Origin of the sequence: Paenibacillus sp. GYB003, assembly GCF_036577625.1 — a bacterium.
Taxonomy (GTDB): Bacteria; Bacillota; Bacilli; order Paenibacillales; family NBRC-103111; genus Paenibacillus_AB.
In genome coordinates, this window is sequence record NZ_JARBDC010000025.1 from 1 (window position 1) to 41,796 (window position 41,796).

The 41,796-nt window shown below is 54.8% G+C and carries 36 protein-coding genes and 1 riboswitch; of the genes, 4 read left to right on the plus strand and 32 right to left on the minus strand.

What is annotated here, in order from left to right:
* Window positions 1-198: 198 nt before the first annotated feature.
* The 3 genes from PV407_RS09695 to PV407_RS09705 form a co-directional block, all read right to left on the minus strand.
* Window positions 199-381, minus strand: a complete 183-nt coding sequence (locus tag PV407_RS09695) for a YjfB family protein (RefSeq protein WP_332089716.1) — start codon at window positions 379-381, stop codon at window positions 199-201.
* Between the two features lie 151 nt (window positions 382-532).
* Window positions 533-1,024, minus strand: coding sequence for a GNAT family N-acetyltransferase (locus PV407_RS09700; RefSeq protein WP_332089717.1), 492 nt, complete (start codon window positions 1,022-1,024; stop codon window positions 533-535).
* 134 nt (window positions 1,025-1,158) lie between these two features.
* A complete protein-coding gene (locus PV407_RS09705) occupies window positions 1,159-2,346 on the minus strand; it encodes an acyl-CoA dehydrogenase family protein (protein ID WP_332089718.1) in 1,188 nt (395 codons plus the stop codon).
* Between the two features lie 768 nt (window positions 2,347-3,114).
* On the opposite strand from PV407_RS09705, the gene PV407_RS09710 reads away from it, so the two are divergent.
* The gene (locus PV407_RS09710; RefSeq protein ID WP_332089719.1) at window positions 3,115-3,306 is read left to right on the plus strand and encodes a sporulation protein Cse60; all 192 of its coding nucleotides are present in this window, start codon (window positions 3,115-3,117) and stop codon (window positions 3,304-3,306) included.
* A 135-nt stretch (window positions 3,307-3,441) separates the two neighbouring features.
* Here the strand turns inward: PV407_RS09710 and PV407_RS09715 are convergent, their stop codons facing one another.
* Window positions 3,442-4,470 carry a formylglycine-generating enzyme family protein gene (locus PV407_RS09715; protein ID WP_332089720.1) on the minus strand — a complete coding sequence of 343 codons (1,029 nt, stop codon included), beginning with the start codon at window positions 4,468-4,470 and terminating at the stop codon, window positions 3,442-3,444.
* Between the two features lie 251 nt (window positions 4,471-4,721).
* Between PV407_RS09715 and spoVB the strand changes: the two genes are divergently transcribed.
* Complete coding sequence (gene spoVB, locus PV407_RS09720; protein ID WP_332089721.1) at window positions 4,722-6,281, plus strand: stage V sporulation protein B; 1,560 nt, start codon at window positions 4,722-4,724, stop codon at window positions 6,279-6,281.
* Between the two features lie 295 nt (window positions 6,282-6,576).
* Here spoVB and PV407_RS09725 read toward each other — a convergent pair whose 3' ends face one another.
* The 14 genes from PV407_RS09725 to pdxR all read right to left on the minus strand — a co-directional run bounded on the left by PV407_RS09725 (window position 6,577) and on the right by pdxR (window position 26,568).
* Entirely contained in the window at window positions 6,577-7,833 is a 1,257-nt protein-coding gene (locus PV407_RS09725) for an aspartate aminotransferase family protein (protein WP_332089722.1), read from the minus strand.
* A gap of 489 nt (window positions 7,834-8,322) precedes the next feature.
* A complete protein-coding gene (locus PV407_RS09730) occupies window positions 8,323-9,711 on the minus strand; it encodes a cobyrinate a,c-diamide synthase (protein ID WP_332089723.1) in 1,389 nt (462 codons plus the stop codon).
* Between the two features lie 99 nt (window positions 9,712-9,810).
* Window positions 9,811-10,542 carry a polysaccharide deacetylase family protein gene (locus tag PV407_RS09735; RefSeq protein ID WP_332089724.1) on the minus strand — a complete coding sequence of 244 codons (732 nt, stop codon included), beginning with the start codon at window positions 10,540-10,542 and terminating at the stop codon, window positions 9,811-9,813.
* Window positions 10,543-11,047: 505 nt separating this feature from the next.
* Window positions 11,048-12,640 (minus strand): polysaccharide lyase 6 family protein, encoded by a 1,593-nt coding sequence (locus PV407_RS09740; RefSeq protein WP_332089725.1) that lies wholly within the window; start codon window positions 12,638-12,640, stop codon window positions 11,048-11,050.
* Window positions 12,640-14,829 carry an SGNH/GDSL hydrolase family protein gene (locus tag PV407_RS09745; protein WP_332089726.1) on the minus strand — a complete coding sequence of 730 codons (2,190 nt, stop codon included), beginning with the start codon at window positions 14,827-14,829 and terminating at the stop codon, window positions 12,640-12,642. The genes PV407_RS09740 and PV407_RS09745 overlap by 1 nt, the downstream gene beginning before the upstream one ends.
* Before the next feature lie 64 nt (window positions 14,830-14,893).
* Window positions 14,894-15,229 carry a hypothetical protein gene (locus tag PV407_RS09750; RefSeq protein ID WP_332089727.1) on the minus strand — a complete coding sequence of 112 codons (336 nt, stop codon included), beginning with the start codon at window positions 15,227-15,229 and terminating at the stop codon, window positions 14,894-14,896.
* Between the two features lie 100 nt (window positions 15,230-15,329).
* On the minus strand, window positions 15,330-15,695 hold the full coding sequence (locus PV407_RS09755; protein ID WP_332089728.1) for a hypothetical protein: 366 nt from the start codon (window positions 15,693-15,695) through the stop codon (window positions 15,330-15,332).
* A gap of 16 nt (window positions 15,696-15,711) precedes the next feature.
* A complete protein-coding gene (locus PV407_RS09760; RefSeq protein ID WP_332089729.1) occupies window positions 15,712-17,394 on the minus strand; it encodes a polysaccharide lyase 6 family protein in 1,683 nt (560 codons plus the stop codon).
* A 7-nt stretch (window positions 17,395-17,401) separates the two neighbouring features.
* Window positions 17,402-19,366 carry a polysaccharide lyase 6 family protein gene (locus tag PV407_RS09765; RefSeq protein WP_332089730.1) on the minus strand — a complete coding sequence of 655 codons (1,965 nt, stop codon included), beginning with the start codon at window positions 19,364-19,366 and terminating at the stop codon, window positions 17,402-17,404.
* 122 nt (window positions 19,367-19,488) lie between these two features.
* Window positions 19,489-20,703 (minus strand): ABC transporter substrate-binding protein, encoded by a 1,215-nt coding sequence (locus PV407_RS09770; RefSeq protein WP_332089731.1) that lies wholly within the window; start codon window positions 20,701-20,703, stop codon window positions 19,489-19,491.
* Between the two features lie 255 nt (window positions 20,704-20,958).
* Entirely contained in the window at window positions 20,959-21,945 is a 987-nt protein-coding gene (locus tag PV407_RS09775; RefSeq protein ID WP_332089732.1) for a hydroxyacid dehydrogenase, read from the minus strand.
* 183 nt (window positions 21,946-22,128) lie between these two features.
* Complete coding sequence (locus PV407_RS09780) at window positions 22,129-23,868, minus strand: polysaccharide lyase 6 family protein (protein ID WP_332089733.1); 1,740 nt, start codon at window positions 23,866-23,868, stop codon at window positions 22,129-22,131.
* 133 nt (window positions 23,869-24,001) lie between these two features.
* Window positions 24,002-24,955 (minus strand): carbon-nitrogen hydrolase family protein, encoded by a 954-nt coding sequence (locus tag PV407_RS09785; protein ID WP_332089734.1) that lies wholly within the window; start codon window positions 24,953-24,955, stop codon window positions 24,002-24,004.
* A gap of 185 nt (window positions 24,956-25,140) precedes the next feature.
* Complete coding sequence (gene pdxR / locus PV407_RS09790; RefSeq protein ID WP_332089735.1) at window positions 25,141-26,568, minus strand: MocR-like pyridoxine biosynthesis transcription factor PdxR; 1,428 nt, start codon at window positions 26,566-26,568, stop codon at window positions 25,141-25,143.
* A 167-nt stretch (window positions 26,569-26,735) separates the two neighbouring features.
* On the opposite strand from pdxR, the gene PV407_RS09795 reads away from it, so the two are divergent.
* Window positions 26,736-27,629, plus strand: a complete 894-nt coding sequence (locus tag PV407_RS09795) for a DMT family transporter (protein ID WP_332089751.1) — start codon at window positions 26,736-26,738, stop codon at window positions 27,627-27,629.
* Between the two features lie 183 nt (window positions 27,630-27,812).
* Here PV407_RS09795 and PV407_RS09800 read toward each other — a convergent pair whose 3' ends face one another.
* From PV407_RS09800 to dapA, 11 genes are all read right to left on the minus strand, one after another.
* On the minus strand, window positions 27,813-29,207 hold the full coding sequence (locus PV407_RS09800; RefSeq protein WP_332089736.1) for an extracellular solute-binding protein: 1,395 nt from the start codon (window positions 29,205-29,207) through the stop codon (window positions 27,813-27,815).
* A gap of 311 nt (window positions 29,208-29,518) precedes the next feature.
* Window positions 29,519-30,898: an extracellular solute-binding protein gene (locus PV407_RS09805; protein ID WP_332089737.1), complete on the minus strand. Its 1,380-nt coding sequence runs from the start codon at window positions 30,896-30,898 to the stop codon at window positions 29,519-29,521.
* 474 nt (window positions 30,899-31,372) lie between these two features.
* A complete protein-coding gene (locus PV407_RS09810) occupies window positions 31,373-31,840 on the minus strand; it encodes a hypothetical protein (protein WP_332089738.1) in 468 nt (155 codons plus the stop codon).
* Between the two features lie 181 nt (window positions 31,841-32,021).
* Window positions 32,022-32,795 (minus strand): SDR family NAD(P)-dependent oxidoreductase, encoded by a 774-nt coding sequence (locus tag PV407_RS09815; protein WP_332089739.1) that lies wholly within the window; start codon window positions 32,793-32,795, stop codon window positions 32,022-32,024.
* A gap of 36 nt (window positions 32,796-32,831) precedes the next feature.
* Window positions 32,832-33,836, minus strand: a complete 1,005-nt coding sequence (locus PV407_RS09820; protein ID WP_332089740.1) for a Gfo/Idh/MocA family protein — start codon at window positions 33,834-33,836, stop codon at window positions 32,832-32,834.
* Window positions 33,837-34,099: 263 nt separating this feature from the next.
* Window positions 34,100-34,732, minus strand: a complete 633-nt coding sequence (locus tag PV407_RS09825) for a DUF3298 and DUF4163 domain-containing protein (protein WP_332089741.1) — start codon at window positions 34,730-34,732, stop codon at window positions 34,100-34,102.
* Window positions 34,733-34,872: 140 nt separating this feature from the next.
* Window positions 34,873-35,307, minus strand: a complete 435-nt coding sequence (locus tag PV407_RS09830; RefSeq protein WP_332089742.1) for an NINE protein — start codon at window positions 35,305-35,307, stop codon at window positions 34,873-34,875.
* A gap of 26 nt (window positions 35,308-35,333) precedes the next feature.
* On the minus strand, window positions 35,334-35,660 hold the full coding sequence (locus PV407_RS09835) for a TM2 domain-containing protein (protein WP_332089743.1): 327 nt from the start codon (window positions 35,658-35,660) through the stop codon (window positions 35,334-35,336).
* 135 nt (window positions 35,661-35,795) lie between these two features.
* Window positions 35,796-35,996, minus strand: a complete 201-nt coding sequence (locus tag PV407_RS09840; RefSeq protein ID WP_332089744.1) for a hypothetical protein — start codon at window positions 35,994-35,996, stop codon at window positions 35,796-35,798.
* Window positions 35,997-36,106: 110 nt separating this feature from the next.
* Window positions 36,107-36,252: riboswitch (cyclic di-GMP riboswitch) on the minus strand.
* A gap of 64 nt (window positions 36,253-36,316) precedes the next feature.
* Window positions 36,317-37,114 carry a methyltransferase domain-containing protein gene (locus PV407_RS09845; protein ID WP_332089745.1) on the minus strand — a complete coding sequence of 266 codons (798 nt, stop codon included), beginning with the start codon at window positions 37,112-37,114 and terminating at the stop codon, window positions 36,317-36,319.
* A gap of 86 nt (window positions 37,115-37,200) precedes the next feature.
* Entirely contained in the window at window positions 37,201-38,082 is an 882-nt protein-coding gene (gene dapA, locus PV407_RS09850) for a 4-hydroxy-tetrahydrodipicolinate synthase (protein WP_332089746.1), read from the minus strand.
* A 141-nt stretch (window positions 38,083-38,223) separates the two neighbouring features.
* On the opposite strand from dapA, the gene PV407_RS09855 reads away from it, so the two are divergent.
* Entirely contained in the window at window positions 38,224-39,153 is a 930-nt protein-coding gene (locus tag PV407_RS09855) for a LysR family transcriptional regulator (RefSeq protein WP_332089747.1), read from the plus strand.
* Here PV407_RS09855 and PV407_RS09860 read toward each other — a convergent pair.
* The 3 genes from PV407_RS09860 to PV407_RS09870 all read right to left on the minus strand — a co-directional run bounded on the left by PV407_RS09860 (window position 39,110) and on the right by PV407_RS09870 (window position 41,474).
* Window positions 39,110-39,841: a glycerophosphodiester phosphodiesterase gene (locus PV407_RS09860; protein WP_332089748.1), complete on the minus strand. Its 732-nt coding sequence runs from the start codon at window positions 39,839-39,841 to the stop codon at window positions 39,110-39,112. The two genes, PV407_RS09855 and PV407_RS09860, sit on opposite strands and share 44 nt — an antisense overlap.
* Before the next feature lie 246 nt (window positions 39,842-40,087).
* Entirely contained in the window at window positions 40,088-40,642 is a 555-nt protein-coding gene (locus PV407_RS09865; RefSeq protein WP_332089749.1) for a glycerol-3-phosphate responsive antiterminator, read from the minus strand.
* A gap of 61 nt (window positions 40,643-40,703) precedes the next feature.
* Window positions 40,704-41,474 (minus strand): HAD-IIA family hydrolase, encoded by a 771-nt coding sequence (locus tag PV407_RS09870; RefSeq protein WP_332089750.1) that lies wholly within the window; start codon window positions 41,472-41,474, stop codon window positions 40,704-40,706.
* Window positions 41,475-41,796: the final 322 nt, after the last annotated feature.

A 41,796-nucleotide genomic window follows, 5' to 3' on the forward strand; every position in this document is an offset into this window, starting at 1 on the left:
ATTTGCCTCCGGCTTCCTTCAGATTCTGCCTCACGACAGACACCCTTGCCCTTAGCTAACGGTAGGCGCTCGCCAGCCCCCGTTCAGGACTTACACCCTAAAGATGACGCCCATGCTGGGCGTACAACAAAAAGACCGCTTTCCCGGTAAAGGGAAACGGTCTTGTCCGGCCTCGTCGCCAAGAACGAGGGATGCGCGTTACGCGCGAATATCCAGCTTGCCGCCCAAATGCGGCTGGACGCTCTGCTGCAGCATTTGCACCATTTGCGCCCCTTGCGCTTCCGCGCTTTCCTTCGCCTTGCTCAGCATGGCGATGCCGACCGCGAGCGGAAGGTCGCTTTTGCTGAACTGCGAATACGCCGCGTTTAACGATACGCTCATCGACGAATCCCTCCGACGGCAGTCCGAAATTGTCGTTCTCCCCGATCATATCACGCCGCCGGCCGACGGACAACCGTCCGGCGCGAATGGCGTCGGGCGGCAGACGGCGGCCGGAACGAGCGGATCGGCCGACGGGGCTCGTCCCGCGCGATCAGGCGAGATCGAGCCTCATTTTCACCGTACGGAGCGCGTGGCCGTAAAACAGCTCCTCCGTCTCGCCGACCTGCCGAAACGATCGGGCTTCGTAAAACGTCCGGCCCTTCCGGTTCGTTTTCTCCACGTTCGCGAACAGATGCTTCACGCCCCGGAGCCGGGCGATTCCCGCCTGCAGCAGCATCGTGCCGATGCCGATCCCTTGCGCCTCCGGCACGATATAAATCGCGCCGAGCTCCGCCTCCTTCGGGTCGCGGCGGGAGACGAAAAAGTTGGCGAAGCCGACGATCGCGTCGTCTTGCTGCGCCACGAGCAGCAGCGAATCGGCCATTCTCCGCACGATCGCCTCGTCGGAATAAAACGAGTCCAAAAACCGCCTGCGCACCGGCACCGGAATAATGCCGCCGTACGTATGATGCCACGACGTCCGCGCCACCCTTTGCACGTCGGCGACATCTCCGTGCTCCATCAAACGAATCGTAACCGTCATCTGCTCCGCCTCGCCCTTCAGACGCTATTGCCGTTTGTCCACAGTGTACCAAAGGCGATGGCGGTTCGTAAACGGTCCCGGTCTCCGGACGATGCTGCGGGAGCCGGTCACCTATTAAAAAAAAAAGCCGCGCATCACGCTTCGCTGTCCAGCGCGCGTCTGGCCAGCCCGGCGAGGACGGCGTCCTCCATCGGCGGATTGTGCAGCCCCGCCCGGACGTCGCGGTACATCCGCTCGAGCGGCAGCTTGCGCGACAAGCTCGCGCCGCCGACGATGCGCATCGCTCCGTCGACGATCCGCATGGCCGCTTCGACGGCGACGACTTTCGCCAGCCCCAGCTCCTGCTTCAGCGCCAGACGTCCGTCGGCGGACGAGGCGTCCCACCGGTCGGCGACGGCGTACAGCAGCGTGCGGGCCGTCATAAGGTCCGCCTCGATCAGCCCGATTTGCCGCTGAATGTGGGGAAGCTCGGCGATCGGCGCCGTCAGGCTGTTCGGCTTGTACTCCCGCGCGAATTGCAGCGCGAAGTCGCGGGCCGCCCAGGCGATGCCGATGTAGCAGGCGGGAATGTGCAGCATCCAGCCGCCGTCGTCCCGTTTTTTCGACCCCCATGCCGCGCCTTCGCTCAAGCAATGGTCTTCGGGGACGAAGACGTCGTCCAGCACGACGTCGTGGCTGCCGGTCGCCCGCATGCCGAGCGTGTCCCACGTTTCCTCGATCGAAACGCCGGGACCTTTGCGCACGAAAAATTCGCCGATTTTGTCTTCGCCGGCGATTCCCGCCTTGACCGTAAATTGGTTCAAAATCGGGCTGAGCGTGCTGTACGTTTTCCGGCCGCGAATGCGCCAGCCTCCCGGCACCCGCGTCGCCGTCGTCTCCGGCCGGCCGCCCCGGCTCGGGCTTCCGGTCGCCGGCTCGCTCGCGAAGCTGTTGATCATGGCGCCCTCGTCCACGACTTCGCGGCAAAACGCCGTGAACAGCGTCTCCGGCCACGAGCGCGTGCCGCGCAGCTGCAGCATCGTCCCGACGTGCCAGCCGACCGCCAGCGCGGTCGAGCCGTCTCCGCGCGCCAGCCGCTCCTGGCCGAGCACGAGCTCGTGCAGCGACGCCTCGTCTCCGCCGTATTCGCGCGGAACGGTCAGCTTCAAATAGCCGGCCTCGCGCAGATCGGCGAAATTGTCGAACGGAAACGACCCTTCCGCGTCATGCCGCTGCGCCCTGCCGGCGAAAACGGCGGCCAGCCGGTCGCACGTCGCGGCGAGCGCGGCCTCCTTGTCGTTGCGAATCGCGAAATCGGGAAATGGCTGTTTCTGCTCCGTCATGCGCTTCTCCGACCTCCTTTGTCCTTGCTTATGCTTATCGGATTACCCGGTTATTGACCATTATACACCGAGCGAGTCTTTCCGACGAAGCGGATAGGTGAATGTGGGTTCAACTATACGGATTCCGTCAACGGATTGCCTCTCACCGCTGTTGAAATCAAGCTGTCGTTCTCGCATGTTCCGTAGCTGCAATTTGAAGAAATGGCGGCCGTAATCGTTCCGGGGCAACTCCTTTCCCTCCATCCTTGCGATCCGCCGGAGGACTCGAACCGCCAACTTAACCGTCCTGACCGTCAAGCGTTCAGCCAATCGCTATTATATGCGCCCGGACACAGCTTCTTCCGTTCCCGCGTCCGGCATCCCTCCGCCCTGCCCGGCGAGCTCGAAAGGAACCGGAATTCCTCCCGCTAATTCGTTTCGGAACGGGGGCCGGCTCATTTAAACGGGAAAACCTCCCGTTATTTCAGTACCGCATCGGCAAAAAGCGCGATTCGGGCGAAGTTATCGGGAGGTTTTCCTGTTCGTATGGCCGGCGACGGGGGTATCGATAAAGTTAACGGGAGGTTTTACCGGTAACTTTTTGCTGTTAGGCGGGTTATGCGGGGCGGGACGATCCGCGCTTGCAGGCGGCGCACTTCGTTGACACCCGATACCATCGATGGTATGGTGAAGGGGAACAGGCATTCCGCCGCACGCGGGGTGCCTGGTCGTATTTTCCGCCGTTTTTTACATTAAATGTAATTTCATTTTGCAGGAGGGAAGCCGATCATGATTCAAGTCAAAGAGTTCGTCGATACGGACAGTTCGTATGCGGAGAAAAAAGCGAACGAATTTCTGGCGACTTTGAAAGACGACCAGGTGATCAACATTTGTTACGGATCGATCATGAAAGCGAACGCTTCCGGTGCGGCGAATCAGAGAAGCACCATACTAGTCGTATATAAACACGCGGAACCGTAATTCCGGCGCCCCGATGTCCGGAGCGGCGCCAGCCGCCCGGACGGTTCGCGGCGGAACGCCCGAAAGCCCGCTCCCGGTAACGGAAGCGGGCTTTTCATAGCCGCGGCTTTTTTTCATCCGGCGACAACCGTTCGCTCAAGCGTCCGCCGCGCAGCGAAACCCGATATTGCCCGCCGAGCTGTCCGGCGTATTCGAGTTGCGGGCCGCGACCCGGTACCGGTTGCAGTACGATTTATGGCATAAATACGAGCCTCCGCGCATGCTGCGACGATCGCCGGTTGCCGGGCCGATCGGGTTGTCCGCCGGTTCGTCCGTGTAAGCGGTCCGGCTGAACCAATCGTGCACCCACTCCCATACGTTGCCGGAAACGTTGTACAGCCCGTATCCGTTCGGCTCGAACGACCGCGCCGGGGCCGTTCCGACGTAGCCGTCCCGCTTCGTGTTCGTTTCCGGAAACGTCCCCTGCCAAATGTTGCACATATGCTTGCCGTCCGGCGTCAGCTCGTCTCCCCAAGGATACGTCTTCTGCTCGAGTCCTCCGCGCGCCGCGTATTCCCACTCCGCTTCGGTCGGCAGCCGTTTGCCCGCCCATTTGCAATAGGCGACGGCGTCGTTCCACGTCACGTGAACGACGGGATGGTCCATCCGGTCCTCGATATGCGAGCCCGGTCCTTCGGGCTGGAACCAGAAGGCGCCCTTCACCCCGAACCACCACGGCGTCCCCTGTACCCTGCCCATCAAGTAAGGCGTCTGGCGGGGCGTCAAAAACAGCTCGAACACATAAGACCAGCCGAACTTTTCCGCCTCGGTTTTGTAATGCTTCGCATTGACGAATTCCGCGAACTGCCGGTTCGTCACCGTGCACGCGTCGATATAGAACGGGTTCAGCTTCACCTCGTGCACCGGACCTTCGCCGTCCGCCGGGAAGCCGTCCTTGCCGCCGCCATTGCCCATCAAAAACGTGCCGCCCGGCAAATGGATCATGCCGGCTTTGCCGGAACGCTCGTCGGCATGCGCCGGGCTCCGCTCGGCCCGAGCCGCCTCGCCCGCCTCATGACCGGCTTCCGAATCCGTATTCGGCGCATCGGCGCTCTTGAACGATTGAAACGGTAGGGCCGATCTGCCGCCGACCTGGCAGCAGGAGCCTTTTTGCTCTTCCGTCATAGGTTGGGTTCCCCTTCTTCGGTCGTCGTGAATGTGCGCTTTCGTTCATTCTAACCAAAAACGGCGGGACGGGCAATAAGAGCAAATTTGGGAAACAGCGGCCGGTGCCGCCGGATTGCCGCACACGAAGCCGACTCGGCATCTCGATATATAGGCCGGTCCGCGATTCGCGAACGGCTTGTTCGCATGTATTTGCCGTTTTGCGAATATACATGAAGGAGAACTTTATTCCAAGTAAAAAGAGGCGGCTCATGCAAAAACAATCTTTTGTGCGGGGGACGTTCATCTTGACCGCGGCGTCCTTCGTCACGCGCATACTCGGATTCGTCAGCGGCATTTTTTTGGCTCGTTCGCTCGGGGCGGAAGGGATCGGACTGCTCATGATGGCCCATCCGCTCGTTCCGCTCGTCATTACGCTAACCGAGCTCGGTTTGCCGGTCGCGATCTCGAAGCTGGTCGCGGAAGCGGACGTCAAGGGCGACAAGCTCAAGGAGAAACGGATCCTCGCCGTTTCGCTCGCCATTACGGGGACGCTCAGCGTTATTTTGACGCTGCTCGCGCTGCTCGGCTCCAAGTACATCGCCGCTTTGTTTTTGACCGATCAGCGCGCTTACTACGCAATGCTGGCGATCACGCCCATCGCTCCGATCGTCGCCATCTCGGCCGTGCTGAAAGGGTATTTTCGCGGCAAGCAGCATATGGTGTCGATCGCCCTGTCCGACGTCTTCGAAAATATCGCCAACCTCCTCTGCATGCTGGCCCTCGTGCAGCTGCTGCTGCCGTACGGGATCGAATACGCGGCGGCGGGAGCGATGGTAGGCGCCGTCGTCGGCGAAGGCGTCGGCCTGCTCTATTTGTTTACGAAGTACAAGTGGAACCAGCGAAACGACGGACCTCGGCAAAAAGCGTCCGAGCATTTGCGAAACGGCAAACGGACGTTCGCGGAGCTGATGCGGATGGGCCTGCCGACGACCGGGCTCGGCTTCGTCCATTCGATTTACAGCGCCTTTCAGCCGATGCTGATCACGAAAAGCCTCGCTTTGTTCGGCCTCGGCACCGCGATGGCGACGAAGCAGTACGGGCTGCTTGTCGGCTATGCGTTTCCGCTGCTCGTCTTCCCGAGCTTCATCACGCATTCGCTCACGACGGCGCTCATTCCGGCCGTCAGCGAGGCGATGGCGAACCGCAACGGCATGGACGTGCATCGGCGGATGGACCAGGCGATGCGCATCGCGCTTTTCGTCGGCGCCCCCGCTACCGTCATTTTGTACATATGGGCTACGCCGCTGACGACGCTGCTGTACAATGCGCCGGAAGCCGGGCCGCTGCTTCGGCTGCTCGCGCCGATCTTTTTCCTGCACTATTTCGAGGCTCCGCTTCACGCGGTGCTGCTCGGGCTCGGCAGAGCCGGGACGACGATGTGGAACTACGTCGCCATGGTCATCATGAAAGCGGCGGCGATCTATTTTCTCGGCAGCCAGTTCGGCCTTACCGGCGTCGTGCTCGGCATGAACTTCGGCATCTGCTTCATTACGATGCTCAACTTTTTCTCGATTTCCAGCCTGATCGGCTTTTATCTCGATCTGCGGCGCATCGTGAAGGTCGCGATCTGCATGGCGGCGATGGCCTTCGCCGGCAACTACGCCTATGCGTACGCGCATCATCTCGGCATGCCGGAGCTTTGGGGCACGCCGGCCTCGATCGGGATCGCCGTCTGCGTGTTCCTGGCGGCGCTGCTGCTGACGAATTCGTTCGGCCGGAACGCGCTCCGCTTCGGCGGCTTCGGAAGGGCGGCCTCTTTGCGGAAATAGCGGAGGCGCGCGAAAGAAAGACCGTTTCGGCCGTCGATCGGCTGAACGGTCTCTTTTTCCGTGGCGGCGCGTTATCGTACGTCCCTTGAGGCGTCGGTGTTGATGTCGGCGGTGTTGGCGTCGGAAAATAAAGGACGGTTGAGACTCTTGGGACTGTGCACATCTTCTCCATCCGGAACACGGAGCGATGTTTTTCGATGAACGGGAAGGCTACTTCCCTTTCCTTGCTGAAGAAGTGCATGTACCCGGTGTCCACTTTTTATTCTAAATGCAGAAAGACTCTACTCTTTGCCGGTCAGCCAAAAGACCGCCGGCTGCAGCGGTCCAACGCCTCGGAAAGCAGCAGCAGCATGTCGTCGGCCTGCTCCTTCGTCACGATAAGCGGCGGCATCAGACGAATCGCGGTCGGAGACGGACTGTTGATCAGCAAGCCCCCTCGCAAGCATTCGGCCACAAGGTCGGGGCCGTACGGCGCGTGGAGATCGAAGGCGAGCAGCAGCCCTTTGCCGCGAATTCGGCTCAATCCGTACGCGTCCGCGATCCGGCTCAGGCCGTTTTTCACGTATTCGCCCACCGCCTCCGCGTTTTCGTGCAGCTTTCGGTTCGCGATTTCGCTGACGACGGCATGGCCGACGGCCATCGCCAAGGGCTGCCCGGTATACGTGCCTCCCTGGTCCCCGGGCTCGAACAGGTCGAACGCCCTCGCGGCCAGCATCGCCGACAGCGGGAAGCCGCCGCCGATCCCTTTGCCGAGCGTCAGCACGTCGGGGCGGACGCCGTAATGCTCGAAGGCGAACATGTTGCCGGTACGCCCGAGTCCGGTTTGTATTTCGTCGAAAATGAGCATCGCGCCGCTTTCGTCGCACAGCTCCCGCACGCTGCGCACATAATCGGCGTCCGCCTCGTTGACCCCGCCCTCGCCCTGTACGAGCTCCAGCATGACGGCGCACGTCCGTCCGTCCACGGCGGTCCGCATGCTCGCGGCGTCGTTGAACGGCACATGTTTGAAGCCCGGCACCTTCGGAGCGAAAAGAGGCTCCCAGCGCGCCTTCCCGGTAGCCGACATCGTCGCCAGCGTGCGTCCGTGGAAGCCGTTCGTCGCCGTCACGATTTCGGACGCGCCGCCCAGGTTCACCGCCCCGTGCTTCCTCGCCAGCTTGATGGCGCCTTCGTTCGCCTCGGCCCCGCTGCTGGCGAAAAACGCCTTGTCGAAGCCGGACAGCCGCGTCAGCAGCCGCGCCAGCTCGATCATCGGCTTGTTGTAGAAGGCGGGGCTCGCGTTTACGAGCGTGGACGACTGACGCGCCAGCGCTTCCCGGATCGCGGCGGGCGAATGGCCGAGGCACGTGACCGCCCAGCCTCCGATAAAGTCCAAGTAGCGCTTGCCCTCGGTATCCCACAAATACATGCCTTCGCCGCGCTCCATCACGATTCCGGGGCGATCGGCCGTATACAGTATCGTCCGCTCCGCATCGGCCAGCAATTGCTCCGTCATGGTATCGGAGCGGTCAGGCGAGCCGGCGGACGCGGCGGTCGAATCAGGTTCGAACATTTCGGATCACCTCCGCGATTTTGTATAATTATACATTTGTATTTATTTTTATTCAATATAAAAATAAAGAATTGCCCCGCTTTATACAAGCGCGACAACTCTTTCGAAGACTATCGCCGCCTCTTTCGCACGGCCGGCGGCGACAGTCGCCGCGATTGTGCGCTTTTGAGCGTTATTTCGCCGGGCGGAGGCCGGTTCCGGCCCTAATAACGCTCTTTCGCGCACTATCGCCGCCTCTTTCGCACGGCCGGCGGCGATAGTCGCCGCGATAGTGCGCTTTTGAGCGTTATTTCGCCGGGCGGAGGCCGGTTCCGGCCCTAATAACGCTCTTTCGCGCACTATCGCCGCCATGCAAACAGGACGAGCGTCCGTCGGACCGCTCGTCCTGTTTGCCGCAGCGTCATGCCGCTAATGGCCCCGCATCGCCGCGCACGAGATTATGCCGGTCTTTGTCCGGCCCCTTCCCCTTCTCCCCGCTCGTGCCCCCCGCTACGACTGCCTCACTTGGCGATACCGCTCGCAAGCTTGCAGCAAACGGGCCGCCATCGCCGGGTTCGACGCGAAATGAACGTGCGTGTAGCCCGCGACCAAGCTGCCGGACGCGAAGCCTTCGACTTTCGTCCCGAGACGTCCCTTCGACCGGTAGGCGAAGGACGATTCCATCTCCGTTTCGTCCGCCGGCTGAAACGTGGAGTAATGGAACTCGTGCCCCCGCGCCGTTTCCCCGCTGCCGAGCAAAAAGTTGCGCTCCGTGCCGGCGACTTCCCGGTAACCGAGCGCGGCCAGCTTCGTCTGCATCGTCACGACGCCCCGGATCAAGCCGACCATCGGATACGTCCGGCCCTGCGTGTCGCGGATCGCCTCGGTCAAATACATGAACCCGCCGCACTCCGCGAACGTCGGCATGCCGGACCGAACGCGCTCGCGGATCGACGCCTTCACGTCGTCCAGCCCGGCCAGCCGCTCGGCGAACTCCTCCGGAAAGCCGCCGCCGATGTACAAGCCGTCCGCTTCGGCCGGCACCGTCTCCCCCGCCAGCGGCGAAAAAGTAACGAGCTCCGCGCCGCAGGCTTCAAGCAGCTCCAAATTTTCGGGATAGTAGAAATGGAACGCGGCATCCTTGGCGACGGCGATGCGGATGCCCCGCGGCTCCTCCCGGTGCGCGAACAGCTTCGGCTCGCAAACGAGCGCCTCCCCGACCGCCAGCTCGAGCAGCCGGTCCAAATCGAAATGCGCCGCCGCCAGCTGTCCGAGCTTCGCGAAAAAGGGCCGAAGCTCTCCCCGCTCGATCGACGGCACGAGCCCGAGATGCCGCTCCGGGATATCGATGCTCGCTTCCCGCTTCAAGTAACCGACGACGGGAACGCCGCATTCGTGCTCGATCGCTTCTCGGACGAGGCGATAGTGGCCGTCGCTTCCGACTTTATTGGCGATGACGCCGGCAATCCGAACGCCGGGCGAAAACAGCTGAAAGCCTTTGACGATGGCCGCCGCGCTGCGGGCCATGCTTTCGACGCTGACGACGAGCAGCACCGGCGCGTTCACGATGCGGCTAATATGGGCCGCGCTGCCTTCGTCGGACAACGGGCTTTTGCCGTCGTACATCCCCATCGCGCCTTCGATAATCGAAATGTCCGCCCCGGCGGAGCCCCGGACGAAAATTTCCCGGACCGTCCCTTCGTCCGTCATCCAGCTGTCCAAATTGCGCGCCGGCCTTCCCGTCACGGCCGTATGGTACGTCGGGTCGATATAGTCGGGGCCGCATTTGAAGCCCTGCACGACGTACCCTTTCTCCTTCAGCGCGGCCATCAGGGCGAGCGTAACGGTCGTTTTGCCCGCTCCGCTGCCGGTACCCGCAATCACCATTGTACGGCTCATTCGTTTTTTTCGCTCCCATGAAGATCGTTGATCGTTGCAATGTTCACACCTGCCGCTTCATGCTACCATCAAACTCGCGCATTTGACAATCTCCGTCCGTCACGGCTCCCTGTACGCCGGGATGCCGAGCAGCTCGTCCAGACCGACGGGACGCAGCCGTTTCCGCTGCAACCATTCGATCATGCCGGGCAGCGCCGCGGCGGTTTCGGTGCAGCCGGGACTCGAGTGCATGAGCACGATTTCCCCGTTTCTGGCGAACGTCTCCACGTTCCGGCGAATATGGTCCGCCTCCTTCTGCGACCAATCGAGCGTATCGAGCGACCACAAAATCGTGGTGCAGCCGGCCTGCCGCGCCGCATCGACGACGGCGCCGTCGCAATCCCCGAACGGCGGCCGGTACATGGCCGGCTCTTTGCCGATCAAGTCCGCGATCTTCGCTTGGGTCCGCCGGAAATTGCGCTCGAGGCTCGCCGCGTCAAGCTGCGTAAGGCGATCGTGATCGTAGCTGTGGCCGAAAACGAGATGGCCGGCCGCATGAACCGCCTTGACCACGTCCGGAAAGAGCTCCATTTTGCTGCCGACGAAAAAAAAGCTGCCCGTCACCCCGTACCGGCTTAACGTTTCCGCGATCGCCGGAGTGACCTGTTCATCCGGTCCGTCGTCGAAAGTAAGGGCGACTTTTCCGACGTTCGGACCGTTCAAATAAACCGACGCCTTCCGTTCTCGCGCCAGATCGGCCGCCCGTTCCCGCCACGCGAGCAGCCTCGCGCGCGCTTCCGCCGTCATCCGCTCGGAGCCGCCTTCTATGGTCAGGATGTAACTATCAGCCATGAAATCTACCTCGATTTAGAAATTTTACTTCATCATCACTATAACAAAAACATCAATCGAGGTATATTCGAGGAGGAGCGACCGTGTTGTTTTGGTAAATGTTTCATTTTACCGCTAGTAAACTTTTTGACAATGGCGAATCCGTGTTCATCGTGCACGCCCGAATTCCTTGCAAATCCGTTTTGTCAAACTCGTATTTGTAAGAGATAACCGTCACGGTTAAAGCACCTTCACCTCTTATTTGTATTTTTTGCACCTATTTCGAAGTGCTGCGGTCAACCTGCCGTTCCTTGCGAACTCGTGGTATGCTTATATTCCGGTCAAAAGGTCTTAATTTGGGTGAAATGAACAAATTTGAACGGAATTGTCTTCGAACTTGGTCATGTGTCAAACTGTCCGTAAACGCGGAAAAGCAGCCGGTCATTTAGGACGGCTGCCTATGCGGAATGGCTTATTTCTTCGCTTCCTCTTCGGCGATGAATTCATTCGGCTTTTCTCCAACGACTTACTTCCGTATCGTACGCTTCTTCGCGATCAACAATATTCCCATTGCTATAATCACAATTACGCCAAAAATATAGCTGTAATAGTTTTTTGACGTCACGGGAGCTATCTCTGATATTTCGGTTTCATCTATCGATACAGCATTAACATCCTTGAATGGCTGCTCTACGTAGGGCTTATCTTCAATGCCAAATTCACCCCATTCCGCTTTGGCCCATTCGGGACCAACCTCTGTCCTTTTTAACGGTGCAGATTTGATATTGTTTTTTAAAGGACTGCTTTCGGCGTAGTAATACAAGCCATCTTCCCCAAGTTTCAATTGCGGATCCGCATTACGGATGCCGGGAATATGTTCAATCCCCAAAAAGTTTGCATTATAGAACAGATTTCCATCATATTCGGGGTTAATCGGTCTATCCAGTATATTCATCAAAGGAACCTTGCTTCCGTTTCCGAGAACGGCATTATCTTTAAAGGAAATGTTTTCAACAGGTACAACAATATTTTGGGCAACATCGTAATTTTGCCCGATAATAAACAGCTTGTCGTTATCGACAAATGTATTATTGGAAATTGAAATGTTTTTGCTCGGATAATAACCGCCTTTTCCTGGCGTATTGTCCGGATGCCCGTCGTAGACCTCAATCGCCGACCTCCCTCCAGTACGCACACCCTGAATATAATTATTCCGAATGATGGTATCCGATCCCATTACAAGAATACCACCGGTGTAACGCGTACTAGTAGTGGGAAGGATGAAATTTCCTTCGATTATGTTGCCATTCCCTTGTCTGATACAAATACTTCCTTGCGCATTGACGAATGTATTGTTTCGTATGAGGTTGCCTCCGGATTTTAAGCTAATAATTTTACCGATTCCATTCATATTCTCGAAGATGTTGGACTCGACTGTCGTATGGGATGCGGACAACGCTTGCTGCCCGTCTCCGATTCGAATCGCGGCATCGCCATCCCAACCGTCATTGTTAATATTTCTGAAATAATTGTGATCAATTTGGTGATAGTTGGCGTCGGCCGTTGCCCGCCATACAATCATCAGCGTACTGCTTTCCGGCTTTTTATTCAGAAACAAGCTATGGTCAACACGATTATAGGTGCCAAACAAACCAATCCAAACATCATCCGTATCCTTCTTCGGATCTTTGTTGAATCCGGATACGACGATATTGGTTAGTCTGCTGTGATTGGCATGTTTTTGTCCGTGCCTAAACTCGATGAGGTGCAGGCTTCGAGAGGAATAGCCGTCTTTAAAATACAAGCCGTCCACCACTAAATAATCACCCGCTATTTGGACGGAGGAAGAGCCGGAAATAACTACTTTCCCCCGAGTTTGCGCTTTTAAAGTAATGGGACGATCCGGCAAACCGCTGCTGTCAAATAAAATGTCAATATCTTTCCAAACTCCGTCTTGCATCAGAATGACATCACCCGGCTCGGCATCCGCGATAGCCGCCTCGAGTTCCGCCGGCGTTGTTACAAGTCGTTCATCCGTTTGCGCCCGTGCGAAAGGGTGATCGGAACCAACCAACGCTAGTGCAAGTAAACAGATCAGACACAGCACGGCCCGATGCATCAAATAACTCCATCCTTTCGTCGCTTTTCGTCAATCGCTCGTTGATGGAGCATAGCATCCAAAGTTTTGATGATTTCTTGCGAGTAAATGTCAATGCCGGCCCGTCGGTTCAAGTGAGTGTCGTCGGCACTCCATTTGTCCGAGGCAATCTTGACGTCAATCGTTGCTCCTTGCGGAGGCACATGGCTGGTAAATACGAGCTTGGGCGGAATAAACCGATACTCCATGCGCGGGTTTCTTCCCCGACCATGACTATCCCAATCCGCGATGGTCAAATCCGACCGCTCGACCGTCGTTTTGAAAGCAAGCGCATATCCGCCCTCTATAAAACAATCATCTCCGTATCTTTCAACCCCATCGACCAGGACCGACCAATTCCGCAACTGCGTCCCGTGCATCCGATTAATGTCCTTGCCGTCTGCCGATAAGAGAAAATACTCATTTGCTCCGGTAGATTTCATAGCTCGGTCATTGCCGATATAAAGTTGAATATCCCTGGGCTGCGAATACTGCCAATCCATCAATGCCTGATAGACATGAACCCGAAACACATTTTTCCGTTTTGCCAGTTCATCCAGCTTCTCGGGGTAACCCATCAATAAACGGGTATAAAAGTTGCTTAAACCTGTGTCGACCAATGCGATCTGTACATCCCGATTGGCCTTCTGGATCGTATCAATCATTAGTTCAAGCTGCCCGATATAGCCCTCGATCCGTTTGATTCGAACGACCTGACCTGTAAATCCGCCTACTGTTTTGGTGACGGGTGTCGGGTGAAGAGGCTTTTCGAACGTCGCCGTCCGAGTTGCTGCATCCCAATGCTCGATAATTCGGGACAAAACATTACGATTATCCCCATCGTAATTCCCGATTACAACTACATCGCCCTTCCGGACTCCGCCTAATTCTGCGCTTTCGCCGTTAATGGTTACACTATTCGCATTGCTATCGGCAACAACCAGCTCTGCTGTATCGACGGTATAATATTCATCTCCGGTATACACGCAATTTTTTAAAAAAAGGGTCGGCATTCTACGCAGCTGCTGTTCGGTTACGATTATTCGGCGTGTAGCTACATATTCATTCCCGGTGTCCCAATCGTCATTGGTTCCCAGTTCTATGAACACGATATCCGGTCTTTTTTCCATAAGATGAAACGTATTGCGCAATCCCTGATCGGTGTTGAATTGCCGGGCGGTCCATCCCCCTATCCCTGCATTCGTCAATTGATGAAAGCGATTTGTTGCGAAATTAAAAATAAAATAGGGGTCCCCTCCCTTTTCTCCGCTGCCGTTCGTATCAATCCCTTTTATCCGCAGCACAAATCTCCGTTTCGCATAGGTCGGAAATTTCCACGTTTTCACCGCGCGTTGGTCCGTCTCCCGGAAGTCCATCCCGTAGCTTAATGAAGTCTGATGCTTGACGCTGGCATTATCAAAGCCTCCATCGCCGAACCTGCTCTCGAGCGGTGAACCGAAATCCGTCTCCATCTCTCCCACGGTCGTTTTGGCATAGGCTATATTCTCTCCATAGCTTTGCGTTACTTCTATTATCGATCCGTTGCGAGGCGGATTTTTGAACCATATATGATGATGCACTTTTGTGTTATTCGTCTCCGCATCCAAAGCGTACTTGCGAATAATAAGATAATCTTGCCCTTCCGGAAATACGCCACCGTAACCAGCGGTATTATGTATTCCTTTAAGCTTCTCATTATCCACAGTGACTTCATGACCATATGTTTGACAGCGTCCGAGATCGAACGTGTCCGAACGGCCGTCTCCTTTAAACTGCAGCCGCTCCGTTCCGCATGGGGAATCATTGGAATTAGAGAACGTATCATGCAGCACCCCGTCGACATATAATTCGATCAACGAGCCCGGTCGTGAACCGCGCTCAATTCCTTGAACGATACTCAGTTCATCTCCTTCAAGAGTGAAGCTTGCTTCGCTTCCCTCCTTTAGAAATCTTAGCGCGGATCCCAAGTAAAACTTGCGGCTTTCTACTTTCTCCGCTATGCCCGACACTGCAAGTTCGTGAGGAAGGATCGTTGCTGCCAGCCGTGTGCGGACATACTGGTCCGCAGCGGCAACAAAGCTGTCATCCAGCATTCCGTCTCCCCAGGTAATACTGTCCCCCGCAAAAGCAATATGGATGCTTTTAGCAGGTATATTCCTTCCTGTATCCATAGCAAGTTCACCGCTCTTTCGCATTTCTATGAACCCGAACTGTCCTCTCCTCTAGCCAGCTACCTTACACGTATAAAAACAATTCCCCTCCATGTGTAATAACCGACAGTTTCGGGCTGTCATAGCTCTTTAACGTATGGTCCACCGCCTCCTGAACGCTGCGGTAACGTATAAATTTTCCTCTGGACGCTTCTTCCGCCTGTATCGTCGGAGCAACGAGCGCCAATCGAATTCGTCTGCGAATTCGGGAAATGGTAGCGGCCGCCGCGAGAGCTACAGCCGAGCCGCCGAACGGCTCTCCGTTGGCGACGCGGAGCAGCAATTCGTCCGCATCGTCGTTGCCGATGTGCTCCATATAGTCGCGATGGGGACCGATCCCTTCCCAACACGGTGAGACCAAAATTAAAGTTCCTCCATCCGCCACGATATGATCACCGCTCAAGAGATGCCCTTCGTTGCCTGCCAGAAGTCCATGTCCGCAGGGAAAGCGCTGACGACGGCTATCTCCGCCTTTTGGCCGACCTGCTTGCCGTACACTTGCTTGCTGTAACGAACCCCTTCTCTTTGCGCCTCGAGTAATGCCCGGCCACAACTTTGACCAACTGCTTGTCGGGAGTCATGACGGTATTAATAATAAAGTGAAGCCCGACCGTATCTACCCACTTCTCCATATTCAATCGAACCGGGCTGTTGTCCGTGCCGAACATATTCGCTTTCACCAAACCGTGCTGGATATGGAATTTGGCAACCGTATCTTCTCCGGTCACACCGGGGTAAATGATTTTTCCGCCGCCGGACCAACCGACCGCCGGATCGGGGACATCAAACTCCAATTCCGAATGGCCGTACGGTATCGTTACTTTCATGCCGTGCTTCTTTCGTCTACTTCGCTTTCGTCGCGGAACGCCTTCTAACGATCAGCGAGACGCCGATTGCCGCAATTGCCGCAAAGCCTGCGATGCCATACCAATAATCGCTGCGGAGTCCTCTGTCCTGCGAGTCACCCGACGCAAATTCGGAAACCTCCTGCAATGTTTCATGTATCGGCATTGCCGAAAGCAAGTTTTTCACCGGCTGATCCACATACGGCGTATCCTTGATGCCGAACGCGTCCCAGTGCGCCTGAATCCATTCCGGACCAACCTCGGTTCGCTTTAACGGCGTTGCCGTCATATTGCGTCTGTACGGACTATCATCCGTGTAGTGGTACATGCCGTCTTCTCCGAGCACCAATTGCGGCTGTTCTTTGGCGATTCCCGGTACGCTCTCGATTCCCAAAAAATTCCCGTTGAAAAACTGGTTGCCTTCGTAGGTTATCCCGTTCGGTTGATCCAACACGACCATAATCGGAATCTTACTCCCATTCCCCAGCAATACGTTGTCCTTGATCGTCAAATTTTCCACCGGCACCGTAATTTCGGTTTTCGGATCATACAGCTCTCCGATCGTAAAATGTTTATCATTATCGACCAGGGTATTATTGGCGATCACCACATTTTTACTCGGATAATAGCCGCCTTTGCCGGGATAGTTGTTCGGCTCTCCTTCATAAAGCACGATGGCCGGTCTCCCGCTTGAGCGAGTGCCTTGAATATAGTTGTTTCGCACAATATGATCTTGCCCGATCAGGACGATCCCTCCGGTATAGCGTTCTTCTTTCGCCGGCAGGATAAAATTCCCTTCGATGATATTGCCGTTGCCTTGTCTCACCTCGATGCTTCCCGAGGCGTTGACAAACGTATTGTTGCGGATCGTGTTTCCACCCGACTTCATATTGACAATCTTCCCGGTTCCCTGCATATTCTCGAAGATGTTATTCTCGACCGTCGTATAGGAAGAAGACAGCGCATGCGTTCCATCGCCAATCCGGATCGCCGTGGCCCCCGCAACGCCGAGGCTCGGAATATCTTTGAAATAGTTGTGATCGATCCGATGATAGTTCGGATCATCGGTTGAACGCCATACGATCATAAGAACGCTTTCGCTTGTTTTGCCTTGAAACAAGCAATGATCGACTCGATTATGGCTGCCGAACAGACCGACCCAAACGTCCGTAGAATCCGTGCGCGCGCGATTTTTGTTGAACCCCGAGACGACAACATTCGTTAACCGGCTATGATTGGCTGGCTGGCTGCCGACCCTGAATTCGATCAGATGCAAGCTTTTGGACGAGGCTCCGTCCTTGAAATGCAGACCGTCCACGACGAGATACTTGCCTGATAATTGCAGCGAGGACGCTCCTGAAATAATAACTTTGCCGGCGTTCTGCGCCTTTAACGTGATTGGTTTTTGCTCCGTACCGTTACCTTTGAAGACGATATTGATATTGTTCCAAACGCCGTCCCGCATCGTAATCACATCTCCGGGAACAGCCGCGGCAATCGCCGCTTCGAGCGCCTCTGTCGTCGCAACAAGCTTCTCGCCCGGCTTGGCCGCATGAGAACTTCCCTCAGCGGCCGCCGGGACAGCGGCTTGTTGCGCCTGTGCCGCATGATATCCGGCATCCTCCAGCGCGCAGACGCATAAAGCGCAGCAGGCTGCAACAAGCAGCTTCCATGATTTCATGTCCTGTTCACTCCTCTTCGAACCAGGAGGGACCAACCTCGCTTATCGTCAGCGGCGCTGCCAAAATATTGTCTTTCAGAGCGCTGGTTGCAGCGTAATGATAGAGTCCATCGGGGCCGAGCGTCAGCAGCGGGTCTTGGATGCTGATTCCCGGGATATTTTCCAGGCCGGTCAGATTTCCGTTATAAAACTGATTGCCTTCATAGAGCACATCGCCAATCGGCTCATCCAGTATTTCAATGACAGGTGTCGTGCTTGTATTACCGACGATTGCATTTTCGGTAAAGGTGATGTTTTCCACCGGAACGGTCATTTCCGTTGCAGGGTCGTAATATTGCCCGATCAAAATGTTTTTATCGTTGTCAACCAGTGTATTGTTGGCTATCGTTATATTTTTGGTCGGATAGTAGCCGCCTTTGCCGGGATAGTTGTTCGGCTCTCCTTCATAAAGCACGATAGCCGCTTTGCCGCTTTGGCGCGTACCCTGAATGTAGTTGTTGCGAATGATATGATCTTCGCCTATAACGAGAATGCCTCCGGTGTAACGCGGATCTAACCCGGGAAGAATGTAGTTGCCTTCAATGAGATTTCCGTTTCCTTGCCGGATGCAGATGCTTCCGGATGCATCGATGAACGTATTGTTCCGTATCGTGTTCCCGCCCGACTTTATGTTGATAATTTTGCCAATTCCCATCATATTCTCGAAAATGTTCGATTCGACTATCGTGTACGAAGACGACAATGCATGCGTTCCGTCGCCGATCCGGATCGCTGTAGCTCCGCCGAGGCCGATGCTCGGAATATCCTTGAAATGATTATGATCGATCCGGTGATAGTTCGGGTCAGCGGTCGAGCGCCATACGATCATAAGGACACTTTCGCTTGTTTTCCCTTGAAATAACGAATGATCCACGCGGTTATGGCTGCCGAACAGGCCGACCCAAACATCTTGCATGCCGGGGCCGCGTTCTTTGTTGAACTCCGTCACGGCTATATTCGTAATCCTGCTGTGATAAGCGGGTTGACCCGCATACCTGAACTCGATCAGATGCAACCCGCCTGATGACTTGCCGTTTTTGAAATGAAGGCCGTCGACAATCAAATATTCGCCGGACAGTTTCAGGGAGGATTCTCCGGATATGATCACGTTCCCAGCCGTTTGCGCTTTTAAAGTAATCGGTCTTTCCTCGGTGCCAATTCCTCTGAATACGATGTTAATATTGGACCATGTACCGTCCTGCATGATAATCGTATCGCCGGGCAAGGATGCTGCGATCGCCGCGTCAAGTTCCGTCGGAGTCGTCACAAGCCGTTCAACCGGCTCCGCCGGTTCCTCGGGAACCATGGCCATACGGATATCGTCAACATATGCCGTTTTGCTTCCCACAGAGTAGTAGATGGTATTTACGACGGATTGGCTGGCCAGTGTCGGAATGTCCTCACCAACAAGCGTATCGTTCATGTAAGCGTTGAAGCGGTCTCCCGTCATTTCGATCCGCAGCGTCATCCATTCATTGGCTTGATAGGGGGCTAGAAGCACCCGCGTTCCGGCCTCGTTGTAGTAATACCAGTTGCCGCTGAACAAAATCGTTCTGACGACATTCGTCCCGCCCTGCATCAGATTCGCTGCAAATGACCCCGAAGGGGGGACATGCGCGTTCCATTCAAACACAACGTTCTTTATACCGCTGTTATCGAACTTTTTTCTCATGTTGATGGAGCTGACCGGAAAATACACGCTGTTCGTAACGCTGGCGCTCCGTTCATTTGTAATGTATGGCCGTTCAGTCACTCCCCCGCTTCCACCCAGCACATACCCCAAATCTTCCAGATTTTCCGTCCCGTCAAAATTGTCTTCAAAAAGCTCAACCGGCTCCGACGGTTGTGCCCGTGCGGAGTATTTTCCCGAATCCAGCCATACGCAGACACCCAATACAAGGAATGCGATTACAAATATTTGCCGTATGTTCAATGCTGCTCACTCCTTCATATTTTGACTCCGTTCAATATCGTCTCGACCGCCTTCCGCCTGGCTAAGCCTGTGCGCCGTACGCTTTCCGAAACCGTGCAGCGCACAAGCGCCTGCCCTTGATTTTATTTTGCTGCCGCTTCCTTGAACTTCTTGTCAATCAGCTCCGTAGCTTCCCGCAATGCCGTGTTGATGTCCGTTTTATGTTGCGCCACATTTACCAGGACGTCCCTGAAAATATTGGCCTGATCGCTCTCATTGAATCGGGTCAGGCTTGGATCGCGCTTGGCGGGAGCAGGAGCGTAAGGATGGGCGAAAAATGCTTTCCGGTTTTTCCCTTGCAGCTTCGGATCATCCAAACCGAAACTGTCGAATATTTTTTGATCCACGACGGACGGAATATAGCCTAAACGGGCATTCGCAATTTGTACTTCTTCGGACAACAAATACGAGATGACCTGGAAGGCTAGCTCCTTATCCGGCGCTTGCTGCGTAATGGCCCAGTAAGCCGCACCGACGCCTCCGCTGTTAGGGGCGATTCCCTTCATTGCCGGGATGGCCATGATGTCCCAATTCATCCTATCGGGGAACGAACGGTAATCGCCGTGGTTGCTCAGATGCATCGCCACATTGAGTTTCTTGCTGAAGTCGTTATAATGGTCCGTTAAGTTTTCCCCGAATGGATTATTCGGCAATTCATAAAACCGCAGAAAATTGTTGAATACCGCTTTCCATTTCTCCGTATCGTAAATTTTGTCCGCATTCGGATCTATGAAGGGCAGCCCCAATTGGTTGTATCGCAAAATGTTGGGAGTGAGGCCGGTAAATCCTTTGTACACGACCCCTCCTTCCGTTCGCCCGATTTTTTTGGTCAATTCGTACACATCGTCCCAAGTCATGTTGTCCGTCGGATACGGGAGACCGAACTTATCGAAGATGTCCTTGTTGTAGAACATGGCCAGGCTATTCGTACTGCCCGTAATAGGCAGACCGAACAGTTCGCCTTTCGGCGCCTCGTTCACGATCCGGGTTATCAGGGAAGGCTCGAACTTGGACAGATCGTATTTTTGCTTCTCAATGATCGGGCGCATATCATAGCCCAAACCAATGTCGAGGTAGTCCTCGCGCAATGTATTGAAGCCTACCCGGATAATATCCGGAATTTGCTTGCGAGCCGCCAAATCTTGGATCGTATTTCCCTTACTCTCCTGCAAAAACTCAACAGTTAATTTCGGGAATTTTTTTCTTAACCGGTCTCCCCATAACAGATCGAACGTTTCCGTTTTCGTCGCATCAACGGAGTACATGAATATGGTCGCCGGTTCGTCAATGCCTTTCACCGAAGCTTTCTCCTCCGGCCTGGCCGGATCGGCCACATTGTCCGTCTTCGGCCCGCTGCAAGCCGTTAACGTTCCGAGCGCAAGGCCCGCGCATAAGGTCCATGCGGATATACGTTTTATCATTTGGTAAAGTCCTCCCCGTTGGTTACGATTTGTTTTTTCTGTAAGCGTTATCGTAAGCGCTGTCACATTTGTTCGGCGAATACTACTCCAACTAAATGCAACCGCCCGAACGGGCGACTTCGAGTTCAGACTTCAGGCCATCACGTGTAAGTTGCTCAGATTGACTTCTCCGTGCATCGGAAGCCCTTTTTGGAATCGCTCCAACTCGTCGATGACGTAAGCGGCGATACGCCGCTTGCCGTTATTGACCGCGCCGGCAATATGCGGTGTCAGGATTACATTGGGCAAAGAACGAAACGGATGATCGGCCGCCGCCGGCTCCGGATAAGTCACATCCAGACACGCCCAAAGTCTCCCCTTGGTCAGTTCCGCTGTCAGAGCGGCTTCGTCGATGATGGTCCCCCGGGCGGTGTTGATGAGGATGGCCTCGTCCTTCATCAAGGACAATCTTTCTTCGTTCAGCATCCCCGCCGTTTCCGGAATGGCCGGCGCGTGAATCGAGACGACATCGGATTCCCGCAGAAGCTGTTCCAGACTCACCAGCTCCGCCCCCATCTCATTGATGCGCTCCTCGCTCTGGGCCGGATCAAAGACCAGTATGCGAACATTAAACTGACGCAACAACCGTATATAATGCCCCCCTGCCCGACCTGCTCCGATAACCCCAACCGTTATATCGTACAGCTCCGTCACGTTTTCCTTGGACCACTCCCCTTTTCTCATGTTTTGTGCAAGCCGCCAAATATTTTTCAGTGAAACGATAGTCAAACCGAGCGCCGTTTCGGCTACCCCTTGGCCTAACGCATCGCTGGCGTTGCTGACTCGTATTCCTCTCTCCCCTACCTCCGGAACAACGATGCCCTTGATCGTCCCGGCAGCATGCAGAATCACTTTCAAGTTGGGAGCGCGATCCAAAATCGCGGACGTAAGCGGCGGGCATCCCCAAGACGTGATGGCTACTTCCGCTCCTTCGATCAGTTCCGCCACATGCTCGGGCGACGGTTTTCCCGAAATCGGATTGATCACCAGCCTCCCCATGCTGTCAAGCCTATCCAGATGCTTCTGAGCAAAAATACTATCCGTCATTTCTTTCCCTTGCAGCATCGCAATTTTTTTCATCGATTTCTCCCCGCATCCTGATTTAATTATGATTTATTTTACCTCTACTCAAAATTAATAAATAAACCTGACTTTGTCAACTGATTATTTCTAGGTTATATGCCAACGCCCGCATACAAATAATGCCCTTTCAACTTCCCGCCGGGAAGTGAAAGGGCTGAAGACAAAGACCGACAATGTTAGTTATGACTGCGTGCGTTTACGACGTTTAAGAACAGCCAAAGCTGATGCAGATAGAGCCATAATGAATACAATCCCGAAACTCGTGTACAAGAAGCCGCGGTTTGACGATCCATAGTTATCTGTCTGCCCGGCTGTCTCGGCAACGGCTCCACCTGATGAAAGACCGCCTCCTTCGGATTTGACCGTTTCGTTTACGGTTTCCTTAATCAAATTTTTCACAGGCAAATCCACATACGGCTTGTCTTCAATTCCGAATTCTGCCCATCGTGATTTTATCCACTCGGGACCAACCTCTGTCCTTAAAAGCGGCGTTGTAATCTTGTTTCCTTTCAATGTATTGTCTTTCGTGTAGCCGTACATTCCATTTTCGCCGAGTTGCAGTGCGGGTTGCCGGATGTCAATGCCTGGAATATCTTTGATGCCATGAAAGCTGCCGTTATAAAATTGATTGTTGGCATAAGTCACTCCACTAGGTTCATCTAATACCAGGACCATGGGAGTCATATTTCCGTTCCCGAGCACGGCATTTTCTCTGAAGGTTACGTTTTCCACGGGCACCGTCAATTCGGACTTCGGATCGTAGAGTTGACCGATAATCATATTTTTGTCATTATCGACGAGCGTATTGTTTTCAATCACTACATTCTTGCTGGGATAATAGCTGCCTTTTCCAGGATAATTATTCGCGTCGCCTTCTATTAGCGCGATGGCGGCTTTCCCGCTTGACCGCGTCCCTTGAATGTAGTTGTTGCGTACGATATGATCTTCCCCAATAAGCGTGATGCCGCCGGTATATTTATCTTCAAGCCCTGGCAGAATGACGTTCCCCTCAATCAGATTGCCATTTCCGTGTCGAACCATAATGCTCCCGGAAGCTCTGACAAAAGTATTGTTGCGGATCGTATTGCCGCTTGATTTAATGTTGATGATCTTTCCAAATCCCTGCATATTTTCAAATAAATTGTCTTCTACTATCGTAGCAGAGGATGACATCCCCTGGGTTCCATCGCCGATTCGAATGGCGATGGTTCCATTGCCGCCGTCACTCGGAATATCTTTAAAATAGTTATGATCAATGCGATGATGGTTTGTTTCATGGGTCGGACGCCAAACAATGATCACTCTGCCTACACTTGTTTTTCCATGGAAAAAGGAATGATCCACTCGATTGTGCGAACCGAATAGACCGACCCAAGTGTCTGAAGCATCCTCGCGAGCACGATCCTTATTAAATTCCGATATCACGATATTGGTAAGCCGGCTATGGTAGGCATGGTCTTGCCCATCCCTAAATTCAATTAAATGCAGAGAATGCGAAGATGATCCATCTTTAAAATGCAAGCCGTCTACGACCAGGTACTGACCCGAGATGCGAAGCGAGGATGAACCGGATATGATCACTTCCCCTTGTGTCTGGGCCCTTAAAGTAATCGGCTTCCCCTCAGTGCCAATCGCTTTAAAAATAATATCAATATCTTTCCAAGTACCATCTTGCATTATAATCATATCACCGGGAACCGCCGTGGCGATTGCCTGCTCCAGTTCCTCCGGCGTTCGAACAAGGTGTTCTCCCGGCTCGCCTTGATTTTGATTCACCATCAGGGGGACCGTTCCTTCGAAAACGCCGCGATCAGGCTCCGGCTGCTCTGCGACCGCTAACGAAGGCTGGACATGAAGCAGCATAAACAAACAGACAAAAAACACCGGGTTGATTATGCCGATGAGGTGCCGCTTTCTCATCCTGAATCCCCCTCCATTCTTAAATCGTCGTACAGGTTGGACCTCTTGAATTCCAGTAGTCCCGGAAAGCGTCTTCCCGGGACTACTGGAAACGACTCGTTATATTAAAGATTCTGAACAATGATTCGGAGCTTCAACATTCGATATGACCGGGAGCATGACGGTGCGCAAGCGACCGCGACATATAATCGTCCAAAAGCTCCAGTTCGAATTCGCGGATAATCTCCTCGATGGTGAAATCCTCCGATTCACTCGAAATGATGACCGCCCCAAGCCGACCGGGGTCATAAATATTCACTTTTGCTCCGTATTTCGCTTTGATCGCATTAAATTTGGTTCGATTCAAGTCGAGATGAATGACTCGGCAATCCAAATTTACCGTACGCGTGACGAAGTGGAAATAATTCGTGCTTTCACCAATCACGTCCCCCACCGGAGAAAGAATGGAGCTGGGCGACTTCGTATAGACGGAACCGGCAAAAAAAGCTCGGCAAGAGTAAGCCCAGTAGTTTTGCATCAAGCCTCCGTGGTAAGCGGAGCTGAACAATATAAGATCAGGCTTCGCCTGCGCGTATTGGATCCGCAATTCTTCGAAATTCAGATCAAAACAGATGGCGCATGCCACCCGGCCAAAATCGGTTTCAATTATGGGCGCTTCTTTGCCGTAAAGGATTCCATACTTGTCATGTTCGGCAATGACAAGATGATTTTTGTTGTATACGCCAACGACCGCGCCGGTACGGTCAATCAGTTGGATACTATTCCGGAAGGTGCCGTCCTCCATCTCCCGCACGGCCGCATAAGCGATATAGCAACGATGCTCCTTCGCCACTCCGGCAAAAAAATCGCGAACCTGATCTTTGCGGTGGCGATAATACTCCTGGCGGCGCTGTGCCGGGTACATGGTCACATCGGGGCGATCGCAGCATTCCGGCAAAACGATAATGTCCGGACGATCCGGCAATACTTGCTTCAGCTTTTCGCGCCAATACGTGATCACTTTTTCGACGGCCTCCTGCAAGTCGACTTCCGGGGCCACCGGACACAATGGGGCGCTTAAACAACTAATTTTCACATAATTCGCCATCTCGTTCCTCCTCGATTCATTCCTTGTCTTTCTGGTTAATATCTGATTTTATTTAATGCGTTTTCATTATAGTACATAAACCTGCAAAAGTTCAATTGATTACAACGCTGAATTTTCAAAAAAAACTCCAAATCCGCTGTGTAAGCGGACCGGAGGCTGCAATACTTGATCCAAACCGTTTTGGATTAGGGACTCTCACCGACGATGTCAGACCATGCTCTTTCTAACCGGAGCACTCCCTCTTGAATTTGATCCGCAGTAAGATTCGCGAACCCCAGCAAAACCATGTTACATAATTCCGGCCGGGTATTGTCCGCGTAATGCAGAGATAAAGATTGCACAAGTACCTTCTCTTGCTTTGCCCTGCGGATCAATTCCCGCTCCGAAATAGGGCGATCAAATCCTACTATTACATGCAAGCCTCCATCCAGTCCTTCAATTTGCAATTCATTCCCGAAAGACCTGCGTAATGAGGACACCAATACTTCTTTTTTGCGTCCATACAGGTTTCTCATTTTTTGAATATGACTGGCCCAGAAGCCTTCGCGCATAAACCGCTCCATCACTTGTTGTTCTATCCTCGATACCGTTTGGGAATAAAATGAGAATCGATCCCGATATATATCCAGAAGCTCAGTCGGCAACACCATGTAGCTGAGTCGGAGCGACGGCATCAGTGCCTTTGAGAAAGTACCCATATAGATCACCTTTCCGTTCGTATCCAGGCCTTGAAGCGAAGGGATCGGTTTGCTCGAATATCTGAATTCACTATCATAATCGTCCTCGATAATATATCTTGCGCTCTTTTCCGCAGCCCATTGAAGCAATTCATATCTTCTTGAGATGGGCATTACAATCCCCGTTGGAAACTGATGTGAAGGTGTTACATAAACAATGTCCACCTCTTGTTCCCGTAATGCGCGAATACTCAGCCCTTCCTGATCCAACGGGATCGGCTTTATTTGGGCTCCATTGTGTTGCAGCACCTTTCTTGCCTTGGAGTACCCCGGATCCTCCATGGCATACTTTCGATTCCATCCGATGATTTGGACCAACAACAAAAGCAGCGTTTGCGTTCCGGAGCCGACAATAAGATGACCGGGTGAGCATTGAACTCCTCGCGATCGATACAGGTATTCCGAAATTTCATACCTTAATCCGTAGTCCCCTTGAGGGTCCCCAAGCGTCGCAAGAATCTCTGTCTCAAAGAGCACCTCTTTGTACAGCTTCCTCCATGAATCCAATGGAAAAGCGCTGCAATCCACGCTCGCATGATCAAACACAAAGTCGTATCCGTCGCGTTCATCGGCCCATTCCTTCATTGTCTGTTTCGACCTGAGCGACCTCGGGACAAAACCGTCCTCTGCTACGGTGCCCACATAATGACCGCTCCTGGTCCTGGCTTCCAGATAACCTTCTGCCACCAATTGCTGATAAGCGGCAGTGACCGTGTTCTGACTGATCTTTAAAGAGTTTGCCAGTTTCCTTTTGGACGGCATTTTCGCATGCGCCGGAATATCCCCGGATTCAATTTGCCTCCGAATGTACTTGTACAGCTGCAAGTATAAGGGCTCGGGGCTGTCCGTAGTTAAAATCGGCAATAAATCAATCATATTCGCTCTCCTAATCTGGTACCATACAAAATGAAAAATGTGGGGCTAAACGCAGCACCAATACTCGATTATACTATCATAGTACGTGAGTAAGGTTAATTGCGCGGTTATTCGAGTGAAAAGAAGGTGGCTTCGTGTTGAAAAACAATCGGTATACCGGTATTTTCATGATTATATTGGGATCGATATGTTGGGGAATAGCAAGTACGATGATTCAATGGTTGCTGGATCACGACCATGCCAGTGTCGAATGGCTGATCCCGCTTCGCCTTATCCCCGCAGGCCTGGTCATCTTGATTACTTTGCTTGCTTGCAAGAAAAATATTTGGATCATCTGGACAGAAAAATCGGCATACCTGCAAATCGCTCTTTACGGCATAGTAGGAATTCTCGGCCTGCAGTACTCTTTCATGAATACGATCGCAAACGGAAATGCCGTAAGCGCAACGTTATTCCAGTTTTTGGGACCCGTATTAATTGCAGCCTATATAACATTAAGAGTACAACGGTTGCCCGCATCAATAGAATGGATATCGATGTTCGCGGCATTTCTGGGAATATTCCTGGTCGTAACCGGAGGAAGTTTTCATATAACCTCGCTTTCTATCGAAGGGATTTTGTGGGGGCTACTGACTTCCTTGACTTTCGCTTTTTATACCGTCTATCCAATCAACCTCTTGCAAAAATGGGGACCGGCTTTGACAAGCGGATGGGGGATGCTCATCGGCGGTATTTTCTTTGGCCTGTTTGGCAATTCGCTAAATGATAATGTGAGTACACTCGATGGCTTGGACCCGTTTTCCTTGCTCCTGATCGGGTTTATCATCCTATTCGGCACCGGATTGGCGTTTTTTCTTTACGTATCCAGCCTGCGTTATTTAAAGCCGGTGGAGACATCCATACTGACAAGCGTCGAGCCTTTAACGACCATCCTCCTTTCCTTCTTGTGGCTTGCACAACCGTTCGTATTGTTCCAGTCTGTCGGTGGGCTTCTAATAGTAGGATCGGCAGTTCTATTAACCATGGGCCCCCGTACGAAATGGGCGCGATCAAGCGAGTAGCCCGATCCAAAAAAACGCTGGGCCAACAATCCCGAAGCGGCAAGACATCCCTTCCCGCAGTGGAACGGACACGACGATCATTCATTAAACATATATAGCAAAGCATGGAGCAGCGCGGTACCCATACAGAACACAAACAAAGCCCGTTTGGCTTCCCGACGGAAAGCGAAAGGGCTGATAAAATTACAAGCTGCCAACTGGTTTATGCTCCAAAATGGCTTCCAAACGCTTGCATATATCTTGTTCCGTCTCCAATCCCGACCAATATAACTTCGCTTCTCCTCGAAACCGATCCAGCTCCTGCTGACTCAGCTCCAAATAGTCGATCAGACGATAGGTGGGGATAATATCCCGGTACATAAAAAATCTTGACGGTCTGTAGCTGCGCTCTTCTCCTTTCCATTCTGCGGCCCTTTTTAGAGCTGGGATGCTTAGCGTATGCTGCCGAATCATCAGCTGTGCTTCATAGGAAGTCAAATAATCCACGAGACATCTGGCACTTTCCTTCAACTTCGAGCGTTCGTATACGGATAAGCCGATCACTTGCAGCAATGTGGCGGCTTCGTGCAAATAAGGCAAGGGAGCAAGCTCGAACGGGAACTGCAAGTTATGCGCGTAATGATTCAAACGAAGGTAACTTGTCATAATCATCGATACTTTCCCTTTGAAAAACAATTCCTCCGCATCCTTTTCGTTCTCCGAAAGAAATAACGGATTTCGGTTCAGCAGTTCGACAAACTTTTTGCACGCCCTTAATCCATCCATCAGCGGAGTTCCCCGGATAGCCACTTTCCCGCGAGCGTCACGTTGAAATGTTTTTCCGCTCTGCAGAAAAAAGACCGGCCATCGGTTTAGCGACAAAACGTGGCAATAGAAGCCCAGTCTTTTGTTCTCGACGGCCAGGCGATCCGCATACTCGAACAACTGGTCCCAACGCCACCCGCTATCGGGCTCAAGCAAATCCTGTTCCTGAAAATGCTGCATATTGTAGCATAGAACGAGCGGAGAAAACAGAAACGGCTTCGCCTTCAACTGCGCGTCTTTCAGAAAGGCAGACTTTAAAAACGGGTACGTCTCGTCATCGAAGTCAAGCGGTTCCAAGTAATCGGTTCCGTTCATCTCGATAAATTTTAGAAACCCATGATGATTAATGGAAAAGACATCGACTTCTCCATCGTCCATTAAAGACATCATCTTCTTCGGGTCGTTGAAATCGATCGGTATAAGTTTTACCCGTATATTCGGATAGGTGCGATGAAACCCGTCAATGAGCCTCTCCAAAGCCGCTTCCAATACCATCGATTTGTAATAAGCAAATTGGATTACTTTAATCCCGTACTGTTCCGGTTGAACGACCCGATTACCGATCCTTGGAATTTTCTCGATGAGCCTTTCGGATACGAGAATATCCAGCCCTTCCCGAACCGTCACGTTACTCAATTCATACTCTTTGGCAATTGCCTTTTCAGAAGGAAGAAACTGTCCCTGCCTATAGAAGCCGAATACGATTTGCTGCCTGATCGTATTCACCATATGCTGCAATTTCAACTGTGCGGACTTTCGCGATGATTCTTCCACGTCTTTGAACCTCTTCGTTCCAATAATTTGATGGTTCTTACAAGTTTCATTGGTCTTAAACATATCAGGTACATCAGGGGGGTGTCAACGTTCACACCAATCGAATACTAATACTTGCGCAACTGATTTTCACATCACTCGACATAGAGTTCCTCTCCATTCGATCAAATTTCAATCCTCACTAATTCTTTTATTGGTTTCATTTTAACATTTTCATTATATTTCATAAACCTAACATGTTCAATTGATTCCATAAGCAAAGTTTTTGAATTAAAAAACCTCCAGAACCACTGTATCGGTGGAACTGAAGGTTACAATACCTCTTCCAAACGTTGGCAAACGCCTTCTTCCGTTTCAATTCCGGACCAATATAATTTGGCTTCGCGCACAAAGCGCAAAAGCTGGTCTTGGCTTAGATTCAAATCGTCGAACGAACGGTAAGTAGGAGTAATTTCCCGGTACATATAAAATCGTGACGGCCTGTAGCCGACCTCTGCTCCGGTCCATTCGGCAGCTTCTTTCAAGGCGGGAATGCTCAACGTTCGCTGACGAATAATCAATTGAGCCCGATAAGAAGTCATGTAATCAACAAAGCATTTCGCACCCGGCTTGACCGCCGATCGGCTGTATATCGCCAGTCCGACGACTTGCAGCAGCGTTCTCGGTTCATGTAAATAAGGCAAGGGTGCCAGATCGAAAGCAAACTCCGGGCTCAATACCGAAAAATGATTCAAACGAATGTAGGTTGTCATAATTGTAGAAACTTTTCCACTGAAAAACAGTTTTTCCGCATCGCTGTCGTTTTCGGACAACAGCAGCGGATTCCGATTTTGCATCATGACAAGTTCCCGGCCCGCCCTTAAACCATCCATTAATGCCGTTCCGCATATTTGGAACGTTCCTCTCTCATTCCGTTGAAAGGTCGCCCCACTTTGAAGAAAGAATACCGGCCATCTATTCTGGGACAGGAAGTGGCAATAAAACCCAAGTCTTTCCCCTTTTTTGGTAAGCTTTTCCGCCGCTTCGAACAGTTGTTTCCAGCGCCAACTCCCATCCGGCTCGGGGAGTCCGCTTTCTCGAAAATGATTTTTGTTATAGCATAAAATAAGCGGGGAGAACATCATCGGCTTCACTTTTAATTGCCCGTTCAACATGAACGCTTCGGTTAAGAATGGATACATATTGGGATCGGGTTCTAATGGCGCCAAATAATCGGTCCCGCCCATCTCCTTGAACCCCCTGAATCCGGTATGATTGACGGTCAAAACATCAACCGCACCTTGATCCATCAATTTGGTCATCGTTCGAAAGTAGTCGTTTGGGCCAATCGGTACAGGTTTTATCCTTATACAAGGATTGAGTCGGTGGAAGTCCGCGATCAGTTGCTCCACTACCGCTTCCGTTACGAGCGAATTGTAATAGGCAAATTGGACTACCGGACTTGTCTCCCGCTCCGGTTTTACGACTTTGTTGCCGACCCGGGGGATTTTTTCAATGAGCTGTTCGGAAACGAGAATGTCCAGACCTTGACGAACTGCTTTATTGTTGATTCCGTATTGTTGTGAAAACGTCTTCTCGGAAGGAAGGAATTCTCCGTATTTACGCTTTCCGGTTAAGATTTCTTCCCTGATCCGGTTTGTCATTTCCTCTATCGCGGTTTCCAGTTGCTTTTTGGTCAAACGTTCCTTCATCCATCGCTCACTTTCCGCACCGCATAAAGTGGTGCATTGTTGTTTCCGCGCGGTCCGGTTTGATGGCAATTTCCGCTGTGCCTTGGCCGTCGTTCCCCCTTTATTGTACCAAATCGGTTATATAGACAAAAGTTTATTTGATCAGGTAGCTCAACGTTGGCATACACTTATGAAGTTCCGATATTGGGCAACTTTTTGGAGAGCGTTACGTATCCCGCGAATGAAAGGTCCTCTGCATTGAACCGTGGGGCACGGTTACGGGCACCGTCTCCGCTACGGAAAGCCGCGCAGCGCATTAGCGCTTGAACGACAAAAAAACATCCCGTCACGGAGGCGTACCCCCGCGCGGGATGTCGTCATGCGATTCATGCCTTATCCCCCCCACCCCGGATCGCGAGCCGGTCGTTTGCACGCAAGGCTATGCGTGCCGCCCCGGCCGGCTTCGGGTCGGGCGGTCTGCATTATTTCCAACGTTCATCTCAGCTCGGACACTTTGCCCGTAACCGGGTTGACGGCGTATTCGGTCAAAGCGCCGTTTTCGGAGACGACGATTTTGTACCCTTTCGATATAAACGGGTTCGTCAGGCCATCCATCGCGACAAAGCTTTTCTCGTTTTCGTTGACGATGCTCGCGGCTTCCGTATGAATGGAGCGCACCAGGGCGACGGCTTGTTCGCGCGAAACGTTCGGCTGAAAGGCGTAAAACAGAAGCGGCGGCAGCAGCAGCAGCAGCGCTTGCATCGCAACAAACAGCTTGTCCCGCACGCCCCCGTCCGTTCGTCTCGGCCGCAGGCTTTGCAGCAAGCCGAGCAAAGGAAGCGCGAGTAAAAAGCCGACGCTCATCGCCCCGTCGTATCGCATCAGCAAAACGGCGATGGCGGCCAACTCGGCGGCGAACAGCAGCGCCGCGGCCGGGCGAAGCTTCGGTACCGTCGCGTTCAATCGAATCACACCCCGTCTTTTCCGTTTCCTCCATTGTACCACATTCGCCGCCGCCCTGCCGCGTCTCCGCGCCCGTTCCAATCGGCCGAGCTCCGCCGCGATGCTTACCGCATTCCGGCTGTCCGATCCCGGAAATTCGCCATGGGCAGCGCCGCCGCGCGGAACGGGACATTCGCGCGAATCAGGCGTTTTTGCCGAAAACGGTGCCGCCGTCCACGTACAAAGGCGAGCCCATCATAAACCTCGATTCGTCCGAGGCGAGAAACAGCGCCGCCCGGGCGACGTCCTCGGGACGGCCGAGCCGTTCGCACAGCTGCCGCTTCTTGATCGACTCGATCGCGGCCGCCGGGTCGTCGTACGAATCGCGCAAATAGCTTTCCACAAACGGCGTCATGATCGTTCCCGGCAGCAGCGCGTTCACGCGAATGCCGTACGGCGCGTAGTCGACCTGCATCGACTTCGTCAGCGCCAGCACCGCCCCTTTCGTCGCCGCGTACGACGCTCTGCGCGCCAGGCCGATCTCGGCGACGCACGACGACATGTTGATGATCGCGCCGGCTTTGCGCTCCATCATGTGCGGCACGATATATTTGCTCGGCAAGTAAACGCCTTTTATATTGATGCTCATCGTCCGGTCCCATGCGTCGGGCTCGATTTCGTGCAGCATGCCGACCCCGCTTACGCCCGCGTTGTTGAACAGGACGTCGATCCGCCCGAACCGGGCGATCGCCCGCTCCGCCATGCGGCTCGCCTCGTCCGGCTTCGTGACGGCGGCGCGAACGTACACCGCTTCTCCGCCGTTCGCCTCGATTTGGCGAACCGTCTCCAAGCCGCCGCCGTCGTCCACGTCGTTCACGACGACGGACGCCCCCTCGCTCGCAAACAGAAGCGCGGCGCTTCTTCCGATGCCGGAGCCCGCTCCGGTGATCAGGCCTATTTTCCCGTACAGTCTCATAGCCTCAAATCCGGCTCCTTCCCGAAGCTTCTCCGCTCACGCCCGCGGTCGTTCCTCCCGCCCGCTCTCGCACGAGCGGATAATCGCTTCGGCGACGGCGATGCCGTGCACCGCGTCGTCGAACGACGTATATTCGGGCTTCGTCCCCCGGGCGACGCACGAGCAAATATACGTAAGCTGCTCGCGCAGCGCGCCGAACGTGCTGCCGTTTAACGCATGATGAATGAAATAGTCCGGCGACGTCCGCCCCCGCTCGTCCCACAGCTGCAAGTTGGAGCCGCCGTTCGCGAACTGCGCCGTTCCGCTCGTGCCGATAATTTCCGCCGCGTCGTTCATGACGATGCCCGCTTCGTCCGGCGTCATCCAGTTGCTGTGCAGGAAGGCGATCGTTCCGTTTTCGAATTCGAGGCACGACCATAAAATATCCGGCACGACGTCGTCGTGAACCGCCTTGCCGTACGCCTTGACCGATTTGACCCGGCTTCCCGCGTACCAGATCGCGATATCGAGATCGTGCACCGTCAGCTCGAACACGGTATGCGTCCGCTTGTACGTGCGGAACATCCCTTTCGTCCGGCCGCGTTTCAGGTACATGCTCTGGGGCGCGCCGATCCGGCCCGACCGGATCGCCTGATAGATGTCCGCGTACCGCGGCTCGAACCGGAGCAGATGCCCGGCGAAAATAAACGTGCCGTTCTCCTCCGCCAGCTTCGCCATCCCGGCCGCCTCCTCCAGCTTCGTCGACACCGGCTTCTCGACCAGCACATGCTTGCCCGAGCGGAGCGCCATGGCGGCCGGCCCGAAATGCTCGTGCTCGAACGTCGCGATGCTGACCAGGTCGATATCGCTACGCTCCAGCAGCTCTTCGCCGCGGCCGTACGCGTGCCTCACCCCGTACTTCTCCGCAAGCCGCTTCGCCTTCTCCTCGTCGCGGTCGCATACCGCGACCACTTCCGCCTGGGGCATCGAATGAAACGCTTCCAAATGGCAGCTTCCCCAGCTGCCGAGCCCGATAATGGCGACTTTTACTTGATCCGTCATCGCAGCGTTCGCTCCTTCTCCCGGGTTTAGCCTTCGTACGGCCAAACCGTCTTCATTGTTATATATTATATATAATGCATAATACGATTATATCGCCTCCACTCCCTCGTTTCAACCTTAAAATGCGGGGTGCGCCGCACCGATTCGCCCAAAGCCGCGCAAGCCGTCGCAGGCGGGCCTGGAAGCCTTCCCCACGGAAGTGCCCCTTTCCGCGCAAAAAAAGAAGCTTTCTCCCGCCGGACGGCGCAAAGAAAGCTTTTCCCTTACATGAGCGGGGCGACCTGCTCGAGCCGGGCGATCGGCCCGCCTGGCGCGGCGATGTCGGATATTTCGGAGAACGGAATCGGGAATGTCGGAAATCCGTAAGCGTAAGGCGTATATTCGTACAGCTGGAAGTAGACGACCAGCTCGTTCGGGGTCAAGTAGTAGTCTTGATTCGGCCCTACGCCTTTGAACGGAGTCGACTCCAAAATGGGCACGTCGTGTTCTTCGATCTGCCTGCGCAAAATGGCGTCGATTTTTTCCTTGTACCCGCTGTTTTCCCGAAACAAATCGTGAAACCTGTACTCGCGGCCGTCCCACAAATCCATCGTCAGCGACTTCTGCACCGTCAATCCGTGAGCGGCTCCCGGCGAGTAGGCGTAGTTTTGAAACACGATGCTGATCAGTCCGTCGCCGTTCAGCTTGATGTCGTACGTCCCGGCGATTTCGATTTTCGGGTCCTGCACGTACCCTTGCCCCTGAATGAGCCCGTATACGAGACGCAAAATCCGGTCGTTCATGACCATCTGCGCTTTCCGGTTCGGCAGTCCGGTCAGCTGGGGGTAGCGGATTTGCAATCGCGGCTTGATCATCACTTTTTTCGAGATGCCTGCGGTCAAATTGCGAAACTCCATCGCAAGCTTCACCTCCTTCCGGCATATTCGCCTATTACTAGCGATATTCAGCGGGAAGGAAAAGGTGCCTCGCATTCGGAATTTTCGCCCGGACGCGGCCCGATAACAAAGCAGGCGTCCCTGCGGACGCCTGTAGCCTTTTACAATATGCCGTTTTCCGGTCGACTGCGGCCCATCAGCTGCTCCATATGCCGGTGGCGCAATATTTCCTGCACGATCTCTTGCTCGATTTTGCCGTTGTACTCCCGCAGCATACGGGGGAGCAGAAACAAATCGACGATCACCCATACGAACAAGGCGAGAGCCGGCAGCGCGAACAAAATCGCCGACACGACGATGAGGGCGACGGACTCCATCGCGGAGCCGACGCTTAGCATAATATAGAACACGACCGACAGCAAAAAGAGGACGAGCTGCAGGGCGCCCGTTCCCGGCCTTTTCAAATAAAACCGGTGCAAGCCCAGATGCCCCCCGAGCAGCATCAAGTAAGCGATGGCGGTCGACTTCTCGGCGGACCGCATTTCCGATTGGAACACCATCAATTCGTTCAGCGTCAAATCTTGTTTCGTATGCATGCCGACGCTCCTAACGGTTCATGCGGTTACGCATTTTTTTGCATCATGATTTGATCCATGACGCGTCCTTCCACTTCCCGGTTGTGATCTTTGACCCACGTATGTAAAAGAAACGCGTCGATCAGCCACCATATGCACGTTACGATCATCCCGATCATCGTGATCGATAAAATCAATTGGGCGATGGCCGACCCTTTTTTCCTCAAATAAAAGCGATGGCCCCCGAACAGCCCGAGAAAGTACCAAAGAATATAGGCGACCACCATATTTTTGCCTTGATTTTTCACTTCTTGCTCGAGAATCAGCAGTTCGCGAGCGTCGAGCTGGCTTTTGACCGCAATGTTGTAACTCATTTTACAAATACAGTCTCCTTTTGTCATGATTTGTCACAAATACGTAACTAGTATAATGAATCAATTCCTTTCAGACAACGATTATTTTTCGGAATTGCAAGAATGCGAAATTAGTCCTAGACGCCGCGGCGCGGCTCAGCCTCTCTTGTATTCCTGGCAGGCGAGGCACGTATGCACGTCCACGCAAGTCGGGTGGACTGTTCCGGTAAACTTGGTGCAGTAGATCGGAGTTTTGAATTCGATGTTCGAGGAGATCATGGAGCAATAGCCGCACCTGCCGATCAACTCGACGGTCAAGCGTCGCAAATCGGTTTTCAATTCCGTAATTTCGTCCAATTCGTTCACCCCCGTCGTCTAAAATGCGTGCAGCACCGCGGCAGGTTGCCACGACAAAACGGACGCCGCCCTAAGGCGCCGTCCGTTTAAATGACGGTATGGATCGACTATTGGGCGGCCCGGCTGTCATGACGAAACGGTTCGGCCCGGCGGCGCGTGGGGAACGGCAGATCCGTCCATGGCGCTCGGCGTTGCTTTCGTTTTAGACCCGCGGCTTTGCGTCCCTGTCTTTCGAGCAGGTTTGCCTTTATCCGAATGCATGCGATATGACTGATACCAGAGTACCATATCGAATTCGACAAGATAATAGGTCTTATTTCCTAAACCGATTCGCTTTCACACAAGGCGACGATGCGCAGCCGCCAATAGTCGGCGAACCACCGTCCGTCGCGGAACAGCTCCGGCTTCGCCAGCCGCTTCGTCTCCGCATACGCTTCGCGCTTCTCCGCTTCCGTCATCCCGGCGAAAAAGCTGCCGCCGAACATGTCGAGCCAGTGGTCCAAGCCGCGCTCCCCGTCGTCCAGCGGCGTCGGTCTGGCGAAATGGAGCGCGAACTCGACCCGGAACCCCGCCTCCTCGAGCAAAGTCGCATATTCGGCTACGGACGGAAAATACCACGGATGGCGCGCCTCGGCGTCGATCCCGAACCCGGCCAGCGCTTCGGTCGCCGCGCTTACGATGACGCCGACGTTATGCTTGCCGCCGAATTCCGCGACGAACCGTCCGCCCGGCTTCAACGCGCTGCGCGCGGTCCGGAGGACGGCCTCCGGCGGCTTGATCCAATGCAGCGCGGCGTTGGAAAAGACGGCGTCGTACCGGCGATCCGGGCGGTACGTGCGTGCATCCGCCGCCTCGAAAACCAAATCCGGGTACTTTTCCCGCGCCCGGCAGACCATGTCCGGCGAAAAATCGATGCCGTACGGCAGCGCCCCGACGTTCGCCAGCTCCCGGCACAAATCTCCGGTGCCGCAGCCGATATCGAGCACCGTCTCCCCCGGCCGGGCGTCAAGCAATTGGAGAACGGACCTCCCGTACTCCGATACGTAACCGATTCGCGAATCGTACAGCGAGGCGTTCCAGGTCGGACTTGCACTTTCGTTCTGTTTGTTGCCGCTCATGAGCGCACCATCCCTTCGGCTTGATACGTCCAGTATGAAGCCACGGCGCTCATTGTTCCAATATATGATACATATGATTTTAATAGTTATTTCCTATAGCCTTGCAAAAACGGCTCCAGCCGCAGCTTCAGCTCCTCGCCGATCGGCGTCAAGGGCAGCCGCACCGCGTCCGAACGAATGCGCCCGGCCTGCGCCAACACCCATTTCAAAGGCGCGGGGTTCGGCTCCGCGAACAGCAGCCGGACCAGCGGCGCCAATTCGTCGAATACCAGCTTCGCGTCTTTGACGCGCCGCTTGACGTACAGGTCGTACAGCTTCACGAAGCGGTCCGTGAACACGTTCGCCGAAGCCAGCATCCCTCCGTCGGCGCCGCAGCACAGCGCCGCGTAAAAATACGAATCGTCGCCGCACAGAAGCGCTTTGTCCGTCCGGCCGGCGAGCTCGAGAACGTTGCGAATCCCCCCGCTGCTTTCCTTCAGGCCCGCCACGCCCTCGATTTCAAGCAGCGCGGCCAGCGCGTCCGGCGACAGCTCCAATCCGGTCCGGTACGGAATATGGTACGCCACGACCGGCAGCCCGACGTCGGCGACCCGTCTGTAATGCTCCAAGACGCCCTCCGCCGACGGGCGGTTGTAATACGGGGTTACGACGAGCGCGCCGTCCGCGCCGAGCGACCGGGCTTTCCGCGTCAGCCGCACCGCTTCCGCCGTATCGTTCGAGCCGGTACCGAGCAGGATCGGCACGCCCGGCCGCCCTCTCGCCTCGATGGCGATCTCGGCCATGCGGCTCGCCTCCTCCCAACGGACCGTCGGGCTTTCCCCCGTCGTGCCGTTTACGACAATGCCGTGCACGCCTTGATCGAGCAGCGATTGCACGAGATTCCGGAAGCTTTCGAGATCCGGCTTTCCGTCCGGGGTAAACGGCGCGACGACCGGAACGATGACGCCTTTCAACCTGTTTGCCAACATGAACGATCCCTCCTCGCGATGTCGCCGGCCGGGATGCCGGCTCTGGAACCAATGTAGCATAGGAATCGCAATCGGCGTTAGCTATAATAAACGATAAGAACGATCGGTTTTATCGATCGATTGGGATTGGGAGGAATGGGGATGGATTTGGCTTTGCTGCGCACGTTCAAGGAGACGGCCCGGCTTATGAACGTCACCCGCGCCGCCGATTCGCTCGGCTATGCGCAGTCGAGCGTAACCGCGCAAATCCGCAAGCTCGAGCAGCATTACGGCGTGCCGCTGTTCGAGCGGAGCGGACGGGGCATTCGGCTGACGCCGGGCGGCCAGCAGCTGCTCGCGTTCGCCGACCGGCTGCTCGATTTGGCGGAGGAGTCGCTGCAGGCCGTCTCCGCGGAAACGGCGGGCTCGCTGACGGTCGGCTCGATCGAGTCGATGGCGGCGTTTTACTTGCCGCCTTACGTGCGCCGGCTGAAGGAGACGTTCCCGCGGGCCGAGCTGCTGCTGCAAACCGAAGGCGAGGCGGAGCTGCTGCACGGCGTCCGGAAAGGCGTGTACGATGCGGGCATCCTGCTGGAAAAGCAAACAAGCTCCGATCCGGAGCTTGTGCGCGTCGTGCTGAAGGAGGAGCCGCTGCTGCTCGTCGCGAGGCCCGATCATCCGCTGGCGGAAGCCGCGCATGTCCGGCCGGGCGACTTCGCCCGCCACGCCTGGGTCGCCCCGGAGCCGAGCTGCTCGTACCGGAGCATGCTTACCGGGCTGCTGCACGGCCACGGCGTCCGTCCGCAGCTGTCGTGCGAGCTCGGGAGCGTCGAGGCGATCAAGCGCTGCGTCCTGCACGGACTCGGCATGGCGCTTCTGCCCGCGTGCGCGGTCGCGGCCGAAATCGCGGACGGACGGCTTCGGGCGCTCCCGTTCTCGCATCCCGAGCTGCGCGTCTACGTGCAGCTCGTCTACCCGGCGGGACGCTGGATTTCGCGAACGCTCGCGGCGTTTATCGCCATGCTGCGGGAGGCGGCGGACGGCGGCGTCAGCTTTCCAGCAGACGCTTCAGACGGCCCGGATAATCGGTAATGATGCCGGATACGCCGCAGGCGATCATTTTGCGCATATCGTCCTCTTTGTTGACGGTCCACGGATAGACGCGCAAGCCGCGTTCGGTCGCCGCGCGCACGTTTTGCTCGTCGAGCCGGCTCCAGTGGGGATGAAGCGAATACACGGGGCCGTCCAGCAGCTGGGCCATCCGGTATTGGTTTTTCATCCGGATGTTGTACAGCAGCCCGATCCGCGCCTCCGGCTCCTGCTCCTTCAGCCGCTCCAAAATGTCGAAATCGAACGAGGAGACGAAAACGCCGGCAAGCCGGTCTTTGCGCCGCATGAGCCGAATGAGCGCGGGAACGATGTCGCCGACTCCGGCTTTAATCTCGACGTTGATCTCGACGGCGGGCGGCACGAGGTCGAACACTTCCTCGAGCAGCGGCAGCCGCTCGCCCTCGAACCGCTCGTCAAACCAGCGGCCGGCGTCGGCTTTCTTCAGCTCCTCGACCGTCAGCTCGTGAATCGCGCCTTTGCGGTCGGTCGTCCGGTCGATCGTCGCGTCGTGGCAGACGATGATTTCCCCGTCCTTGGACAGATGAACGTCCAGCTCGATGCCGGTACAGCCTTGCTCGAGCCCGAGGGCGAAAGCGCCCAGCGTATTTTCCGGCGCTTCGCCGGCGGCGCCGCGGTGGGCGATGACCATCAGGTTGTCATGCGGTTTCATAGTCACTCTTCCTTTCGGTTCGTATGGTTATGGATCGGGAACGAAGACGCGCTCCGGCGGCTTCGTCCCCAAACAAAAAAGACCGAGCGAACGGCGCCGAAGCGCCGGAAGCTCCTTTTCCCGCATCGCGAAAAAAGGCTGCCTCGGCCCTCGGGCATTCTCTCGGTCTCCGTACCCAATCGGACGCGCCAGCAAGTTTCGCTTTCGCGAAACGGGGTGCGATATTCGGCTTTGCGGCCGGGCGGCTTACCACAGCTCGGGTTTGCCTACCGATACGGCAAGCGCTCCCGCCTCCAGCCCTTCGTCGATTTCGTGCCGGTTGCCGACAAGCCCGCCCGCGATAATCGGAAGCGGAGTCATCGTCGTCATCTCGCGGATGATGCGCGGCATAATGCCCGGCATCACCTCGATCGCATCCGGCGAGCTTTGCTCCACCGCCTTGATGCCGCGCAGCACGGCGTTGCGGTCGATCAGGAAAATGCGCTGGATCGCCAGCAGGCCGCTGTCCTTGGCCGTTTTGACGATCGCGCTTTTCGTCGAAATGATCCCGGTCGGCTTGACGTTCCGGGCGACGTAGGCGACCCCGCTCCGGTCCGGAGCGATGCCTTCGATAAATTCCATATGCAAAAAGACGTGCTTGCCCGCATCCTTGACGCGCTGGGTCAGCTCTTGAACGTTCAGCAGCGAGCCCGTCAGCAAAAACACGACGTTCACGTCGCCGCGCAGCGCCGCGTCCAGATCCGCCTCCTTCTGTACGGCGGCAATCGTTTGATGCTCCACGATATCGACTATCGGATACATGGGAAAGCTCCTTCGTCATGGACTATTGTCCATTATACCACGGATCGCCCGGTTTGCGGTCCTACAGATCGGCGATTTTCGCGATGCTGGGCAAAATCGTTCGCGGCCGGTCCGGTCCCGCTTCCGCCATTTCCGCCGTGCCGACTCCCGTCAGCACGAGCACCGAATGCATGCCGCAGTCGTTGGCCATGCGGATGTCCGTTTCCAGCCGGTCGCCGATCACGAAGCAGTCGCCGTAGGCGAGTCCGAGCCGCTCGGCCGCCGTTTCCGCCGCGATGCGCGACGGCTTGCCGACGACCGTAACGGCCGGTCGGCCGAGGGCCGTTTCCAGCGCCGCGATCATCGTCCCCGTATCCGGCAGCTGGCCGTTCTCGAGCGGACACGTGGCGTCGGGATTCGACGCGATGACGGCGGCCCCCCGCAGCGCGGCTTGGTACAGCGCGTTCAGCTTGGCGTACGTAAACTCCCGGTCCCACGACAGGACGACGATATCCGCCTCCTCGTCCCGATCCGTGCAGTCGATGCCGTGATCGAGCAGCTCCCGGCGAATCGGTTCCTCGCCGATGACGTAGACGCGCTGTCCCGGCCGCATCGTTTTGCGCAAATACCGCGCGACGATCAGCGACGAATTGAGCACGTCGTCCACCTCGGTCGGAATGCCCATCCGGGTCAGCTTTTCCGCATAGGAGCCGCGCGTCGCGATCGGCTTGTTGGATAAAAACAGCACCTTGTCTCCCCGTTCCCGCAGCGTTCGAATCGCCTCGGCCGCCCCTTCGATCATCCGGTTGCCCAAATAGACCGTGCCGTCCAAATCGAAAATATATCCTCGCAATCGTCTCTGCCACCCTTCCGTCAAGCGAGCGCCGAAAACAAGAAAAACCCCGATCCATAGTAAACACGCCTTCGCGAGAGCGAAAGCCGTGCATACGGATTAGGGTTTTACTCCTGGTCTCAAACCTGACCGTTCTATTCGATTGATTGCATTATAGAGTGCGGGGTCCGCTTTTGTCAACGCTTCGTTCACCGTGTGTTGTTCGTCTGTGATAATGTCATACCATAACTGTTCTGAGATAATGTCACTATGGGACAGGAGACAATTACACTGACAGAAGACGAATGGAACAAGGTGAGAATCGTTGAAAAAATATTGGAGG

Bases quoted from the DNA above. Each gene is read 5' to 3' on its own strand.
- PV407_RS09755 (WP_332089728.1), bottom strand. From the start codon at position 15,695: ATGAAAGTAACGATACCGTACGGCCATTCGGAATTGGAGTTTGATGTC.
- PV407_RS09785 (WP_332089734.1), bottom strand. From the start codon at position 24,955: ATGGCGAATTATGTGAAAATTAGTTGTTTAAGCGCCCCATTGTGTCCG.
- PV407_RS09735 (WP_332089724.1), bottom strand. From the start codon at position 10,542: ATGGCTGATAGTTACATCCTGACCATAGAAGGCGGCTCCGAGCGGATG.
- PV407_RS09855 (WP_332089747.1), top strand. From the start codon at position 38,224: ATGGATTTGGCTTTGCTGCGCACGTTCAAGGAGACGGCCCGGCTTATG.
- PV407_RS09860 (WP_332089748.1), bottom strand. From the start codon at position 39,841: ATGAAACCGCATGACAACCTGATGGTCATCGCCCACCGCGGCGCCGCC.
- PV407_RS09725 (WP_332089722.1), bottom strand. From the start codon at position 7,833: ATGTTCGAACCTGATTCGACCGCCGCGTCCGCCGGCTCGCCTGACCGC.
- PV407_RS09805 (WP_332089737.1), bottom strand. From the start codon at position 30,898: ATGAAGGAACGTTTGACCAAAAAGCAACTGGAAACCGCGATAGAGGAA.
- PV407_RS09820 (WP_332089740.1), bottom strand. From the start codon at position 33,836: ATGACGGATCAAGTAAAAGTCGCCATTATCGGGCTCGGCAGCTGGGGA.
- PV407_RS09775 (WP_332089732.1), bottom strand. From the start codon at position 21,945: ATGAAAAAAATTGCGATGCTGCAAGGGAAAGAAATGACGGATAGTATT.
- PV407_RS09845 (WP_332089745.1), bottom strand. From the start codon at position 37,114: ATGAGCGGCAACAAACAGAACGAAAGTGCAAGTCCGACCTGGAACGCC.
- PV407_RS09730 (WP_332089723.1), bottom strand. From the start codon at position 9,711: ATGAGCCGTACAATGGTGATTGCGGGTACCGGCAGCGGAGCGGGCAAA.
- PV407_RS09795 (WP_332089751.1), top strand. From the start codon at position 26,736: ATGATTATATTGGGATCGATATGTTGGGGAATAGCAAGTACGATGATT.
- pdxR (WP_332089735.1), bottom strand. From the start codon at position 26,568: ATGATTGATTTATTGCCGATTTTAACTACGGACAGCCCCGAGCCCTTA.
- PV407_RS09760 (WP_332089729.1), bottom strand. From the start codon at position 17,394: ATGAAATCATGGAAGCTGCTTGTTGCAGCCTGCTGCGCTTTATGCGTC.
- PV407_RS09830 (WP_332089742.1), bottom strand. From the start codon at position 35,307: ATGCATACGAAACAAGATTTGACGCTGAACGAATTGATGGTGTTCCAA.
- PV407_RS09740 (WP_332089725.1), bottom strand. From the start codon at position 12,640: ATGCATCGGGCCGTGCTGTGTCTGATCTGTTTACTTGCACTAGCGTTG.
- PV407_RS09865 (WP_332089749.1), bottom strand. From the start codon at position 40,642: ATGTATCCGATAGTCGATATCGTGGAGCATCAAACGATTGCCGCCGTA.
- spoVB (WP_332089721.1), top strand. From the start codon at position 4,722: ATGCAAAAACAATCTTTTGTGCGGGGGACGTTCATCTTGACCGCGGCG.
- PV407_RS09705 (WP_332089718.1), bottom strand. From the start codon at position 2,346: ATGACGGAGCAGAAACAGCCATTTCCCGATTTCGCGATTCGCAACGAC.
- PV407_RS09710 (WP_332089719.1), top strand. From the start codon at position 3,115: ATGATTCAAGTCAAAGAGTTCGTCGATACGGACAGTTCGTATGCGGAG.
- PV407_RS09695 (WP_332089716.1), bottom strand. From the start codon at position 381: ATGAGCGTATCGTTAAACGCGGCGTATTCGCAGTTCAGCAAAAGCGAC.
- PV407_RS09815 (WP_332089739.1), bottom strand. From the start codon at position 32,795: ATGAGACTGTACGGGAAAATAGGCCTGATCACCGGAGCGGGCTCCGGC.
- PV407_RS09715 (WP_332089720.1), bottom strand. From the start codon at position 4,470: ATGACGGAAGAGCAAAAAGGCTCCTGCTGCCAGGTCGGCGGCAGATCG.
- PV407_RS09825 (WP_332089741.1), bottom strand. From the start codon at position 34,732: ATGGAGTTTCGCAATTTGACCGCAGGCATCTCGAAAAAAGTGATGATC.
- PV407_RS09700 (WP_332089717.1), bottom strand. From the start codon at position 1,024: ATGACGGTTACGATTCGTTTGATGGAGCACGGAGATGTCGCCGACGTG.
- PV407_RS09780 (WP_332089733.1), bottom strand. From the start codon at position 23,868: ATGAGAAAGCGGCACCTCATCGGCATAATCAACCCGGTGTTTTTTGTC.
- PV407_RS09745 (WP_332089726.1), bottom strand. From the start codon at position 14,829: ATGGATACAGGAAGGAATATACCTGCTAAAAGCATCCATATTGCTTTT.
- PV407_RS09835 (WP_332089743.1), bottom strand. From the start codon at position 35,660: ATGAGTTACAACATTGCGGTCAAAAGCCAGCTCGACGCTCGCGAACTG.
- dapA (WP_332089746.1), bottom strand. From the start codon at position 38,082: ATGTTGGCAAACAGGTTGAAAGGCGTCATCGTTCCGGTCGTCGCGCCG.